Annotated in this window: 41 protein-coding genes; 19 read left to right on the top strand and 22 right to left on the bottom strand. The window is 67.9% G+C overall.

Annotated features, from left to right (window positions below; translation table 11 throughout):
- Nucleotides 1-117: 117 nt before the first annotated feature.
- Nucleotides 118-780, top strand: coding sequence for an HAD-IA family hydrolase (locus ASF54_RS07515; RefSeq protein ID WP_055960552.1), 663 nt, complete (start codon nt 118-120; stop codon nt 778-780).
- A gap of 101 nt (nt 781-881) precedes the next feature.
- Here the strand turns inward: ASF54_RS07515 and ASF54_RS07510 are convergent, their stop codons facing one another.
- The 3 genes from ASF54_RS07510 to ASF54_RS07500 all read right to left on the bottom strand — a co-directional run bounded on the left by ASF54_RS07510 (nt 882) and on the right by ASF54_RS07500 (nt 3,801).
- Nucleotides 882-1,499: an AAA family ATPase gene (locus ASF54_RS07510; protein ID WP_055960550.1), complete on the bottom strand. Its 618-nt coding sequence runs from the start codon at nt 1,497-1,499 to the stop codon at nt 882-884.
- Between the two features lie 102 nt (nt 1,500-1,601).
- Entirely contained in the window at nt 1,602-3,086 is a 1,485-nt protein-coding gene (locus tag ASF54_RS07505; protein ID WP_055960549.1) for a mannitol dehydrogenase family protein, read from the bottom strand.
- Between the two features lie 19 nt (nt 3,087-3,105).
- Entirely contained in the window at nt 3,106-3,801 is a 696-nt protein-coding gene (locus tag ASF54_RS07500; protein WP_235480967.1) for a nucleoside/nucleotide kinase family protein, read from the bottom strand.
- A gap of 96 nt (nt 3,802-3,897) precedes the next feature.
- Between ASF54_RS07500 and ASF54_RS07495 the strand changes: the two genes are divergently transcribed.
- Both ASF54_RS07495 and ASF54_RS07490 read left to right on the top strand, forming a co-directional pair.
- Nucleotides 3,898-4,626 (top strand): SDR family oxidoreductase, encoded by a 729-nt coding sequence (locus ASF54_RS07495; protein ID WP_055960545.1) that lies wholly within the window; start codon nt 3,898-3,900, stop codon nt 4,624-4,626.
- Between the two features lie 58 nt (nt 4,627-4,684).
- A complete protein-coding gene (locus ASF54_RS07490) occupies nt 4,685-6,004 on the top strand; it encodes an FAD/NAD(P)-binding protein (protein WP_084816023.1) in 1,320 nt (439 codons plus the stop codon).
- Between the two features lie 79 nt (nt 6,005-6,083).
- Here ASF54_RS07490 and ASF54_RS07485 read toward each other — a convergent pair whose 3' ends face one another.
- Nucleotides 6,084-6,992, bottom strand: a complete 909-nt coding sequence (locus ASF54_RS07485; protein ID WP_055960542.1) for a tagatose-bisphosphate aldolase — start codon at nt 6,990-6,992, stop codon at nt 6,084-6,086.
- Nucleotides 6,993-7,117: 125 nt separating this feature from the next.
- On the opposite strand from ASF54_RS07485, the gene ASF54_RS07480 reads away from it, so the two are divergent.
- From ASF54_RS07480 to ASF54_RS07465, 4 genes are all read left to right on the top strand, one after another.
- Nucleotides 7,118-8,368 carry an MFS transporter gene (locus ASF54_RS07480; RefSeq protein ID WP_055960540.1) on the top strand — a complete coding sequence of 417 codons (1,251 nt, stop codon included), beginning with the start codon at nt 7,118-7,120 and terminating at the stop codon, nt 8,366-8,368.
- 264 nt (nt 8,369-8,632) lie between these two features.
- Entirely contained in the window at nt 8,633-9,724 is a 1,092-nt protein-coding gene (locus ASF54_RS07475) for an SDR family oxidoreductase (RefSeq protein ID WP_055960538.1), read from the top strand.
- A gap of 213 nt (nt 9,725-9,937) precedes the next feature.
- Entirely contained in the window at nt 9,938-11,581 is a 1,644-nt protein-coding gene (locus ASF54_RS07470) for an MDR family MFS transporter (protein WP_084816164.1), read from the top strand.
- A 1-nt stretch (nt 11,582) separates the two neighbouring features.
- Complete coding sequence (locus tag ASF54_RS07465; protein WP_055960534.1) at nt 11,583-12,053, top strand: MarR family winged helix-turn-helix transcriptional regulator; 471 nt, start codon at nt 11,583-11,585, stop codon at nt 12,051-12,053.
- An 81-nt stretch (nt 12,054-12,134) separates the two neighbouring features.
- Here ASF54_RS07465 and ASF54_RS16955 read toward each other — a convergent pair whose 3' ends face one another.
- On the bottom strand, nt 12,135-12,737 hold the full coding sequence (locus tag ASF54_RS16955; protein WP_055960532.1) for a sugar O-acetyltransferase: 603 nt from the start codon (nt 12,735-12,737) through the stop codon (nt 12,135-12,137).
- Between the two features lie 108 nt (nt 12,738-12,845).
- Entirely contained in the window at nt 12,846-15,434 is a 2,589-nt protein-coding gene (locus ASF54_RS16075) for a lamin tail domain-containing protein (protein WP_162237108.1), read from the bottom strand.
- A 240-nt stretch (nt 15,435-15,674) separates the two neighbouring features.
- Between ASF54_RS16075 and ASF54_RS07450 the strand changes: the two genes are divergently transcribed.
- Nucleotides 15,675-16,874, top strand: coding sequence for a Gfo/Idh/MocA family protein (locus ASF54_RS07450; RefSeq protein ID WP_055960531.1), 1,200 nt, complete (start codon nt 15,675-15,677; stop codon nt 16,872-16,874).
- Here ASF54_RS07450 and ASF54_RS07445 read toward each other — a convergent pair.
- Nucleotides 16,844-17,932, bottom strand: coding sequence for a LacI family DNA-binding transcriptional regulator (locus ASF54_RS07445; RefSeq protein WP_055960528.1), 1,089 nt, complete (start codon nt 17,930-17,932; stop codon nt 16,844-16,846). The two genes, ASF54_RS07450 and ASF54_RS07445, sit on opposite strands and share 31 nt — an antisense overlap.
- A gap of 158 nt (nt 17,933-18,090) precedes the next feature.
- On the opposite strand from ASF54_RS07445, the gene ASF54_RS07440 reads away from it, so the two are divergent.
- Genes ASF54_RS07440 through ASF54_RS07425 form a run of 4 tightly spaced genes read left to right on the top strand, consistent with a single transcriptional unit; the run spans nt 18,091 to nt 23,763 of the window.
- Nucleotides 18,091-19,395, top strand: coding sequence for an ABC transporter substrate-binding protein (locus ASF54_RS07440; RefSeq protein WP_055960526.1), 1,305 nt, complete (start codon nt 18,091-18,093; stop codon nt 19,393-19,395).
- 8 nt (nt 19,396-19,403) lie between these two features.
- Complete coding sequence (locus ASF54_RS07435; protein WP_055960524.1) at nt 19,404-20,423, top strand: carbohydrate ABC transporter permease; 1,020 nt, start codon at nt 19,404-19,406, stop codon at nt 20,421-20,423.
- Nucleotides 20,420-21,292 carry a carbohydrate ABC transporter permease gene (locus ASF54_RS07430; protein WP_055960522.1) on the top strand — a complete coding sequence of 291 codons (873 nt, stop codon included), beginning with the start codon at nt 20,420-20,422 and terminating at the stop codon, nt 21,290-21,292. The genes ASF54_RS07435 and ASF54_RS07430 overlap by 4 nt, the downstream gene beginning before the upstream one ends.
- The gene (locus ASF54_RS07425; RefSeq protein WP_084816019.1) at nt 21,289-23,763 is read left to right on the top strand and encodes a glycoside hydrolase family 3 N-terminal domain-containing protein; all 2,475 of its coding nucleotides are present in this window, start codon (nt 21,289-21,291) and stop codon (nt 23,761-23,763) included. Before ASF54_RS07430 ends, ASF54_RS07425 begins: the two co-directional genes overlap by 4 nt.
- Before the next feature lie 17 nt (nt 23,764-23,780).
- Here ASF54_RS07425 and ASF54_RS07420 read toward each other — a convergent pair whose 3' ends face one another.
- The 4 genes from ASF54_RS07420 to ASF54_RS07405 all read right to left on the bottom strand — a co-directional run bounded on the left by ASF54_RS07420 (nt 23,781) and on the right by ASF54_RS07405 (nt 28,490).
- A complete protein-coding gene (locus ASF54_RS07420; protein ID WP_055960520.1) occupies nt 23,781-24,776 on the bottom strand; it encodes an acetylxylan esterase in 996 nt (331 codons plus the stop codon).
- Nucleotides 24,777-24,893: 117 nt separating this feature from the next.
- Nucleotides 24,894-26,369: a xylulokinase gene (gene xylB / locus ASF54_RS07415; RefSeq protein WP_055960518.1), complete on the bottom strand. Its 1,476-nt coding sequence runs from the start codon at nt 26,367-26,369 to the stop codon at nt 24,894-24,896.
- A gap of 9 nt (nt 26,370-26,378) precedes the next feature.
- Nucleotides 26,379-27,572 (bottom strand): xylose isomerase, encoded by a 1,194-nt coding sequence (gene xylA, locus ASF54_RS07410; protein ID WP_055960516.1) that lies wholly within the window; start codon nt 27,570-27,572, stop codon nt 26,379-26,381.
- Nucleotides 27,573-27,767: 195 nt separating this feature from the next.
- Nucleotides 27,768-28,490, bottom strand: a complete 723-nt coding sequence (locus ASF54_RS07405) for an SDR family oxidoreductase (protein ID WP_055960514.1) — start codon at nt 28,488-28,490, stop codon at nt 27,768-27,770.
- A 126-nt stretch (nt 28,491-28,616) separates the two neighbouring features.
- Here ASF54_RS07405 and ASF54_RS07400 point away from each other — a divergent pair, with 126 nt between their 5' ends.
- Nucleotides 28,617-29,015: a MerR family transcriptional regulator gene (locus tag ASF54_RS07400; RefSeq protein ID WP_055960512.1), complete on the top strand. Its 399-nt coding sequence runs from the start codon at nt 28,617-28,619 to the stop codon at nt 29,013-29,015.
- Nucleotides 29,016-29,066: 51 nt separating this feature from the next.
- Here ASF54_RS07400 and ASF54_RS07395 read toward each other — a convergent pair whose 3' ends face one another.
- Together ASF54_RS07395 and ASF54_RS07390 are read right to left on the bottom strand one after the other, a co-directional pair.
- Nucleotides 29,067-30,245, bottom strand: a complete 1,179-nt coding sequence (locus ASF54_RS07395; protein WP_055960510.1) for an ROK family protein — start codon at nt 30,243-30,245, stop codon at nt 29,067-29,069.
- A gap of 7 nt (nt 30,246-30,252) precedes the next feature.
- Nucleotides 30,253-31,275 carry a LacI family DNA-binding transcriptional regulator gene (locus ASF54_RS07390; RefSeq protein ID WP_055960508.1) on the bottom strand — a complete coding sequence of 341 codons (1,023 nt, stop codon included), beginning with the start codon at nt 31,273-31,275 and terminating at the stop codon, nt 30,253-30,255.
- Nucleotides 31,276-31,518: 243 nt separating this feature from the next.
- Here ASF54_RS07390 and ASF54_RS07385 point away from each other — a divergent pair, with 243 nt between their 5' ends.
- From ASF54_RS07385 to ASF54_RS07370, 4 genes are all read left to right on the top strand, one after another.
- A complete protein-coding gene (locus tag ASF54_RS07385) occupies nt 31,519-33,552 on the top strand; it encodes a beta-galactosidase (protein WP_055960506.1) in 2,034 nt (677 codons plus the stop codon).
- Complete coding sequence (locus tag ASF54_RS07380; protein WP_055960504.1) at nt 33,549-34,478, top strand: carbohydrate ABC transporter permease; 930 nt, start codon at nt 33,549-33,551, stop codon at nt 34,476-34,478. The genes ASF54_RS07385 and ASF54_RS07380 overlap by 4 nt, the downstream gene beginning before the upstream one ends.
- An 89-nt stretch (nt 34,479-34,567) precedes the next feature.
- Nucleotides 34,568-35,401, top strand: a complete 834-nt coding sequence (locus tag ASF54_RS07375) for a carbohydrate ABC transporter permease (protein ID WP_055962248.1) — start codon at nt 34,568-34,570, stop codon at nt 35,399-35,401.
- A gap of 103 nt (nt 35,402-35,504) precedes the next feature.
- Nucleotides 35,505-36,836, top strand: coding sequence for an ABC transporter substrate-binding protein (locus tag ASF54_RS07370; RefSeq protein ID WP_055960502.1), 1,332 nt, complete (start codon nt 35,505-35,507; stop codon nt 36,834-36,836).
- A gap of 88 nt (nt 36,837-36,924) precedes the next feature.
- Here the strand turns inward: ASF54_RS07370 and ASF54_RS07365 are convergent, their stop codons facing one another.
- The 8 genes from ASF54_RS07365 to ASF54_RS07330 form a co-directional block, all read right to left on the bottom strand.
- Nucleotides 36,925-37,851, bottom strand: a complete 927-nt coding sequence (locus ASF54_RS07365; protein WP_055960500.1) for an SDR family oxidoreductase — start codon at nt 37,849-37,851, stop codon at nt 36,925-36,927.
- Nucleotides 37,852-37,902: 51 nt separating this feature from the next.
- Nucleotides 37,903-40,089, bottom strand: a complete 2,187-nt coding sequence (locus ASF54_RS07360; RefSeq protein ID WP_055960498.1) for a sensor histidine kinase — start codon at nt 40,087-40,089, stop codon at nt 37,903-37,905.
- Between the two features lie 240 nt (nt 40,090-40,329).
- Entirely contained in the window at nt 40,330-41,448 is a 1,119-nt protein-coding gene (locus ASF54_RS07355) for a GAF domain-containing protein (protein WP_055960496.1), read from the bottom strand.
- A gap of 228 nt (nt 41,449-41,676) precedes the next feature.
- A complete protein-coding gene (locus tag ASF54_RS07350; RefSeq protein WP_055960494.1) occupies nt 41,677-42,651 on the bottom strand; it encodes a glycosyl hydrolase family 32 in 975 nt (324 codons plus the stop codon).
- A 29-nt stretch (nt 42,652-42,680) separates the two neighbouring features.
- Nucleotides 42,681-43,865 (bottom strand): serine hydrolase domain-containing protein, encoded by a 1,185-nt coding sequence (locus tag ASF54_RS07345; protein WP_055960492.1) that lies wholly within the window; start codon nt 43,863-43,865, stop codon nt 42,681-42,683.
- Between the two features lie 55 nt (nt 43,866-43,920).
- Nucleotides 43,921-44,691, bottom strand: coding sequence for a carbohydrate ABC transporter permease (locus ASF54_RS07340; protein ID WP_326934330.1), 771 nt, complete (start codon nt 44,689-44,691; stop codon nt 43,921-43,923).
- 53 nt (nt 44,692-44,744) lie between these two features.
- The gene (locus tag ASF54_RS07335) at nt 44,745-45,710 is read right to left on the bottom strand and encodes a carbohydrate ABC transporter permease (protein WP_235480966.1); all 966 of its coding nucleotides are present in this window, start codon (nt 45,708-45,710) and stop codon (nt 44,745-44,747) included.
- The gene (locus tag ASF54_RS07330; protein WP_055960486.1) at nt 45,707-47,056 is read right to left on the bottom strand and encodes an ABC transporter substrate-binding protein; all 1,350 of its coding nucleotides are present in this window, start codon (nt 47,054-47,056) and stop codon (nt 45,707-45,709) included. The genes ASF54_RS07335 and ASF54_RS07330 overlap by 4 nt, the downstream gene beginning before the upstream one ends.
- 169 nt (nt 47,057-47,225) lie before the next feature.
- Between ASF54_RS07330 and ASF54_RS07325 the strand changes: the two genes are divergently transcribed.
- Together ASF54_RS07325 and ASF54_RS07320 are read left to right on the top strand one after the other, a co-directional pair.
- The gene (locus ASF54_RS07325; RefSeq protein WP_055960484.1) at nt 47,226-48,269 is read left to right on the top strand and encodes a LacI family DNA-binding transcriptional regulator; all 1,044 of its coding nucleotides are present in this window, start codon (nt 47,226-47,228) and stop codon (nt 48,267-48,269) included.
- A gap of 396 nt (nt 48,270-48,665) precedes the next feature.
- The gene (locus ASF54_RS07320; protein WP_055960482.1) at nt 48,666-54,530 is read left to right on the top strand and encodes a beta strand repeat-containing protein; all 5,865 of its coding nucleotides are present in this window, start codon (nt 48,666-48,668) and stop codon (nt 54,528-54,530) included.
- Nucleotides 54,531-54,662: 132 nt separating this feature from the next.
- On the opposite strand, the gene ASF54_RS07315 is transcribed toward ASF54_RS07320, so the two are convergent.
- On the bottom strand, nt 54,663-55,526 hold the full coding sequence (locus ASF54_RS07315) for a siderophore-interacting protein (RefSeq protein WP_055960480.1): 864 nt from the start codon (nt 55,524-55,526) through the stop codon (nt 54,663-54,665).
- Between the last annotated feature and the right edge of the window lie 125 nt (nt 55,527-55,651).

Genomic DNA, 55,651 nt, shown 5'->3' with positions numbered 1-55,651 from the left:
GCGGTCGCCGCAGCGGACCTCGACAAGCTCGGTCGCCCGCTGTGGCGATCGTGTCGCGTCCGCGGTGTTCGCTAAGCGCGACGCGGTCGCCGACCGACATCTGCGAGGGTTGGGGGCATGACCTCACCTCGCACCATCGACGGCACCGTCTTCGACGCCATCCTCTTCGACATGGACGGCACGCTCATCTCGTCGACCCCCGCCGTCGAACGCTCCTGGGCCCGGTGGGGCCGCGAGTACGGGCTCCCGGTCACCTTCCGGGAAGACGCCGGCCACGGCAAGCCGGCCCGCGACATCGTCTCCCAGTTCGTCCCCGCCGACGAGATCGACGCCGCCTACGCGCGCATCGTCGAGATCGAGGTATCGGAGGTGGACGACATCGCCGCGCTTCCCGGAGCCGCCGAGGCTCTCGCCGCTATCGGCCCCGACAGGTCGGCAATCGTGACGTCGAGCTCCCGGATCCTCGCCGACGCGCGCCTCGCCGCCAGCGGACTCGATCGGCCCGCCACCGTCGTGACCTTCGACGACGTGTCGCGGGGCAAGCCCGACCCAGAGCCGTTCGTGCTCGGAGCGACTCGCCTCGGATTCGATGCCGCGCACTGCCTCGTGGTCGAGGACGCCGTCGCCGGCTTGCAGGCGGGACGCGCCGCGGGGGCCGCGACGCTCGCGGTCGTCGGCACACTCGAGGCGTCGCAGCTCGACGCCGACCTCGTCGTCTCCGGGCTCGACCGTGTGCGGTTCACGCTCGTGGCCGGGGGCGTCCGCGTCGAGCTCGTCTGAGGTGCGGTGCGTGCTCTCACCCACGATCTCGCGCGAATGCGGCTGATTGAGCGGCGGACTCGCCCGATTTCGTAGGGGGAGAGCCCGAGATCGGTTCGGCTCTACCCGGCCAGCTCCGCGGTCGCGGGCACTGCGCCGTACATCGCGACGAACGTGCGGATCTGCGTCGCGACGTCATGGAGCCCGTCGACTCTCAGGTGGGGCACGCCGGGCGCCTTGATCACGTCGGGGGTCAGGAACACGTGTGGTCGGGCGATCTTGTCGAGGTCGCGGTCGGCCCCTCGGAGGGTCATGCGCGCGACGACCTCGTCGGCGGGGGTGTCGACCCAGACGAGAGTGACGCGGTCGTCGTCGACGCGGAGGCGCTCCGCAACGGTCTGCCAGGAGGCCGGAAAAGTGCGCTCGGAAGTGAACGGCGCGACGATGACGACGTTGACGCCGACCTCGAGGATCTCAGCTGCCGTGTCGAAGAGGCACTGGTAGCGGACATCGTTGACGGTCGCCCGCGTCGGCTTCTCGGCGGTCGGCACGTCTACCAGGAACTCGCCGCCGACGTACTCGAACAGCGGGTTGGTCACCGTGTCGAGATCGAGAAGCGCCCAGCCGAGGTCGCGGGCGAGCTCCTTGCCAAAGGAAGTCTTGCCGCTGGCCGGGACGCCGCACACGAGAATGGCCCGGGTCGAAAGAGATGCGGGGGCGTTCAGGGGTGTCGTGGACATCGTCGTTGGTCTCCTCGGTGTGTGTTCGCAAGCGGTGGATCTCAGGCTATGTCATCGATGACATAGACCAATCATCCGATGCACTGTCATCGATGTCAAGCTCTAGTGCCCGGCGGCTGCGAGGGCCGAGATCGCCGGGATCGGCCCCTCCGCGAGAAGCATTCCGCGAGCGCTCAGATACCTCGCGCGGAAGCGCGACTCCGACCCCAGATCGCCGAACACCTCCGCCACGTCGAGCAGGGCCCCCGGGTCCGATTCCTCCCGCCGTGCCGCGGCGACGATCCGGTCGTGCCGGCTGTCGACCACGCCCTCGTCGCGTGACAGGTAGACGCTCCAGGCGGCCACCACCAGGCAGATCCGTTCGATCGGCCCCTCCGAGACGAGCTGGTCTCGGAGCACCGGCAGGAGGAATTTCGGGATCCGCGCGGAACCTTCGACGACCTGCCGCGCTAGCGTGTCGGCTATGGCCTCGCTCGAGAAGCGTTCCAGCAGTTGCCGGCAGTAGGCGTCGAGATCGATGCCGGGAACGGCGTCGAGGGTCGGAATGGCCTCCTCGTGCATGTAGCCGAGGAGGAAGGCGCGGAATCCCTCGTCGCGGCAGGTGTCGTGGACTGTGGTGAATCCGGCGAGGAGACCGAGGTACGACATGGCCTGGTGCGAGGCATTGAGCAGGCGCAGCTTCATCAGCTCGTAGGGCTCGACGTCCGGCACGATCTGCACGCCTACCTTTTCGAAGGCAGGTCGGCCGAGTGGGAACGCGTCTTCCAGAACCCACTGCTCGAACGACTCGGACAGCACCGGCCACGCGTCGTCAACGCCCCAGCGTGAAGCGACCTCTGCTCGTCCGGCGTCGGTCGTGGCCGGAGTGATGCGATCCACCATCGAGTTCGGGAAGGCGACAGTGGCCTCGATCCAGTCGGCCAGATCCGCGTCGATGAGGCGGGCGTACGAGGTCAGGGCGACCCTCGCGACCGTGCCGTTGCCGGGGATGTTGTCGCACGACATCACCGTGAACGCTGCCAGGCCGCGATCGCGACGACGGCGAAGAGCCTCGGTCAGGATCCCGAACACGCCGCTCGGCCCCGGGCCCCCCTCGACTCGGGCTGCTGCGAGGTCGGTCGCCACCGCGGCGTCTGTCTCGTCGAAGGCTCCCGACGAGTCGTCTACCGGGTAGCCGGCCTCGGTGATGGTGAGCGAGGCGATGCGGGTCTGCGCCGACGCAAGCCGTTCGACCACCAGGTTCGAGTCTTCGGGTGCGAACAGGTAGTCCATGATCGAGCCGATCACGGTGGCCGACGCCTCGCCGTCGGGCGATCGCGTGACGAGTGTGTAGAGGTGGTCCTGCGCCTGAAGGGTGTCGCGCATGGCGGCGTCACCCGGCAGGAGCCCGACGCCGCAGATGCCCCAGGTGGCGGCGGCGCTCGGATCGCTCCGGAAGAGCCGGTCGAGGAACATCGCCTCGTGCGATCGATGGAAGGCGCCGACGCCGAAGTGGACGATTCCCGTCGCGGCAGCGTCGCGGGGGTACTCGGGAATGGGGAGTCTTGAGGTGAGAGAGGGCAGTGCGGCGGTGGTGAGGCGGGTCATGGGGGCTCCTCAGGAGGGGTCAGCGAGTAGTCGACGTCGATGTCGGGGGCACTGCGGGTGCCAACGGAGTGGCGGGCGGTTCGAAGGTCAGAAGCAGGTCGGCGGCCTCGCGCGTCGACTCGACGAGGGCGGCGTTGGGTTCGTCGACGCCGGTCACCCAGGCGTCGGCGGCGGCCGCCTCGTGTCCGAATGACAGGCGCCGGGCGAGAAGGCGCCGGTGCCTTTCGTCGGCATCGACGTCGACGAACCACGCCTCGTCGAGGAGCGGCCGGACGCCGGCCCAGCCATATGTGCCGAGCAGCAGGTAGTTCCCCTCCGTGATGACGAGCGGAACGTCGGCCGGCACAGCGACGCTCGATCCGATCGGCTCCTCCAGTGCGCGGTCGAAGACGGGGGCGTAGATATCGGCTTCGCCCGGCCGTTGCGCGCTCAGGCGGCGAAGCAGAGCGCTGTAGCCGTCGGTATCGAAGGTGTCGGGGGCGCCTTTTCGATCGTCGCGGCCGAGGCGCACAAGCTCGGCGCCGCCGAGGTGGAAGCCGTCCATGCCGACCAGCACCGCGTCTGGCCCGAGCGCATCGAGGAGGGCGGCGCTGAGTGTCGATTTGCCAGCGCCGGGGCTGCCGGTGAGGCCCAGGATCCTGCGCTCCCCGTTCGCGATGAGTCGCCGGGCTCGCGCTACGAGCTGGTCGAGAGAGTACGGATCTGCGCTGGTCACTCTCGAACCGTAGATTCCACGTGTCATCGATGTCAAGATAGTCTTCGGTTCGTGACATCGATGTCACGAGTACAACGAGAAACGGAGAACCCCCATATGGCCGATTTCACCGGGCGCACAATCCTCGTCACAGGGGCAAGCGGCGGCATCGGCGGCGCGACAGTGCGACGCCTCGTCGCCTCGGGCGCCGACGTCATCGCCAGCGGAAGCACGGGTGAGGGTCTCGAGCCCATCGTCGCGGAGACCGGGGCGCTGTCGCTCCCGTTCGAGCTGACGAGCGAAGACAGCATCAGAGAGGCGCTCGAGGGCCGCGATCTGTGGGGTGTCGTCAACTGCGGCGGCTGGGGCGGCGAGATCGCGGGCCCTGTCGAGACCGACATCGACGTCTTCGACAAGGTCATCGCCATCAATGCCCGCGGATCGCTGCTCGTCACGAAGTACGCGGCGGCGTCGATGATCCGACTCGGAAAGGGCGGTGCCATCGTGAACGTGTCGAGTCAGGCGTCGCTCGCCGCGCTGCCCGGTCACATCTCGTACGGCTCGTCGAAAGCCGCCCTCGACAACATCACCCGCGTCTCCGCCCTCGAGCTCGGCAAGCACGGCATCCGGGTCAACGGCGTGAACCCGACCGTCGTCATGACCGAGATGTCGGCCTGGTACTGGGGCCGCCCTGACATCGAGGGGCCGTTCCTCGAGCAGATGCCCCTCGGCAAGTGGGCCACCGAGGACGACATCGCCGGCCCCATCGAATTCCTGCTGAGCGACGACGCTGGAATGATCAGCGGCGTCTCGCTGCCGATCGACGGGGGCTACACCGCTCGCTGAGCCTTGGGTGCAGAGGTGCGGTTAGCGTGGGGGAGCCCCTCGAGCGAAAGGCTCCACCGTGCCCCGTTCCACTCCCTCTGTGCTCGTCGTCGGCGGCGGCGCCGCCTCCGTCTTCGTGACCGTCGCCCTGCGCGAGCGCGCCTCAGTCCTCGGGCTGCCGGCGCCCGAGATCACGGTCGTGGCCCGTGACGTCCCCGTCGGGCTCGGCCTCGCCTACGGCCGTGCCGAGGCGCATCATCGTCTCAACAGCCCGGCGTCGGCGATGAGCCTGTCGCCAGCCGAGCCGGGCGGCTTCCTGGATCATCTCGACGGGATCGGTTGGCGTGACGTCGACGGGTCGGAAGCCAGCGCAGGATCGTTCGTCCCCCGTCAGGTCTACGGCGGTTACGTGGCGGGCGCGTTCCGGGCGCTGCTCGACGACCCCGCGTCGGGAGTCACGGCCGTGCGGGGCGAGGCCGTCTCCGTGGTCGACGTCGACGGACGCTCGGCCGTCACCCTGGCCGACGCCACCGAGCTCCGGGCCGACGTCGTCGTGCTCGCGCTCGGCAACCCGGCCCCGGGACGCGTCAGGGTGCCGACAGCCGGCGTCGGACGAACAGTCGACGATCCGTGGGCGCGCGACGCGCTCGACGGCGTCCGATCGGCCGACCGCGTGCTGCTGGTCGGCACCGGGCTCACGACGATCGACATCGCGACGTCGCTCGCACGGAGACACCCCGGCGTGGTCATGACGGCGACGAGCAGGCATCTTCTTCTGCCGGCGGTGCATCTGGCGGCACCGGTGCCGGCGGGGCCCGGGCTCGTGCGGGGTGACGGCACCCCTCGACTTCCCGAACTCCTGCACGAGTTCGGGCGTCAGCTCCGCGCGGCCTCGGCGGCCGGCGAGCCGTGGCAGCCGGTGCTCGACGGCGTGCGACCGCAGATCCATGCGCTGTGGCGCGGCCTCGACGTGGCTGATCGCAAGCGCTTCGTCGCGCACGTCGCCCGGCGCTGGGACGTGCACAGGCACCGCATGGCGCAGTCGGTCTGGGCGGAACTGTCGGAGCTCATCGACTCCGGCGCGCTGACCCTGTCGGCCGATGTGTCGGGCGAGGAGTTCGACGTGGCCGTGAATTGCACGGGGCCGAACTCCGTGGCGGCTCGCGGCTGGAGTCCGCTCGTCGATGCGCTGCTGTCGGCCGGGGAGGTCGTGTCGGATCCTGCGGGTCTCGGTTTCGACGCCGACGCCTCGGGCGCTCTCGTGACGGCGACGGGCGACGTCTCGACTCGGCTCTTCGCGATCGGTGCCGCGCTCAAGGGTGCGCTGTGGGAGACGGTGGCCGTGCCCGAGGTGCGAGTGGTGGCGACGAGGCTCGCGGAGCGGGTGCTGCCGGCCTAGCCGTGGAGGGTGGTGCCGAGTGCCGCCGAATGCTGTCTGCAGGACAGCGTCGAGCGCATTCGGCGGCACTCGAGGGGGGCTACTCGCCGTCGACGGCGGCGCGCAGTTCGCGGAGGCGAGGCAGCGCTCGCGTGGTCAGCAGCTCGCGGCGCTTCGTCGGGTCGACCGAAAGGGCGTCCTTCCAGAGCGAACGGCCGGCCATCGCACCCGCGGCGCCGTGCGCCATCGCGTCACGCACCTGCACGATGAACGTCTCGTGGTCGACGCCGGCCGAGAGCACGGCCCACGGCACTCCCGCGGCCGCGTCGGTGACGAGGTCGGCACCGGCCGAGGATCCGGGATACTGCAGCTTCAAGATCTTCGCCCCGCAGGCAACGGCCAAGCGTGCTCCGTCGGCGACGAGCGTCGGGAACAGGGCCGCGTAATCCTCGTCGGACTCGCCCTCGAGCTTGTAGGTGAGAAGCTCGACGATCAGCAGGATGCCCTCGGCGGCGCACTCGGCGGTCAGGGAACGGATCTCATCGGCCACGCGGTCGTCCAGGCCCTGCTTGTCGGGGCGGGTGTACCAAAGCATCTTGGCGACGTCTCCGCCGAGTTCGCGGACTCGACGGGGGTTCATGCCAGGGACGTAGTTCGTGTACTTGAGCCCGTTGACGGTCTCGAAACCCGAGGCGTCGAGACCGACGACGAGGGCCGTGTCGCGGGCGAGGATGCCCTGGTCGGGAATCGCCGGGAGGGCGACCTCGGGGTCGAGAAGGATCGCGGGGCCGTGGTTGGCCAGGTGGCGGACGAGGTCGGCCTTCGCTTCGGCGAGCTCCACGGTCGTGATGGCGGAGGTGCCGTTCGGGGCATCCTGCATCACGGCCTTCATGCTGTTGCGCTGGTCGGCCGCGACGATGAGCATGTGCCCGTCGGGAGTCGAGATCGCGGCGAGTCCGCGGCGCTCCTGAGTCGTCAGGTCGTTGGTGGTGAGGGTGTCGATCGTCATTGCTCTCTCCTTCTTCGGGCCGCTTCGTCGCGGAGCATGTCACCGATGACATCAGTGAAGCATGACTTCGATGACATGGCAAGGAAACACTGGCATTGGCCGCTCGACCGCTAGCCTTGACCCCTATGCACTATTCCCGAAGCGCGACCGTCATCGGCCTCCTTGCCCTGACGCTCTCGACCTTCATCGCGATCACGTCCGAGCTGCTCCCGGTGGGTCTGCTCCCCGAGATCGCGGACAGTGCGGGAGTCCCCGTGGGCACGGCAGGCCTCACCGTCTCGGTGTTCGCCGTCTGCGTCGCGATCCTGGCCGTCCCACTCGCGCGCGCCACCGACCGATTCCCGCGCAAATGGCTTCTCGTCGCGACGATCGTCTGCTACGCGGTCTCCGACCTGATCGTGGCCTCGTCGAGCGACTTCGCCGTGATCCTCGCCGGTCGCGCAGTCGGGGGCATCGGGCACGCGGTGTTCTACTCCGTTGTCACGAGCTACGCGGCCCGCCTCGTGGCGCCGCACCTCGTGGGTCGCGCCATGACCGTGGCTTTCGCCGGAGGCTCGCTCGGCAGCATCTTCGGTGTTCCGATCGCCACAGGGATCGGCGTCGCCTTCGACTGGCGAACTGCCTTCGTGGTCATGGCGCTCGCGGCAGCAATGCTTGGTGTCGCAGTGGCCCTCTTCCTGCCGAGCGTCGAAGGGAGCCCCACTCCGATCACGGGGACGATCTCGCAGCGGGCATGGTGGCGCGCCGGGTTGATCGCGGTCGGCGCCGTCAACACGCTGCTCTTCGTCGGCCAGCACTTCGTGTACACCTACATCACCAGCCTGCTGCGCGTTGCCGGAGTCACCGGGGACCGCGTCAGCCCGGTGCTCTTCGCCCTAGGTCTGGTCAGCGTCGCGGGGCTCCTCGCCTCGGGTGCCCTTGTCGACCGGCGACCGCGACTGGGGGCGATACTGCACGTCGCGACGATCGTGGGCAGTCTCGGGATCCTCGGCCCGCTCCTCCTGCTGAGCGCGTCGACCGGATCCGGGCTGCCGGCCCTCGGAGCGATCGCCCTCTGGAACATCGCGTTCGCGGGCGTCGGCACCTTCATGATGACCGCGGCCATCCGTACCGGCATCGCGTCGCCGAGTGTTGCGGGAGCCTTCGTCAACAGCACGAGCAACGTCGGCATCACCGTGGGATCCGCCGCCGGTGGTCTCGGCCTCGCGCTCGGCGGCCCCGAAGTCCTCCCTGTTGCCGGCGCTGTCGTGTGCGCCGCGGCCCTGGTCGTGCTCATCGTCGCGCGGCAGGGGTTCCCGTCGAAGCCCCATCGCGAGCTCAGCCTCAATACGACCGGATCGATCCGAACGGTGCTGCCGCCGCGTTCGCGTCGCTGAGCGCTGCGGCCCTGCCTGCGCCCGCTCGGGTTGCCGAGTGCCGCCAAATGCCGCGTGCGGGCCGGTGCAGCGGGCATTTGGCGGCACTCGGCACCGCGGGGTGGGGCCTGGGGCGTGTGCGAGTTCGCGAGTGCCGCCGAATGCCACGTGCGGCCCGGTGCAGCCTGCAATAGGCGGCACTCGGCACTCGGCGTCCGCGAGCCGACGGACGCCACTCGACGACATCCGTCGGAATACGTCAGCGCTCCGACCGTTGGGCCCAGCATGGCCTCGAACGAAACTGCCCCGTCCACCCGCACCGCCCTCGTCGTCGGCGCCTCCGGCATCACCGGATCGGCGCTCGTCGAGCAACTCGTCGCCGAGGGCTGGGAGGTGCTGGCGCTGTCTCGCCGCGCGTCCTCCGCGCCCGGCGTCCGCGGGATCGCCGCCGACCTCCGCGACCCCGCGAGCCTCGCCGCCGCCCTCGCCGACGAACGCCCCACCCACGTCTTCTTCACGGCGTGGCAGCGCCAGGCGACTGAGGCCGAGAACATCGCGGTCAACGGCGGCATGGTGCGCGACCTGCTGGCGGCTCTCGCGCACGCACCCCTGCAGCACGTCGCGCTCGTCACCGGTCTCAAGCACTACCTCGGACCCTTCGAGGCGTATGCCGCGGGCGAGATGCCCGACACTCCTTTCCACGAGGAGGAGCCGCGCCTCGACACCCCGAACTTCTACTACGCCCAGGAGGACGAGCTGTTCGCAGCCGCCGCGACGCAGGGCTTCACCTGGTCGGTGCACCGCTCGCACACCGTGATCGGCTACGCCGTCGGCAACGCCATGAACATGGGATCGACGATCGCCGTCCAGGCGACGCTGGCGAACGAGCTCGGCCTCGACTTCGTGTTCCCGGGCAGCGAGGCGCAGTGGAATGGCCTCACCGACATGACCGACGCGGGCGTTCTCGCCGAGCAGATGGTGTGGGCGTCCACCTCGCCGAACGGCGCCGACGAGGCATTCAACATCGTCAACGGCGACGTGTTCCGCTGGCGCTGGATGTGGCCGCGCCTCGCCGCTCGCCTCGGCGTCGACCCGGCGCGCGTCGTCGGCTTCGAGGGGGAGGCCCGTCCCCTCGAGGAGCAGATGCGCGAGCACGAGTCCGCCTGGCCCGCGATTGCCGAGAAGTACGACCTCGCCGAGGCCGACATCTCGCGCCTCGCGTCGTGGTGGCACACCGACGCCGATCTCGGCCGCGCCATGGAGGTCGTCACCGACATGGGCAAGAGTCGCGAGGCCGGATTCCTCTCGTTCAAGCGCACCGAGCGGGCGTTCGCCGAGCTCTTCGAGCGGTACCGGGCCGAGCGTCTGATCCCGTGATCGGGTAGCCGAGGATCCTGGTCTCCCGCGGCTACGAGAATTCGTGCACGGTCTGCAGTGATTAGTTGACAACGGTCAACGACAGGCGGATGATTGACGCAAGTCAACCATTTGGGCTCAGTGTCGCGCCCCCGCACTCACCACTGGAGTTACCGAATGTCACACGCACCGAGCGGAAAGGCCGAAGCGCTCAGCTCCGACTCACCCGCCGCCATGTCTCACCGCCAGGTGATGGAGGCCCTCTCAGGCCTCCTCCTCGGCATGTTCGTCGCGATCCTCGCGTCGACCGTCGTCAGCACGTCGCTGCCCAAGATCATCTCCGACCTCAAGGGCGGCGAGAGCGCCTACACCTGGGTCGTCACCTCGACTCTGCTGGCCACGACGGTCTCGACCCCGGTCTGGGGAAAGCTCGCCGACCTCGTCAACCGCAAGCTGCTGATCCAGCTCGCACTGGTCGTCTTCGTGCTCGGCTCGGCCCTCGCCGGCTTCTCGCAGAACCCCGGCACGCTCATCACGTTCCGCGTGCTGCAGGGTCTCGGCGCCGGTGGCCTCACGGCCCTCAGCCAGATCATCCTGGCCGACATCATCAGCCCTCGTGAGCGTGGCCGCTACATGGGCTACTTCGGGGCCGTCCTCGCGGTCGGCACGGTCGGTGGCCCGCTCATCGGCGGTGTGCTCACCGACACCCTCGGATGGCGCTGGAACTTCTTTGTGGGCGTGCCGTTCGCTGTAGCCGCCATCATCGTGCTCCAGTTCACCCTGAAGCTCCGGAAGATGCCGAAACGCAAGGTCTCGATCGACTACCCCGGCATCATCACGATCGCCGGCGGTGTCTCGCTGCTGCTCATCTGGGTCACTCTCGCCGGCAAGAACTTCGACTGGATCTCGGTGACATCGTTCGTGATGGTGATCGGCGCCGTGATCCTTTTGGTCGCCGCCGTGCTCATCGAGCGTCGCGCCGTCGAGCCGATCCTGCCGATGACGCTGTTCCAGAACCGCACCTTCTCGCTCGCCGTCATCGGCTCGATCGCCGTCGGCATCGCGATGTTCGGCGCCACCGTCTACCTCGCGCAGTACATGCAGCTCGCTCGCGGTGCAACGCCGACCCAGTCGGGTCTGCTGACGATCCCGATGATCGGCGGTCTGCTGATCTCGTCGACCGTCGCCGGAAACCTCATCACCCGCTTCGGCAAGTGGAAACCGTTCATGGTCGTCGGATCGATCGCCCTCGTGGTCGGCCTCGCCCTGATGGGCACGATCCAGTACGACACCTCCTACCCGCTGGTCGCCGTCTTCATGTTCATCACCGGTGCCGGCGTGGGAATGGTCATGCAGAACCTCGTGCTCGTCGTGCAGAACACGACCGAGCCGAAGAACATCGGTGCGGCCTCGGCCGGCGTCGCGTTCTTCCGCTCGCTCGGTGGTGCGCTCGGCGTCTCGATCCTCGGCACCGTGCTCGGCAACCGCGTCACTACCCTCCTCGACGGCAAGCAGGCCGAGCTCGGCAAGGCCATCGCCGGCCTCGGCGACAAGGGAGCGGCCGTCGCGAAAGAGCTGTCCAGCGGCACCATTCCCGCGGTCAGCAGCCTCCCCGACGGAGTGCGTCAGATCATCGAGTCGGCCTACGGCCAGGCCGTGGCGAATGTGTTCCTGATCGCCGCACCGATCGCGATCCTGCTCGTTCTCGCCGTGGTCTTCATGCCCAACAAAGAGCTGACCTCGAAGACGGTCGCCGAGCGCGATGCCGACGGCGACACCGACCGGGGTTACGGGGCGCACGCCGCCGAGACCACCGACGACGGTTCGGTCAGCGCGGATTCCCAGGAGCGTGTCGGGGCCCGTGCGTCACACTCCTGACATGACTCTCGATCGCCCGTCGCCCGCCGGTTCGCCGGTGGGTGGCGCGGCCGGAGCCGAGGCCGACCGCCTCGAGCAGCAGTTCGGTCTTCTGTTCGACGCGTACCGTCAGCGCCTGCGTCAGCGGGCGACCGAGATCGACCCGTCGCTCCAGCCGTCCGGGTACCGCACCATCGTGACGCTCATCAATCTCGGCCCGACCGGAGCCACGCACCTCGCCGACGCCCTCGGGTTCGACAAGAGCGTGCTCAGCCGGCAATTGCACCAGCTCGAATTGCTCGAGCTCGTCACCCGAGAGCAGGATCCGGCGGACCGCCGCGCGGTCATCATCCACGCCACGCCGGTCGCCGTCGCCCGGGTCGAGGCCCTCAAGACGCTCGAGCGCGATGAGTTCCGCGACCGCCTCTCGCAGTGGGAGGCCAGCGAGCTGAGCGACCTGATTCGCCTGCTCGCGAAGCTGAACGAGGCGTAGCCCCTTTCGACTCCATCTTCCGCTCAGGACACCACCCATCGGCGGTGTCTTGAGCGGAAAGTGGTGTCACGCCCTGGGCAGCTACAGGTCGAGCCGTCGGTCGTGCCAGTAGAACTCGCGATCGTGGTCGTTGATCTCACGCACGACGCGGCACGGCACGCCGACCGCCACGACGCCCGAGGGGATGTCGCGGGTGACGACGCTGCCGGCGCCGATCACGGTGTCGTCGCCGATGGTCACGCCCGGCATGATCTGGGCGCCGCCGCCGATCCAGACGTTGCGACCGATGCGGACCGGGAGGTTGAACTGCAGCCCCTTGGCACGGAGCTCGGGCAGGATCGGGTGCCCAGCCGTCGCCACCACCACGTTGGGCCCGAACATGACGTTGTCGCCGACGTGGATGTCGCCGTCGTCGACGAGGGTGAGATTGAAGTTGGCGTAGATGCCGCGACCGAAGTAGGCGTTGCGACCGGCCCAGTTCGCGTGCAGCGGCGGCTCGATGTAGCAGTCGTCGCCGATGGCGCCGAACATGCGCTGCAGCAGCTCGGAACGCTCGGCGGACTGCGACGGCCTTGTGGCGTTGAAGTCGTAGAGCAGCTCGAGCGCCGCCTCCTGATCGCTGGCGAGCCCGGGTTCGTTGGGGTCGTAGACCAGGCCCTGTTGCATGCGTTCGCTGTTGTCCATGCGGTTATCGTCGCACCCGGCCTGGCTGGCAGACGTCATGCGGACTTCCGGACTCGCCGCGGCGAGTCGGACAGTCCGCATGACGTCTGCAAGCCGCAGCGGCAGCGGCTACGCGGCCCGTCGGCGGCGCACCGCGACGAGCGACGCGACACCGAGTGCGAGCAGCAGGGCGCCGAGAGCCGCGAGTGGCGCCGGTTCGGAGCCGGTGTAGGCGAGGGCGGTCGGTGCTGCGGCTGCGGCGTCGGGGTCAGTGGCGGTGCCGCCGGATCCTGCGGTTCCGCCCGACCCTGAGGCGACGTCACCGTCACCCGAACCGTCACCCGACCCGCCGTTATCGCCGTCACCTGCGCCGTCACCCGGCGTGGTCGGCGCCTCCGACGGGAACGACCCCACGCGGAACGAGAACCCGTCGGTGTCGTTGTCATCGGCGTAGAAGGTCAGTCGGGCGCCGTCGACGGTGGTAGCTGCCGGGGCGATCGCGAAGCCCTCGTTCGCGAGTGCCGGGTCGGCGTTCGCGGGGGCGTTGTAGAGGGTGTCCTGGACGAAGGATCCGGCGGAGTCGATCGAGAACAACGCCGTCTGGCCCGCACAGGCGTCGTCGCACACGACCCACAGCTGCCCGAGATCGGCGTCGAACTGCACGTCGGCGACGACCCCGAACGTCGTGGGGATCGTGGCGATGCGCTGGAACGAGCCGTTCGACATCAGCGCGTAGGCGTAGACGCTCGCGGTGCCTTCGACGCCGACGAAGAAGAGTCCGTCGCCGTGACCGGCGTAGTCGGCCGGGTCGTACTCGGCGCCGGTGCTCTCGTCGGCGAAGCCCGCATCGGTGAGGAACGAGTCGGGAATCCAGGTGACACCCTCGAGCCCGGCGTTCGCGCCGATCGTCGGGAAGTCGGCGGCGAGGTTCCACTCGGCGGTCGCGTTCAGCACGGTCGCCGAGGTCGACGGGTCGTAGCGGAGCACCGACGGGCGGCTGGTGCCCGAGACGTCGTTGTTGCGCTCGGACGAGACGTATATGCCGCCGGCGGAGGAGTCGTCGGCCACCGTGACGCCCTCGGCGTCGACCGTGCCGGTGCCGTCGGCGTAGTGCAGCACCTTGCCGCCCGCCCAGCCCGCGGTCGTGGCCGGAGCCCAGCCCCCGGCGCCGTCCGAGACGATCTTGTAGAGCCGGCCGGTGCCGTTGTCGACGCCCCAGATGGTGCCGTCGGCCGCCGAGCCGGACGGCTCGTAGTCGAGGCCGGACAGGTCGCCGGTGTAGGTCGACTCGTCATCGAGGGGTGTCTCGTCGGGGCTGCCGGGCCACTGCTCGGCCACGGCCACGCCGTCGAAGAGGTTCGCGCTGCCCTTGCTGGGCTCGGAGGTGGTCTCGAAGTCACCCGTGCCGTCGGGGCTCCGGCCGTAGGTGGTTGCGGCGTGCTCGGTCCAGTCGTACGAGTCGACGAGGGTCGTGCCGTCGGCGAGGAAGAGGCGCGCCGAGTCGGCACCCCCGAGACCGAAGTCGAAGCCGTTCGGCGTGCTGTCGGTCTTCTCGTCGAGCACGACGAAGGCGCCCGGAGCGATGCTCGTGCCCGCCGGAACGGCGTACGAGTCGGTGTCTTTGTTGTCGCGGAACACGTAGCCCGACACGTCGACGCTCGTCGCACCGATGTTCGTCAGATCGACCCAGTCGCCGGGTGTGCCGCCGTTCGACTCGACCTCGTTGATGCGCACCGGCGACGAGCAATCGTTCGCATCGCCCTTGGTCGAGGTCGTCGTGGTGGTGAAGTCGCCGGTGCCGTCGGGGCAGCGGCCGTAGGTGACGAGGCTGTGCGTGGTCCACGAATACGTCGCAGCCAGGGCGTCGGCCCGGTCGTACAGGCTGACCGAGTCGGCCGCTCCGAGGCCGAAGTCGAAGCCCTCGGGGTCGGTCGTCGTCGCCTGGTCGATCACGAAGTAGTCGCCGGGGTCGACGATCGATCCGGCCGGAAGACGGTACTTCGCGTGGCTGGTGTCGCTGTCGACGAAGCCGTAGCCCGAGAGGTCGAGCGCCGTGTCGGAGGTGTTTGTGACCTCGACCCAGTCGGTGTCGTCGCCGTTCGACTCGACCTCGTTGATCGAGAGGCCGTCGGCGTTCGCGGCGGGGTCGGCCGGAGCAGGGTCGGCGGGTGTTGGGTCGGCGGGGTCGGTCGGGTCGGTCGGCTCAGGATCCGGCACGGCCGTCTCGAAGGCATTCGCCGCGTTCTTCGTCGACGCCGAGGTCACCGCGAAGCCGCCCGTGAGGTCGGGGGAGCGCCCGTAGGTCGTCGCTGCGGCCGTCGTCCAGGCATACGAGTCGACGAGCGTCGTGCCGTCCGCCTCGAACAGGCGTACCGAGTCGGCGCCGCCGAGCCCGAAGTCGAAGCCGTCGGGCGTCGTGGCGGTCACGGTGTCGACGGTGAGGTAGCCACCGGCCGCGATGAGCGAACCTGTTGGCAGCACAAAGGTGTCGGTGTCTTTGTTGTCACGCAGGATCATGCCGCTCGCGTCGATCGCGCTGGCGGTCGGGTTGCCGAGCTCGATCCAGTCGTCGGGAGAGCCACCGGACGATTCGATCTCGTTGATCACGATGTCGCTCGTCGCGGCGGAGGCGGGAGCTGCCGTGAGGAGGACGAGGCCGCTGAGGGCCAGCGTGCCGGTGAGCGTCAGGGCTCCGGCGCGAAGAAGAGGCGGGCGCATGGTGGTCCGTTTCAGTGGAGGAGCGGCCATCGTCGCTGACCGAACGAAATGGTTCGTGACGCGGAGGTGAACCGCAGGTGTCGGCGGATCCTGACACCGGGTTTCGGGCGGGACGCCGTCGAAAGGCGGTGTCCGTTCCGAAAGGCGGTGTGTGGGTGGTGCAGGGGTCGACACGAGAGCTGGTCAGGTTGTTATTACATGGCCGACTCGATACCGTCGACACACAAGCGAAGGAGCTCCATGACCACGACCCTCGGCGTCGGCCTCATCAGCGTGGGGTGGATGGGCCGCCTCCACTCCCGGGCGTATCGGGCGCTCCCCGACCACTTCCCCGAGCTCGACGTCGTGCCCCGCTTCGTGGTCGCAGCCGACCCCGTGGCCGAGGCTCGCGGCGAGGCGGTGTCGCGGCTGGGGTTCGAGCGCGCGGTCGCCGATTACCACGAGGTGCTCGCGGATCCTGAGGTCGATGTCGTCTCGATCTGCTCGCCCAACTTTCTGCACCGCGAGATGGCCGTCGCCGCCGCGAAAGCGGGCAAGCCGTTCTGGATCGAGAAGCCGATGGGGCGCTACGCCTCCGACTCGCGGGAGATCGCGGAGGCCGTCACCGCAGCAGGCATGGTCACCGCGGTCGGCTTCAACTACCGGCACGCCCCCGCCGTCGAGCACATGCGCGCGCTGGTCCGCGACGGCCGTATCGGGCGGGTCACCAACGTGCGGGGCACGCTGCTCGCCGACTACTCGTCGAATCCGCTGGCGCCACTCACCTGGCGGTTTGAGCGCGAGAGAGCAGGATCCGGGGTGCTCGGTGATCTGTTGTCGCACGGCCTCGATCTCGCTCAGTACGTCGCGGGTCGCATCTCGAGCGTGACCGCGCTCGCCGAGACGTTCATCACCGACCGGCCGGCCCCCGGCGCCGGGGTGGTCGACCGCTCTGCCGCCGGTACGGGTGCGCTGAAGGCTGTCGAGAACGAGGACTACGCGGCGCTGCTGTTCCGCTTCGACTCGGGTGCTGTCGGAACGATGGATTCGAGCCGCATCATGCGGGGCCCGCGCGCCGAGTACGCCCTCGAGGTCTACGGCACCACCGGGTCGATCCGGTGGGACTTCCAGCGCCTGAACGAGCTCGAGATCTGCCTCGACGACGCGCCCGAGTACGGCTACACGACGATCTACCTCTCGCCGGGCCAGGGTGAATTCGGCCGGTTCCAGCCGGGCGGCGGCACCGGCATGGGGTTCGACGACCTCAAGACCATCGAGGCGGCGCAGTTCCTCAAGAGTGTGCTGACCGGCGAGCAGCTCGCTCCCTCGGTGGCTGACGGGCTGGCGACTGCGACCATCGTCGAGGCGGCCGAGGCATCGCTTGCCGACGGCGCCTGGCACGACGTGCCCCGGGTCGACGGGCCCCTGACCTACGACGCTCCGGCGCCGGTACTGGGCTGACGCGCGGGCGAGGACGCGGCCGCCGACGGCGACGTCGGCACCGGCCCGGTGCTCGCCCGCACGACGAGCGAGGCCGGAAGCTGCACGTGCTGCGGAATCGCCTTGCCGTCGAGCAGCTGAAGCAGCAGCTCGAGAGCCCGAGCCCCCAGGTCGTGCAGGGGCTGGGCCACCGTGGTCAGAGGTGGCTTCGCGTTCGCTGCCTGGGGGATGTCGTCGAAACCCACAACCGAGAGATCGTCGGGCACGCGCAGTCCGAGCCGGTGCGCCACCTCGAGCACCCCGATGGCCGAGCTGTCGTTGGCGGCAAAGACGGCCGTGGGGCGGTCGCGCGTCGTGAGCAGGCGGAAGGCGGCATCGGTCGTGAGGGCGGTCTGGTAGCCACCGACCTGCACCAGTGCGGGGTCGAACGGGATGCCCGCCTCGTCGAGAGCCTGGCGGTAGCCGCGTTCGCGCAGTTCGGCCGACGCGAGGCCGGTGCGGCCCCGGACGTGGGCGATCCGTTGGTGCCCGAGCCCAATGAGGTGCTCGGTCGCGGCACGGGCGCCACCGACGTTGTCGGAGTCGATGGCGGCGTGGCCCTCGGGGCCGGTGTGCGGGTCGATCGAGATGACCGGGATCGACAGCTTCGACATCAGGGTCGTGGGCGTGACGACGATCGCGCCGTCGATCAGGGTGCCGCCGAGGCGTGACAGTGAGCGGCGCTCCCAGCCGGGCTGAGTCTCGGCTCCGACGAGTCCGGCGTAGGCGAGGAGCTCATAGCCGGTGCCGGTCGCGGCTGACGAGATGCCCTGGAGCAGTTCTGCCGAGAACGGCTCGAACTCGGTGACCAGGATGCCGATGACGTTCGTCCGGCTCCGGCGGAGGCTGCTCGCGACGAGCGAGGTCTCGTAGCCGAGCTCGTCGATGATCGCCAGGACTCGCTGGGAGGTGGCCGACGCCACCCCGTCGCGGCCGTTGACGACCTTGGAGACCGTCGGCACCGATACCCCCGACGCGCGTGCCACGTCTTTGATCGTGACGCGGCCCGGCGGGGCGACGAATTCGACATCGTTTTCCACACTGCTCACGGTAGTGGTTTGCAGGCCCTCGGATGATCGATTCAATGAGATAGAAATCGATATCGAAATCGATTGACAAGCTCGTCGCGAAAGTGGCATCCTCCTTTCGGCGGCACTCGAAGCCGCCAGTCAACGACGACCACCAAGGAGCTTCCGCAATGACGAGGAAAAACCGAATCAGGGTTGCGAGCGCGATCGGACTCGCTCTCGGAACAGCACTACTCGCCACCGCCTGCTCGTCCGGAGCCGGTGGCTCGGGCGACGCAAACGGCAACGTCACGATGACCTTCTGGCACAACTCGACCACCGGGCCCGGCAAGGCCTACTGGGAGAAGACGGTCAAAGATTTCGAGGCGTCGCACCCGAAGATCACCATCAACGTCCAGGCCATTCAGAACGAAGACCTCGACGGCAAGCTGCAGACCGCCCTCAACTCGGGTGGCGGGCCCGACATCTTCCTCCAGCGCGGCGGCGGCAAGATGAACGCGATGATCCAGGCCGGTCAGATCCAAGACATCTCAGGATCCATCGACTCGGCTACCAAGGCGGCCGTCAGTGCCGGAACCTTCAAGGGCTACGAGGTCGACGGCAAGACCTACGCGATGCCGGTCGACGTGCTTCCCGAGGGCATCTGGTACAGCAAAGACCTCTTCAAGGCAGCGGGAATCACCGACACTCCGACCACCCTCGACGAGTTGAACGACGACATCACGAAGCTCAAGGCCTCGGGCGTCGCTCCGGTCGCCGTCGGCGCCAAAGACGCCTGGCCCGCCGCGCACTGGTACTACAACTTCGCCCTTCGCGAATGCAGCGAAGACACCCTGAACGCGACGGCCAAGTCGCTGAAGTTCGACGACGAGTGCTGGACCAAGGCGGGTGACGACGTCAAGGCCTTCAACGACACCAAGCCTTTCAACGACGGCTTCCTGACCACCGCTGCGCAGCAGGGTGCGGGCAGCTCTGCCGGCCTCGTGGCAAACCACAAGGCCGCGATGGAACTCATGGGTTCGTGGGATCCCGGAGTCATCTCGTCGCTGACGCCCGATCAGAAGCCTCTCTCCGACCTCGGCTTCTTCCCGTTCCCGACGATCTCGGGTGGTCAGGGCGACCCGGCGGCCCTCATGGGTGGTCTCGATGGGTTCTCGTGCGCGACGAAGGCCCCCAAGGGCCCCTGCGCCGAGTTCTTGAACTACATCGTCACCAAGGACGCGCAGGAGGCCTACTACAAGGCGTTCAGCACGATTCCGGTGAACAAAGACGCCCAGTCGGTCATCACCGAGCCCTACCTGAAGTCGGTTCTCGCGGCCTACACGAAGGCGCCCTACGTGTCGCAGTACCTCGACACCCTCTACGGCCAGAACGTCGGCAACGCCCTGAACACCGGCGTCGTCGATCTGCTCGCCGGTCAGGGTTCGGTGTCGGACATCATCGACAACACCAACCAGGCTGCGGCCAAGGGATAGCTCCCACTATGAACACCACCGTCAAGACACCGTCCCCGGCCAGCTCGGCCGAGGCGACGACGGCGGGGAGCGGAGCGCGACGCGCGCCGCTCCCCGCCGGGAGGCGCGGGGCGCGGAAGGCGGCCGACTGGCGCCAGCGCTTCGAGATCGCAGTCCTCTCCGGCCCGGCCATCGTCGTCTTCGTCGCCTTCGTGATCGTTCCGGTCGGCATGGCCGCCTTCTACGGTTTCTACAAATGGCAGGGCTACGGGCCGCCGACCGACTTCGTGGGCCTCGACAACTACAAAATCATCTTCAGCGACAGCGCGTTCCACGAGGTGCTGTCGCATAACGGCTTCATCGTGGTTCTGTCGCTGATCGTGCAGGGTCCGGTCGCCATCGTGTTGGCTCTCCTGCTGAACCAGAAGATCCGCGGTCGCGGGCTGATCCGCGTGCTCATCTTCGTTCCGTACGTGATCTCGGAGGTCATCGTCGGCACCGGCTGGAGCCTGATGCTCCAGACGAACGGGGCCGTCAACGACCTGCTCGCCGACATCGGGCTCGGTGCGCTCAAGAGCGACTGGCTCTCCGACCCGAAGATCGCCATCTGGAGCCTCCTGGTGATCATCTCGTGGAAGTACATCGGCTTCGCCGTCATCCTCTTCCTCGCCGGGCTGCAGAGCATTCCCGAAGAGCTCTCCGAGGCCGCCGCGATCGACGGGGCGACCTACTGGCAGATCCAGCGGAGCATCACGCTCCCGCTGCTCGGGCCGACAATCCGCATCTGGGCCTTCCTGTCGGTGATCGGCTCACTGCAGCTCTTCGACCTCGTCTACATCATCTGGGGCCAGTACATCGCCTCGACGGCGGGTACCTCCACGATGGCGACCTACATGGTCGCGAACGGTCGCAACTCGGGCAACTACGGCTTCGGCAACGCCGTCGCCGTCGTCATGTTCGTGATCTCGCTCGCCATCGCCCTCATCTACCAGCGGTTCGTGCTCAGCCGTGACACGGCGGGCGCGCTCACCGAAAGGCCGAAGAAATGACCGCACTGACCTACCGCGCCGGCGCACAGCGCTCCCGTGGTCGACGGAAGGCGAGTGGGCGCGGCACTCCCGCGACCTACTTCATCGCCCTCCTGTTCATCAGCGTCAGTTTGGCGCCGGTGCTCTACATCGTGCTCGGCGGGTTCCGCACCAACGCTCAGATCACGACGAACCCCGCGGGCCTTCCCGGGCCGTGGGAGATCGGCAACTACGTCGACGTGCTGTCGAGCTCGATCTTCTGGCGTCAGCTCGGCAACTCGGCGATCGCCGGTTTCGCGACGACCATCGGCGTCGTCGTGCTCGGCCTGATGGTGAGCTTCGTCCTGGCGCGCTACCGGTTCCGCGGGCGAGGGGCGATGTATGCCCTCTTTGCCGCCGGGCTCATGTTCCCGATCACGGTGGCCATCACTCCGCTCTACCTGCTGATCAAAGACCTCGGCCTCACGAACAGCCTGGCCGGCGTGATCCTGCCGCAGATCGCGTTCGCGCTGCCGACGACTGTCATCATCCTGGTGCCGTTCCTCCGCGCCATCCCCGACGAATTAGAAGAGGCGGCGTCGATCGACGGCGCGAGCCGTCTCGGCTTCTTCTTCCGCATGATCGTGCCGCTGTCGCTTCCCGGGGTCGTGACCACCGGGATCCTCGCCTTCATCGGAAGCTGGAACAGCTACATCCTGCCGCTGTTCATCTTGAACGACGAGGGCAGCTACACGCTGCCGCTCGGCGTTCAGGCCTTCGCCTCGCAGTACTCGGTCGACACCGCCAAGGTGCTCGCCTTCACGTCGCTGTCGATGATTCCGGCCCTGATCTTCTTCACGATCTTCCAGCGCCGCATCGTCGGTGGCCTCACCGGGGCGGTGAAGGGATGACCACCACCGACCACTTCCGCGCGGTCCCAGCCGCGTCCTTGCCGGCCTGGCCCGAGGTCTCGAGCCGCGTCGCCGACCTCCTCGCCTCGATGACGCTCGAAGAGAAGCTGGCCCAGATCGTCGGCTACTGGCTCGACCAGAACGGCGTCGTCGCGCCGATGCAGGGTGAGATGGCGGGCGATCAGGCTCCCGCGACCTCCCTCGCGGAGGTGACTCGCAACGGCATCGGGCACTACACCCGGGTGTACGGCACCCGACCGGTCGACGCCGAGGAGCGCGCCGCCTGGCTCTGGGGCGAGCAGCGGCGTCTCAAGCGCGAGACGCGTCTGGGCATCCCGGCTCTCGTCCACGAAGAGTGCCTCACCGGGCTGGCCGCCTGGAAGGCCGCCACGTTCCCCACGCCTCTGGCCTGGGGTGCGTCGTTCGACCCCGAGCTCGTCGAGCAGGTCGGCGCCGTCATCGGCGAGTCCATGCGCGAGCTCGGCATCCACCAGGGGCTGGCACCGGTGCTCGACGTCATCCGCGATCCCCGCTGGGGTCGCGTCGACGAGTGCATCGCCGAAGATCCGTACTTGGTCGGCACGGTCGGGACCGCCTACGTCCGCGGGCTCCAGAGCAGCGGCGTGCACGCGACGCTCAAGCACTTCCTCGGCTACTCGGCATCGCAGTCCGGTCGCAACCACGCTCCGGTCCACGCCGGACAGCGCGAGATCGCTGACGTCTTTCTGCCGCCCTTTGAGATGGCGCTGCGCGACGGGGGTGCCCGGAGCGTGATGAACTCCTACGCCGAGATCGACGGCGTTCCGATGGCGGCTCACGCCGACTATCTGACCAGGATCCTGCGCGACCACCTGGGCTTCGACGGCGTCGTGGTCGCCGACTACTTCGCCGTGGCCTTCCTCGAGGTCATGCACCGAGTCGCCGCCGACCGTGGCGAGGCCGCCGCCCTGGCGCTCGAGGCGGGCATCGACGTCGAACTGCCGACGGGCGACGCCTACCTCAGCCCCCTCGCCGACCGGATTCGCTCCGGTGCCTTCGAAGAGGCGTACGTCGATCGGGCAGTGCTCCGGGCGCTCGCGCAGAAGGAGGAGCTCGGTCTCCTCGAACCCGACGTCTACGACGACCAGCCGCCGACCGGCGTCGACCTCGACTCGCCTCGCCATCAGGAGCTCGCCCGGCGTCTGGCGGCCGAGTCGATCGTGTTGCTCTCGAACGACGGAACGCTGCCGCTCGTCGGTGGCACCTTATCGGCTTCGCCTCGCCTCGCCGTCGTCGGCCCCAACGCCGACCGGGCCGAAGCGCTCCAGGGCTGCTACTCGTTCGCCAATCACGTGCTCGCCAGCCACCCCGACCTGCCTCTGGGGTTCGACGTGCCGACCCTGCTGGAGGCGCTTCCGGGCGCTCTTCACGCGGCCGGGGCTTCGGAGGCCGACGTGAGGTCGGCCCGCGGCTGCGACGTCGAGGGAACCGACACCTCGGGCTTCGACGAAGCTGTGGCGCAGGCCCGCGAGGCCGACGTCGTCGTCGCGGTCGTCGGCGACCAGGCGGGACTGTTCGGGCGCGGCACCGTCGGCGAAGGAAACGACGTCGAGTCGCTCGAGCTGCCCGGCGTGCAGCGCCAGCTCGTCGAAGCCCTCGTTGCCACCGGCACGCCCGTCGTGCTCGTGCTGATCACCGGTCGCCCCTACGCGATCGGCTGGGCTCTCGACGGAGAACCGGCAACGCGGCCCGCGGCCGTCGTGCAGGCGTTCTTCCCGGGGGAGGGCGGGGGGCTGGCGCTCGCCGACGTCCTCGTCGGGGCGGTCAACCCGTCGGGCCGTCTTCCGATCTCGCTTCCGCGGTCAGCCGGGGCGGAACCGGCGACGTACCTGCACCCGCCGCTCGGCGGCGCATCCGACGTGACCTCCGCCGACTCGACACCGGTGCGGCCGTTCGGCTTCGGCCTGTCGTACACCTCGTTCGACTACGCCGACCTCGAGGTGCCCGGCAGCGTGCCCGCCGGCGGGCTCTTCGATGCCGCCGTGACCGTGACGAACACGGGCGCCCAGGCGGGCACCGACATCGTGCAGCTCTACGGCCGCGACCTGCGGGGCACCGTGACGCGGCCCGTCGTGCAGCTGCTCGCCTACGCCCGGGTTGACCTCGCCGCGGGGGAGTCGGCGCGAGTCGTCTTCACCGTGCCGACAGCGCGCTTCGCCTTCAGCGATCGGCGCCTCGTGCGCGTCGTCGAGCCGGGAGACAACGAGATCTGGGTGGGTTCGCACGCCGAGGCGACCGAGACGCTCGGCGGCGCTGCTGACGCGGTGGACGAGACGACGGGCGGAGTGATCGTGAACGAGCGCAGGGTCGCCGCCACCGAGATCGCCGGGCTGGCTACGGAACGCGCCCGCCTCTCGATCTCGGGCGACGTGCACGAGGTGACCGCCGCGGATCCTCGGATCGTGACCTGGACGGTCGAGCGACAGGGCTAGTCAGAGTCGCGAGCTCATCAGAGCCGGGAGCGGAGATAGGCCACCTGCGTCAGCCAGTGGTGGCCTGCTCCGCCCTCGTGGCCGTTGTACGGGAACACTTCGATCGTCTTATCGGTCGAGGCGAGGGCGTTGTACGCGGCGAAGGTCGTGCGGGGCGGAACGATCTCGTCCATCAGCGCGACCGAGAACAGCGCGGGGGCGCTGAGGCGCTTCGCGAAGTTGACGCCGTCGAGGTAACTGGCTGTGGTCCACACCATCTCGGCGTGATCGCGATGCACGGACAGGTAGCGGACGAGCTCCTGGTACGGGTCGCTGAGGGCAACGGCCGCGCCGTTCTCCCAGTCGCAGAGGAACGCCACGTCGGGCAGGGTCGCGATGACGGAGCCGCCGTGCATCTCGCGGAGCGCGGTCCCGGCGATCGCGATGCCGCCGCCCTGGCTTCCCCCGGTCGTCGCGATGCGGTCGGGGTCGACGAAGTCGAACGTCTCGACGGCATCGAGCAGACGGAGCGCGTCGGTGTAGACGCGCCGGTAGTAATGGTCACGAGGATCCGCGATCCCGCTCGTCATCCACCCGGCGACCTGCGCCCCCGACCCGTGCGGATCGGGGGTATCGCCGCCGGTGCCCCAGCCGCTGCCCTGCCCGCGCGTGTCCATGAACACATGCGCGAAGCCGGCTAGCGCCCAGGCCGTGTGCTCGGTCGGGAGCCCGCGGCCGCCGTTGTAGCCGTTGAATTCGACGACGGTCGGCAGTTTTGTGCCCTCAGGGCGGCGGGGCCGTGTGACCCAGGCGCGGATCGGTTCGGCGCCGAAGCCCGGAAACGTCAGGTCTTCGACAATCAGCTCGGTCACCGGGGTGTCGGCCGGGCGGAGCGTCGCGGTCGCGCCGGAGGCGGCGGCCGCGGAGCGCGCTTCGGCGATGGTCTCTCGCCAGAACGCCTCGAAGTCGGCGGGTTCGCGGACGTCGGGTCGGTAAGCGCGGAGCTGATCGAGGGGGAGGTCTGTCAGGGGCACGTCGGTGTGGTCCGTTCTCGGATGCAGGGGGTCTCGCGGTGGAATATCGAGACTCCAGAAGTTGCGGGTCCCCGGACATCAGACCCGCAACTACTGGAGTTTCGCGACCAGACGAACTCAGGAAAGGGAAGCAGCGGCGCGGTAGCTCTCCAGCACACCGGGGTGCGGATCTGCGGCGATCACCACGCTGGCCAGCTCCCAGGTCGGACGACTGCCGGTGAGGAGCCAGGCCGCCTGCACCGCAGCCCCGAGAGCCACGTATTCGCCGGCCTCGGGCACGGTGATGTCGCGCCCGAACACCTGCGCCGCGATCGCGCGCACCGCCGGATTCTGCGCTGCACCGCCGATCAGAAACAGCCGTTCGACGGTCGTGCCGGTTGACTCGATCGCGGCGAGGCCGTCGGCGAGGCTGCACAGCATGCCCTCGATCGCGGCGCGCGCCAGGTGCGGGCGCGACATGGTCGTCGGCGTCATGCCGGTCAGCGATGCGGTCGCCTCAGGGCGGTTCGGAGTGCGCTCGCCGACGAAGTACGGCACGAGCACGAGGCCGTCGCTGCCCGGAGGCGCGTGCAACGCCAGGGTGCCGAGCTCGTCATAGTCGACCTCGAGCGCTCCGGCGAAGACGTCGAGCACCCGGGCGGCATTGAGAGTCGTGACGATCGGAAGCCGAGCGGTCGTCGCGTCGGCGAATCCGGCAACCGTGCCGGTCTCGTCGGAGGTCGCTGTCTCGCTCACGCCGAAGACCGTGCCCGAGGTGCCGAGCGACACGGCGATGTCACCGGCGCCGAGCTGCAGGCCGAGGGCCGCGGCCGCGTTGTCGCCGGCGCCCGCGCCGACGCGGAGCCCCTCGGGGGCGAGAGACGAGGATCCCACGGTGACGTCTCGATCGAGCGCACCGAGTTGCCGATCGTGGCGGGTGACGCGGGGCACGACGACCGCTGCCGGGGCACCGTCGGATCCTGCGACCCGAAGGGGTCTCCCGAATGCGAGCTCGAACAGGCCGCTGTCGTATTCGTCGGTGGTGGGGTCGAAGTAGCCGGTGCCACTCGCATCCGACCGATCGGTCGCTAGTGCGTCGAGGTCGGGGCCGAGTGGCGACTCGCCCTCCGGGCCGTAGCCGCGGAGGCGCCAGGAGAGCCAGTCGTGGGGGAGTGCGACGGCGGCGACTCGCGCCGCGTTGTCGGGCTCGGCGTCACGGAGCCAGCGGAGCTTCGTGATCGTGAAGCTCGCCACCGGAACCAGGCCGGTGCGGGAGGCGAAGTCGGTGGCTCCGACCTCGGTAGTGAGATCGGCGGCCGCCTGGGCGCTTCGGGTGTCGTTCCAGAGGAGCGCGTCGCGCACCACGTGGCCTGTGGCGTCGAGAGCCACGAGCCCGTGCTGCTGACCGCCGATCGAGATCGCGCCGACGTCGGCGAGGCCACCGGCGCCATCGAGAGCCTCGCCGAGGGCGCGCCACCACTCGGAGGGCGCCACCTCGGTGCCGTCGGGGTGGGCGGCGCGCCCCTGGCGGACGATCTCGCCGGTGGCGGGGTCGACGATCAGTACTTTGCAGCTCTGCGTCGACGAATCGACCCCCGCCACCAGCTGTGCCATCTGCTGTGCCTAGCCCCGGGCGCCCATGAGGTGCTCGATCGCCAGCTGCTGCAGGCGGACGAAGCCGAAGCCCTTGGCGCCGAAGTAGCCGTCGGCGTCGAACGACTCGTAAGCCGAGGTGTCGGCGAGGAGCTGGTCGTAGGTCTCGCCCTGGTTCAGCGTGGGCGTGCGCAGCTCGTCGACCTTGGCGGCGGCGAGAGCCTGCTGCACCTCGGGGTCGGCGCGGAATGCCGCCGCGCGCTCCTTGAGCAGCAGGTACATGCGCATGTTGGCAGCGGCCGAATCCCACACGCCGGTGATGTCTTCGGTGCGGCTCGGCTTGTAGTCGAAGTGGCGCGGGCCGGTGTAGGCCGGGACCCCGCCGGGGCCGCCGTTCTCGAGCAGGTCGACGAGCGAGAACGCGTTCTGCAGGTCGCCGTGACCGAAGACGAGGTCTTGGTCGTACTTGATGCCGCGCTGGCCGTTGAGGTCGATGTGGAAGAGCTTGCCGGAGTAGAGCGCCTGGGCGATGCCGGCCGTGAAGTTCAGGCCCGCCATCTGCTCGTGGCCGACCTCGGGGTTGACGCCGAACAGCTCGGGCTTCTCCAGGGTGTCGATGAACGCGATCGCGTGGCCGAGGGTCGGCAGCAGGATGTCGCCGCGGGGCTCGTTCGGCTTCGGCTCGATGGCGAACTTGATGCCGTAGCCCTTGTCTTCGGTGTACTGGGCGAGGAGGTTGACGGCCTCGCGGTAGCGCTCGAGAGCGGCCTGGACGTCTTTTGCGGCGTCGTACTCGGCGCCCTCGCGGCCACCCCACATGACGAAGGTCTCGGCACCGAGCTCGGCGGCGAGGTCGACGTTGCGGAGCACCTTGCGGAGTGCGAAGCGGCGCACGTCGCGGTCGTTCGAAGTGAAGCCGCCGTCTTTGAAGACGGGCGCGCTGAAGAGGTTGGTGGTGACCATCGGCACGACGATGCCCGTCGAGGCGAGAGCGCCCTTGAGGCGGTCGATTTCGGTCTGACGCTCGGCGTCGGTCGAGCCGAACGCGAAGAGGTCGTCGTCGTGGAAGGTGAGGCCGTAGGCGCCGAGCGAGTCGAGCTTTTCGACCGCCTCGACGACGTCGAGCGGGGGCCTGGTGGGGCCGCCGAACGGGTCTGAGCCGTTGTAGCCGATGGTCCAGAGACCAAAGGAGAACTTGTCGGAGCGAGTGGGCGTCGTTGCCATGGGGTCACCTTCGTGAGATTTGTTGGGGCGTCCAACAAACTACGTTGGATCCCCCTCGCGCGCAAGCGGCTGGCCTGCCGAGGTTTGCTTTGCGGACCGTTTCACGCGTCGCTCACCGACGCGACGGTAAGCGATGCGTGAAACGGTCCGCGAAGCGCGAACTGGTCCTGGCGAGCAGGATCCGGCCCACCGCGATCAGCCGGGCAGGTTTGCCTCGAGCTGGGCGTAGAACGCCGCGGGGTCTCCTCCGAGCGACGCCTTCACCATGGCGCTCCAGTCGTCAACGACCACTTCGATCGCGCCGGATGTGAGCCCTGCGAGCGAGGCGCGCGGCACGTCGCGCGGGTCGATCATGGGCCCTTCGTAGCCGGCCATGATGTCGGTCGCCGCGGCACCGAGGTGCACGCCCTGGACGAGCGTGCCCTGGGCGGAAAGTTCTTGCCTGATGGCGTTCGTCATGTTCCATTCGGCTGCTTTGGCGGCGGCGTAGGCGCCGTTGCCGGGGTAGGAGAACCACGAAAGCGCCGACAGGATGTTCACGACCGCCCCGCCGCCGTTCGCCGCGAGGATCGGTGCGAAGGCTCGGGTCACGTGGAGGGTGCCCCAGAAGTGGGTGTCCAGCTCGCGGTGGATGTCGTCGAGGTCGCCGGTGATGACCGGCGTGGAGGTGGAGATCCCGGCGTTGTTCACGAGAAGGGTCACGTCGGGGGCTGCGGCGGCCGCGGCCGCGATGGACTTTCGATCGAGGAGATCGACGCGGAGCGGGACGACGCGGTCGTCGTCGAAGTCGATCGTCTCGGGGCGGCGGCTAGCCGCGTAGACCTTAGCCGCACCCTGGTCGAGGAGTTCGAGGATGAACTGGCGTCCGATGCCACGGTTGGCTCCGGTGACGAGGGCGGTCTGTCCGGTGATGTTCATGAGGTTCCTTCGTTGCGAGCTGGTGCGAATCGGCTCGAATGCGAGCCGGCACGAACTACGCTAAAAGGTGACGTTGACGTCAAGGGCAAGTGTTTGCCGCATCAAGTTTTCTCGAAAGGTCCTGCAATGCGAATTGGCGATGTCGCTCATCGCTCCGGCGTCAGCGCTCGAGCTCTCCGCTACTACGAAGAGCAGGGCCTCCTGCATTCCGAGCGGACGGCCGCGGGCCAACGCGTCTACTCCGAAGCCGCCGTCGAGCGGGTGCAGCTCATTCAGCAGTTCTTCTCGGCGGGGCTGCCGAGCCGCACCATCGCCCAGCTGCTGCCGTGCGTCGACACGGGCACGTCGTCGCCCGAGGTCTTCGCGCTTCTGGCAGACGAGCGTGCGCGCATCACCGAGTCGATGGCGGCGCTCGCCGACGCCCGTGACGCTCTCGATCGGATGATCGAGATCGCGCACTTCCCGACTCCCGAGCACTGCCCGGCGCTCCGTGAGCCGGTCGCTGAGATGCACCTGCAGCGCTGACCGGGAGACCGGCTGGGCCAATCGTGGGCTTGGGCGCGTCCGGTCGGGCTCCTACAGCGAGTCGAACAGCGCCGCGAACGGCAGCTCGGCCGCACCGATCAGCAGGAGGTCGGATCCGAGCTGCGAGCGGGCGATCGCCACGGGGTCGACGGCCGGAAGGGAGTGACGCGCGACGCCGGCCCGGATCCTCGGTAGGTCGACTGCCGCAAGACTGCCGAGGAACCCGCCGAGCACGATCCGTTCGGGGTCGAGCAGGTTGACGGCGCTGCCGAGCGCGATCGCCAGCGCGTCGATCTGCCGCTCGACCTCGGCCCGCACCTCGTTCGCCGGCGATGCCTCGGCGGACACCGCCGCGAGCAAGGCCCTCTCGAGTTCGTCCGGATTGGCCGCGGTGAGACCGAGCACGCGCAGCAGGTCACTTCGACGCACCTCGGATTCGAGCGTGCCGGTGAGCCCGGCGCTGTCGATGCTGCCGGCGGGGCGCACCGAGAGGTGGCCGATCTCGCCAGCATGACCGTTGCGGCCTCCAAGCGGAGCTCCGCCAGAGATGATCCCGCCGCCGATGCCGCTCGATCCGCCGTTGACGTAGACGAGGTTGTCGGTGTCGCGGCCGGCGCCGAAGGTCCATTCGGCGCGGGCGCCGAGAGCGGCGTCATTAGCCGCGTGCACGGGCAGCCCGGTCGCGTGGGCGAGGAGCGACCCGAGCGGAGCATCGCGCCAGCCGAGATGCGGAGCGAATCGCACGTGGGCGTCGCTCGTCCGCACGATGCCGGGAATCGCCAGACCCAGCCCGACGACCTCGTGCGCCGGCTCGAGGGAGGCGCGAAGCTCGCCCACCGCAGAGCCGATCAGGGTGACCGCCCGGTCGACGTCGGGGATGCGTGCCAGCTCGATCCGCCGGCGCGTCAGCACGCGTCCGCCGAGCAGCACCGCGCCGATGGTGATGGCGTCGATCTCGGGGTTCGCGGCGAGGGCCACGGTGCGGTCGCTCGGACGGGCGATCAGGCTCGGTCGACCGACCTGGCCCGCGGCGCGGCTGTCGTCTTCGACGGCGAGACCGCGCTCGGTCAGCTCGGTGACGAGGGCGCCGACGGTGGAGCGGTTGAGCCCGGTCAGCCTCGTCAGATCGCTTCGGCTGGTCGGCGTGACGTGGATCCTGCTCAGGATCCGAGACAGGTTGCGAGACCGACCCGGATCGTCGCGCCTCAGAGGTTTCGCGTGCTCTGTCATCGGCCGGTCACGCGCTCTCGCGCCAGACCACCTCGGTCGGCAGGATGAGGTCACGCTCGAAGTCGACGGTGCCGGAGAGCTGGTCGAGGACCTGCTGGGCCGCGCGGCGCCCGAGGGCCTCGGCCGGCTGGCGGACGGTCGAGAGCGCGGGGGTGCAGCGCACCGCCCACGAGCTGTCGTCGAAACCGATGATGCCGAGCTCGCGGGGGATCGAGATTCCGCGGCGCTGGAGCACGTCCATAGCTCCGGCCGCCACGGCGTCGGAGGCGGCGAAGACCCCGTCGATGCTCGGGTCGATGTCGAGCAGCTCTGCCATGCCCTCGGCCCCGGCCGCGTAGCTGTAGAACGGGTGGCGGACGACGAGTCGCGGGTCGTAGGCGTCGCCCAGGGCCGTGGCGAAGCCCATCAGGCGGTCTTGCCCCGAGTCGCGATCGAGCCCGGAGGCGAGCATGCCGATGCGGCGGCGCCCGGTCGCCACGAGGCGGCGGACGATGGCCTCGGCCGCCGATTTGTTGTCGATTCCGATGTAGGGGATGTCGGGGGCGTCGGGCGGGTGCCCGACGAACGAGGCGGGCAGGTGCATCTCGGCGATCGCATCCGAGATGGGGTCGCCCGTGCGCGCAGACAGGATGATGGCGCCGTCGACGAAACCGCCGCGAAGGTACTCGACGACGCGGTCGCTGTCGCGCTGCGAGTCGATCATCAGGGTGACGAGCTGGTGGTCGGCCTGCGAGAGCACGGCGTTCGTGCCGATCAGGATGTTGCCGATGTTGGGATCCTCGAGCACGAGCGAGTGCGGCTCGTGCACGATGAGGGCGACGGCCCGCGATCTCTGGGTGACGAGGTTCCGCGCCGCCGCGTTGCGCACGTAGCCGACTTTGGCGACAGCCGCCTCGACGGCCTGCCGGGCGGTCGCCGAGACGTAGGGCTCATCGTTGAGAACCCGGGAGACGGTACCGCGCGAGATACCCGCCTCGGCGGCCACATCGTGAATGGTGGCGCGTCGTCCCCCTGCATTTCGACCGGCCATGTGGTCACCCTACTGGAGGGATTCGCCGGGCGCGGGCCTTGTTCCGCCCGAGGGCACGACCGATTTTTTGACAAATCGGCGAGAGTGGGCTTTACTCTGTGAACGTTCCCAGAAAAACTTCGGATCTTCGATTCGGTGCAATCTGGGAACGATCACAGAACCATGTGTGTGAACCTTCACAGTCGAGGGGGCCGACCGGCCGATCGACGAGGGGGAGCGCCCGTCGACGAAGCCGAGGACCCCGTGCTGACCCAGACCCACCCGCAGACGACCGCACTCGGTCTCGGGCTCTCCGGTCTCGTCTTCGGATGCGACTACAACCCGGAGCAGTGGTCGCCCGAGACCTGGATCGACGACGTCGCCCTGATGCGCGAAGCCGGGGTCAACCTCGTGGCCATCAACATCTTCGGCTGGTCGCACATCCAGCCTGCTCCCGGAGAGTTCCGCTTCGACGACCTCGACACGATCATCGACCTCCTTCACGCCAACGGGATCGGCGTCAACCTCGGCACCGGCACCTCGTCACCGCCGCCGTGGGTCACCACGAGGCACCCCGAGGTGCTCCCGCAGGCCGCCGACGGCACCACGCGCTGGCCGGGCGGCCGACAGGCCTACTGCCCCAGCTCACCCGTCTTCCGCGAACTCGCGCTCGAGCTCGTCCACGCGACTGCCGAGCGCTACGGCGAGCACCCCGCCGTTCGCCTCTGGCACGTGTCGAACGAGCTCGGCTGCCACAACTCGCTCTGCTACTGCGACAGCTCGGCCGCGGCGTTCCGCGTCTGGCTCGAAGACCGCTACGGCGACGTCGAGGCGCTGAACACGGCGTGGGGAACGGCCTTCTGGAGCCAGCGCTACTCGTCGTTCGCCGAGATCCAGCCGCCGCGGGCGACCCTCTCGTTCATCAACCCGATGCAGACGATCGACTTCCATCGCTTCAGCTCCGACGAGCTCCTGGCCCACTACCGCGCCGAGGCCGAGGTCATCCGCCGCACGAGCTCGATCCCGGTCACCACGAACTTCATGGTCGCCGCCCACATCAAGAACCAGGACTACTGGTCGTGGGTCGACGACATGGCCGTCATCGCGAACGACCACTACCTCGACCACCGTCTGGCCCGCCCGCACGTCGAGCTCTCGTTCGCGGCCGACACGACCCGGGGCCTCGCGGCGGGCGCGCCGTGGATTCTGATGGAGCACTCCACGAGCGCCGTCAACTGGCAGCCGCGCAACCTGACCAAGGGGCCGGGCGAGATGGTCCGCAACACGTCGGCCCACGTGGCCCGCGGCGCCGACGGGGTCTGCTTCTTCCAGTGGCGCGCCTCGGTCAAGGGCACCGAGAAGTTCCACTCCGCACTCCTGCCGCACGCCGGCACCTCGTCGCGCGTCTGGAACGAGTCGGTCGCGCTGGGCGCGCTCGTCTCCCGACTCGGCGAGCTCCGTGGCTCGCGGGTCGTCGCCGACGTCGCCTTCGTCTTCAGCTGGGAGAACTGGTGGGCGGCCGACCTCGAAGCGCACCCCACCTCCGACTTCTCGTACATCGAGCAGGTGCACCGCCTCTACGCCGCCCTCTGGAATCTCGGCGTGACCGTTGACGTCGTCGCCCCGGGCGCCTCCCTCGACGGCTACTCGGTCGTCGTGGTGCCGAGCCTCTACCTCGTGCGCGACGAGCACGCGATCGTGATCGAGGAGTTCGTCGAGGCCGGCGGCTCGGCGCTCGTGACCTTCTTCAGCGGCATCGTCGACGAGACCGACTCGGTGCGGACGGGCGGCTATCCCGGCGCGTTCCGCCGCCTGCTCGGCGTGCGCACCGACGAGTTCTCGCCCCTCGACCAGGGCGACACGGTCGCGATCTCCGACGGGGCGACGGGATCGATGTGGTCGGAGCCCCTCGAGCTCGAGGGGGCAGAGCCGGTCTCCCTCTACGAGACGGGACGCTTTGCCGGACGGGCCGCGGTCACGCGCAACCGACGGGGCCGGGGGAGCGCATGGTACGTGTCGACCGTCTTGGATCCTTCGGCTCTCGAATCCGTCGTGGCCAAAGTTCTCGACGGGGCCGAGGTGCACCGCCCGACCGGCGCCGACGCCTCCGCCGACGTCGAGGTCGTCCGCCGCGTCTCGGCCGACCAGGAGTGGGTCTTCGTGCTCAACCACGGCGACACGGCCGTCACCCACGACCACGAGGGCTACGACCTCGTCACCGAGCAGGAGCTCACGGGCCGCATCGAGCTCCCTGCGGGCGGCACCCACATCATTCGTCAGAACAGGAAGGCATCATGACCGTCATCACCTCGCGACGGCGAGCCGCGAAAGCGGACGCCCAGGGGCCGAAGCCGAAGGGCGGGTTCCGCTACCGCAAGGCGGTCGCGATCTTCGTCGTGCCGTTCGCGGTCCTGTTCGTCGCCTTCTACCTCGTTCCGATTCTCTACGCGGTCTACCAGTCGCTGCTCAAGATCCAGCGGCAGGGCACGTTCGGCGCCCCGACGCAGGTCTTCGGCGGGCTCAGCCAGTACGTCCTCGTCTTTCAGGACAGCGTGTTCTGGTCATCGATCCTTCGGGTGCTGGCCTTCGGAATCGTGCAGGTGCCGGTCATGCTGGCCCTCGCGCTGCTCTTCGCGCTCCTGCTCGATTCGCCGCTCCTCCGCGGCAAGCGCTTCTTCCGGCTCGCGTTCTTCGCGCCGTACGCCGTGCCCGGCGTCATCGCCGCGATCATGTGGGGCTACCTCTACTCGCCGAGTCTGTCTCCGTTCAAGTTCGTCACCGGCAACGTCGACCTGCTCGGCGGCGGCACGATCCTCTGGGCGATCGCCAACGTCGTCACCTGGGTCTACGTCGGCTACAACATGCTGATCATCTACTCGTCGCTCCTCGCGATCCCGACCGAGATCTACGAGGCGGCCCGCCTCGACGGGGCGTCGCAGTTCCGGATCGCCATCGCGATCAAGATCCCGCTGGTTGTTCCCGCGATCATCCTGACGGCCGTCTTCTCGGTCATCGGCACGCTGCAGCTGCTCACCGAGCCGCTCGTCTTCCGCCAGTTCACGTCGAGCATCTCGTCGACCTTCACCCCGAACATGCTCGTGTACTCGACCTCGTCGGTGCCGAACTTCAACCTCGCGGCGGCCTTCAGCGTCGTGCTCGCCGTCGCCACATTCATCCTGTCGATCGGGTTCCTCCGGTTGACCCAGCGGAAGGCCGACCAGTGAGCGTCGACGCACCCCTTCGTCCGGCCGAGACCTTCGACGACAAGACCACCCGTGCTCCCAAACGGGGCCGGGGCCCCCGCGAGAGCGTCATGTCGCGCTCGGCGGCGATGCTCATCATGGGCGTGTTCACGCTCTACTTCCTCATCCCGATCTTCTGGCTGCTGGTGTCGTCGACCAAGACGCTCGACAACTTCAACACCAGTGCGGCCCTCTGGTTCACCCCGTCGTCGCTCCAGGACGGCATCGCGAACGTCGGCCGCCTCTTCACCTACGACGGCGGTATCTTCCCCCGCTGGATGCTCAACAGCATCGTCTACGCGACGGTCGCCGGCGGCCTCGGCACCATCCTCTCGGCGATGTGCGGCTACGCCCTGGCGAAGTACCGCTTCTGGGGCCGCGAGGCACTGTTCAACATCTTCCTCGGCGGTGTGCTCGTGCCCGCCACGGCGCTGGCGCTCCCGCTCTTCCTGATCTTCTCGAAGGTGCAGCTCACCGACACGTTCTGGGCGGTCTTCCTGCCGAGCATCGTGAGCCCGTTCGGCGTCTACCTCTGCCGCATCTACGCGTCGTCGAGCGTCCCCGACGAGATCATCGAGGCGGCGCGCATCGACGGCTCCGGCGAGGTCCGCACCTTCTTCACCGTGGCGATCCGTCTCATGTCGCCGGCCCTCGTCACCGTGTTCCTGTTCCAGTTCGTCGCGATCTGGAACAACTTCTTCCTGCCGCTCGTCATGCTGCGCACGCAGTCGCTCTTCCCGGTGACCCTCGGCCTCTACACCTGGAACTCCAACGTGAGCCAGTACCCCGAGCTCCGCACGCTCGTCCTCGTCGGGGCGTTCGTGTCGATCATTCCCCTCCTGATCGCCTTCCTGAGCCTCCAGCGGTTCTGGCGCAGCGGTCTCGGAGCCGGCGGCCTCAAGTAGTCCGGTCGCCACCCGTTCCACCCCTCCCGCAAGGCAACAACGTCGTTCCCTCCCGTGCCGGTCGATCCGATCCGCCACGCACAGCACCCCGATTGGAAATCACATGAAGAAATCGAAGTTCCTCAGCGCCGCGGCCGTCGCCGTGGCCGCCACCATCGCCCTCGCCGGGTGCAGCGCCGGCTCGGGAGCCGGTGACTCAGGATCCGACACGGCCGCGTCCTGCAAGGCGTCCACCGGCAAGGTGACCCTTAACTTCACCAGCTGGGTTCCGAACATGGACAAGGTCGTCGCTCTCTGGAACAAGGAGAACCCCGACATCCAGGTGAAGGTCTCCATCGTCGCCAACGGAAACAGCGGCACGTACAAGAACTTCTTCAACCAGCTCAAGGCCGGCAACGCCCCCGACATCGGACAGGTCGAGTACGACACCCTCCCCGCGTTCCGCGTGCAGGACGGCCTGGCCAACATCGCCTCCTGCTCCGGCGTGAGCGATGCCAAGGCCGACTTCTCCGACGGCCTCTGGAACCAGGTCACCTTCGGCGAGGCGAACAGCGTCTACGCCATTCCGCAGGACTCCGGCCCCATGGCCCTCTACTACCGCAAAGACCTCTTCGACAAGGCCGGCCTCTCGGTACCGACCACGTGGGCGGAGTACGCCGCCGACGCGGTCAAGATCAAGGCTCTCGGTGGCAACATCACCAACTTCGCCAAGGGCGACGTCAACCAGTTCGCCGGTCTCGTCTCGCAGGCCGGTGGCCAGTGGTTCTCGACCGACGACGGCACCTGGGACGTCAACCTGACCTCGGCCGAGTCGACCAAGGTCGCCGACTACTGGCAGGACCTCATCTCGAAGAAGCTCGTCAACACGCTTCCGAGCTTCACCGACGAGTGGAACAACGCCTACAACACCGGTCAGGACTGGACCTGGGTCTCCGCCGTCTGGGGCGCGAACACGATCTCGAGCGGCGCTCCGAAGACGAGCGGCAAGTGGGCGGTGGCGCAGATGCCGCAGTGGACCGAGGGTGACAAGGCATCAGCGGCGTGGGGTGGATCCTCGTCTGTCGTCTTCAAGGGCAGCAAGCACCCGGCCGAGGCGTCGAAGTTCCTGGTCTGGCTGAACACCAGCAAAGAGGCTCTCACCGCACTGAACAAAGAGGCGAACCTCTACCCCGCCTCGAGCACCGGTGCCGACCTTCCGGCTCTGACCTCGGGCGTCGAGTTCTACGGCAACCAGGCCATCTACAAAGACTTCGCCACCGCGGCGGAGAACATCCAGCCCTTCACCTGGGGCCCGACCATGACCCAGACCTACAGCGACGTGTCGGACGGATTCGGCTCGGCCATCTCGGGCTCCGGAACCCTGTCGGACGCCCTGTCGTCGGGTCAGACGAAGACGATCGCGGCCCTCAAGGCGCAGTCGATCGCGGTCAAGTAGCACCGACTCACCACTGACTCACCACTGAAAAGCGGTCGCACCGGGGCTCAAAGCCCGGGTGCGACCGCTTTCGTGTGCGCTTCAGTCGCTATGGCGTCACCATGCCGCCGTTGACGTTGAGGGTGTCGCCCGCGACGAAGCTCGACTCCGCGCTCGTCAAGAAGACGTACGCGGGTGCGATCTCGGCCGGCTGCCCCGCGCGGCCCATCGGCGACTCGCTAGAGCCGAACTCGGGCAGAGTCTCGGGGTCGACGCCGCCGGTCACCTGCAGCACCGACCAGGTCGGCCCAGGAGCGACCACGTTGACACGGATGCCCTGCGAGACGAGCTGCTGCGCAAGTCCCTTCGAGAAGTTGTTGATCGCGCCCTTGGTGGTCGCGTAGTCGAGTCGGTCGGGTGCCGGCACGTAGGCCTCGAGCGACGCCGTGTTGACGATCGTCGACCCGGGCTTCAGGTGCGGGAGCGCCGCCTTGATGATCCAGAACGGCGCGTACACGTTCGTCTTGAAGGTCTGGTCGAACTGCTCGTCGGTGATGTCGAGGATGCTCTTCTGCCACACCTGCTTGCCCGCGACGTTGACGATGGCGTCGAGCCCGCCCATGCCGTCGACGGCCTGCTGCACGAGCGAACGGCAGTGCTCAGGATCCATCAGATCACCGGGGACCGCGACCGCACGTCGGCCTGCCGCCTCGATCTGCTCGATGACGTGGCGTGCGTCGGGCTCCTCCTCGGGCAGGTACGACAGCGTCACGTCGGCGCCTTCGCGGGCGAAGGCGATGGCGACGGCCGCCCCGATACCGGAGTCGGCGCCGGTGATGAGCGCCTTGCGGCCGGCCAGGCGTCCGGTGCCGCGGTAGCTCGTCTCACCGAGGTCGGGAGTCGGGGTCATCAGCGACTGCAGGCCGGGTTCCGGCTGCTGCTGCACCTCGGGGTGGATGTTCGGATAGCGCGTGGTCGGGTCGCCGAACTCGTACTGGTCTGTGGGGGCTTTTTCTGACTCGTCGTGGTGTGCCATGCAGTGCACGGTACTCAGGTCTCGCGCGGCTGGCGCGGCATCGTCGGCTGCCTAGGCGGCGAGCTCGACGGTGTCGGGATGGGGGATGGTGAGCCACAGGTCGACCTCGTCGTCGGAGTCGAGGCCGAGGGCGGCCGCCGTCTCGTCGGGCGTGGACGCGACGATGGTGATGGCCGTGTCGGAGTCGGGTTGACCGGTTCGGATCACGATGCGACTGGACCGGAGCGGCTCCAGGTGACGAGCCACGTCGTCGAGAAGTGCGTCGAGGGTCGTCGGAGCCATCTCGTGGAGGCCCCCGTCGTCGAGGATCTGCACGAGAGTGCCTCGTCGGCGGTGCTCGAACACGACCCGTCGGATGGCATCGTTGAGAAGGGTGCGGCCGCGGATCTCGTCGCGAAGGGCCTGTTCGAGGACTCGGCACTCCGCTCGGTCAGCGCCGTCGAGCTCCCCACGGGTGTCGATGATGCGCCGGAGCATCGGAGCGGAAGTGCTGCCGGCGTGCCGGAGACGGTGGTGCCGCTCACCGTCGAATGCATCCAGCTCTGCCTGCCGAATCGTGAGGTCGCGGTGCTTCCTGGCCGCGAGGTCCGCCGCGGCGGCCACTCTCCGGATCGCACGGTGGATGAGCAGCCCGGCGATGACGATGACGATCTCGCCGGCGAGGCCGAGGCGGATGACGCCGGTGGGTCCGGCCCAGAGCGTCATCTGAGTGACCAGGGCGGTGACGGTGACGAGGGGAGGAAGTCGGCGACCGGCCATCCAGCCCATGGTCGCTCCGGCGAGGACGCCGCAGGTGTAGCGGGCGATGGACGCGGAGTCGAAGTCGCTGGCGTCGAGCCCGATCGTCGCGATGCTGCAGAGGAGGACACCGACCCCGGCTGTGCCCCACGCCGCTCGGTCGGACATCTTTCCTTGCTTCGCGCCTCGGATCAGGGTGGGCAGGATGAGGAGGCCGAGGATCGAGGAGGCGACGGAGGCGTATGCGTGGGTGACGAGCACGGCGTCGGCGGTTGCAATCAGGACGGCGATCACGATCAGGGCGCCGAAGAGCCTGTAGAGGACTCGCCTCGGGATGGCGTGGATGAGCAACTCGCCCGGCTGTCGGGTGAGGGGCGCCTCAGCGCGGTCGGGGTGCCATTCCAGGGTCACCGTGGTGCCCATTCCCGGAGACGAGCGGATCGTCGCCGAGCCACCGACCTGGCGGAGGCGTTCCAGGATCGAGACCCGAACACCCAACCGTTCCTGTGGGATCCTTCCGCTGTCGAATCCGACGCCGTCATCGGAGACGGTGATGCGGATGCCGCCGTCGTCGAGGAGCGAGCCGGCCGCCGACCTCACGGCAGAGCTGCCAGCATGAGCGACGCTGTTGGTCAGAGCTTGCAGGGTGGCGGAGACGACTGCCTCGGCGACGTCGGACGGAAGCTCTGCGACATCGAGCTGAGTCAGGTCGAAAGAGACGAGGTCATCGAAGGGAGCCCGCTCGGTACCCGCCTCCGACCACACGACTCCGAAGGGAACGAGCGCCGGGCGCCCGTGCGGGCGGCCGTTGCTGGATGAGAAGAGGTCGAGGGCCGCCCGGGCCATGTTCGTCGCGCGCTCGGGCACGTGGTTTCCAGCCGCGGCCAGGAACGCTGCCAGGACGGTGTCGTGCAGGAGCGCGTCCGTGCGGACTCGTTCCGCCTCCGTAGCCACCTGATGCTGCTGGCGCTCGAAAAGAAGTTGGGCCTGGAGTTCTGCCGCATCGGCCTGATCGGCCCGTGCGCGCAGAGCCCGGACGCCGGCGATGAGACCCACCGCGAGCAGCAGGAGGCCGATGGAGGTGATCAGGGTGTGACTGAGAGGGAACCGGTCGGCGTAGACGCAGGCCAGAGCCACGTCGATGCCGGTGCAGATCGCTGCCGAGCGCACCGGGTCTGTCACGACGAGCACGGTGCAGCTGAAAGCGATGAGCGAGAGACCGAGGAGCCAGGGCGTCGATCCTTCCGGCAGTCGCTCGCGGAGAGTGAACGGCTCGATGAGGAGCAGCCCCACGTAGGCCGCGATCGGGACCCAGTAACCCGCCCGAACGCGGCTTGATCCGTGGGCGAGCGCGAGCGGCAGAGCGGCAACCATGACCCCCGCTAACACGAGAGCGGCGAGGATGAGCGGGAACCACAGTTCTGGGCGATGGTCGTCGAAGAACCTCGGCAACGCGAGGAGGACGAGCATCAGCGCGACGACAGCGAGGGTGGCCGCCATGCCACGCTCGACCCCGTCTCGAAGCGAAGGGGCCGTGCCCGACGGCGTGCGATGCTCCGGGTCTCGGGTGCCCAGCACCCGCCGAATCACTGCTGCTGGGAGGACCGTGAGGTCCACGGGTCTCGCGGGCACCTGCCTACGCTAGAACGGACGACGTCGGCACACGAGGCCCCAGAACGGGTCGCGATCCCCTTGAGGCACGTGTGCCTCGACCGGTGGCTACCTCGCTGATCCGGGCCCCTATGCGTTTTCGTATCGGCGAAGTTCGGTTTCGGCTTGGAGGGCGATCATCCGCAGCGCTTCTGGTGACACCGACGCTTGGGGCCTCGGGGTGGTGTTCAAGACGCAGAACGTTCCGATCGTCTCCCCGGTGGTGGAGTGCAGGGGGTGGCCGGCGTAGAAGTCCATCCCGGTGACATCGATGAACGGGTTGCCTTTGAATCGGGGGTCGTTCTGCGCGTCCGGGACGATGAGGAAATCGTCCTGTTCGACGACGGTGTTGCAATAGGCGAGGTCTTTGGGGATGGACTTGGGGAGCTGTTCGGTGTTCATGGCGTACCAGAGTCGATCGCCGTCCAGGAGAGACACCACGGCGATGTCGACACCGAATGTTTCCTGCGCCAGCGCGGCCAAACGCTGCAATTCGGGCGAGCCGCCGGTTTCTGCCTGCTCGATCAGCCGCCGCGTTCCCGACCAGGAGAACTCGGTGCTGCCGGGGGAGTGCCGGAGAGCCGGGTCGGCCGCCCGCACCTGATCGAGGGCCGGGGCGAGGTGGGTGACGATGCTCTTCGCCCAGGCGTTGTACATGCACGACGACCCGAGAGGCCGGCCGGGCTCGACGGCGGGCGCGGCCAGGGGGAAGTACGTCACGGCGGAGAAGTCGTCGGTGATGTCTTCGACGATCTTGTTCATCCGGCCGGCATGGAACTCCGCGAGTGCGCCGAGGGGGTGGTCGAAGGCGGTCACGGAACGGACGGGTTGGATGCCGGCGACAACGATCCGGGCGGATCTCTTCAACCTCTGGGTGAGGTGTTCCAGCAGAGCCCGGTAGTCGTGCTCCCAACTTTTCAGCGGGGTGAGGCGGACGGCGTCGTTCATTCCGATCACCAGGACGACAGCGTCGTAGGAGGCGAGGTCGTGGGTGCCGATCCAGTGCTCGGTGGACGCGAGGTTCATCGTCTCGTCACCGATGTAGTTCACCGAGCACGGGCGTGCGGTTTCGCCATGGGTTTCTCTCGCGAGATGTCCGGTGATGGAGATCTGGTGGGTGAGGACGCCCCACCCGTGAAGCGGCCCGTTACCGAGAAGGAGGACTTGGTCGGCGTCGGGGAGAGTCGCTGGAACGGTGGGATGGTCCATGGGCTTGGGAGTCGAGCGACCCATCGCCATTCGCCCGGCGTACCAGGCCCGCATTACCGGTCTCATCAACTCGTACATAAAAGCCCCCTGTGTATCAGTGGCCCCTCGGCCACCCTGTCCGCACCCTGCCGTGCGCCCCTGTTCCATCGTGGCTAGAGATGACCCGGATCGCACCCCCCAAAACGAGCACTCGGCTGCGGCGTCTGCAGGCCAACCTGTGCCAGCCGGTCACTGCGCGATGACGGGCACCCTCTCGAGGCGCAGCGAGGAGCGGTCGGAGGCCCATCCCACGGGTATCGGGTCGGATACGGACCCCAGGAACGCGCCTTCAGAGTCGGCCATGTCAAAGGCCAGCATGACTGCCATGCCTGTTCGATCGTGAATTATTCGACCGCTGTAGAGAGACTCGGGTGCGAGGAGAGTCGCGGAATCGATAGCCAGGTTCTCGAGCGGTTGGGTCACTGGCAGGCTCCAGATGCCGCCGGACAGACCGTTGCGTTTGGCCGCGTCGCTGAGGGCCGGTGTGTTGCACGAAAAGAGCAGCACGTGGTGGGCGTCCACTCGGACGAGCTGCGGTACCTCGAGGTGAGCGAAACCCGCTCCTGGGTTACTGAGGGGCTTTTGTACGCTCCACTGCTCGAGGTCGGGCGAGGTGGCGTGGCCTATGACACCGCGTTCGTCGTCGGCGCCCTGGTTGCTCCGCCCGGTGACGAGCATGTGCCATCCGTCGCCGTGGGGGTCGGCGAAGACCCAGGGATCGCGCCATGCCTCTTCGGGCCAGCTCGACGTGCCGAATGTCTCGTACCAACGGGGGTCGGCCTTCACTAGAGGCCCAGGCTGCTTCGTCCAGGTGAAGAGGTCGGGCGATGTCGCGACGCCGATGGTTTCGATATTCCCACCGCCGGGAAGGAAGGAGGCGCCGGTGTAGAACATTCGCCAAAGGCCGTCTGGGCCTTGCAACACGCTGCCGGTCCAGGTTGCCGTCTCGTCGAAGTCGCCGGGCTTACCCGGGCCGAGAATTGGTCCGAGGTCGTGCCAGGTAACGAGGTCGGTGGAGGTGGCATGTCCGAAGCGGGCGTTGCGATGACGGAGCTCGGGGTCGTCGAGCGACTTGGGGGCATGCAGATAGTAGAGATGGAACTGGTCGCCGTCGTCGGCGAGCCAGAAATCCCAGATCCAGAAGTCTTCCAGTGAAAAAGCCATGGTGTCCTGTCGGAGTGGTGCGAAGCAGTTCAGGCCTGGTCGGCGAGAACGCGGTGGACGGCGTCGATGATGCGGGTAGCCCGGTCGTCGATGGCCTCCATGCGGTTGGTGAGGAAGGCGAAACCGATTCGATTCTCGACGTCAGCAAAGGCGACTTGTCCGCCGGCGCCGTCGTGGCCGATGCTCGATTCGCCAAGGTAGTGACGAGCATCGGAGTCGAGCTGAAACCCCCTGCCCCAGCGAGGCCAGGGGGCTGGTGAGGGGAAGAACGGTGCACCGTGAGACTGCACGGCGGCGGCGGCGGCGATGGTGCTGTCGTCGAGCAGCCGCACGCCGTCGGTGTCCGTGACGACCGCCGACCAAATCGTTGCGAGAGCATGGGCCGTTGCTATGCCGCCCGCACCGGGTATCTGACTCGCCTGCAGATCGGCGCGGTTGAAGCCGTCGTCGGGCCCGACGAGTCCGATCGGCAGGGCGCCCCCGAGGGTCAGCGCTCGGTAGGGCCACACCGACTCCCCTGAACGGAACTGCTCACTCTGCTGCTGCGTTAGTTTCTGGAGTGTCTTTCCGACCGTCATGTGGGCAACGTCGCCAGTGAATTCCGGCGGCAGTCCTATCCATGCGTCCACACGAAGGGGGCTGGTGACGAGGTCACGGAGATAGTCGCCCGGCAGCGATCCGGTTACCCGGCGAACGAGTTCGCCCGCGAGCCACCCGTGTGTGATCGCGTGGTACGACCAGGCAGTCCCTGGATCCCAGAGCGGTTCCTGCTCGGCCAGCAAGGTGGTCGCCCTGTTCCAGTCGAGCATGTCGTCGACCGTCCAGTCCACGACGGGTGCCGAGAGGCCTGCGCGGTGCGCAAGCGCGTCGCTCACGGTGATGTGACCTTTGCCGTGAGACGCGAACTCGGGCCAGTAGTCGGCCACTGGCCGGTCGTAGTCGAGAAGACCGTCGCGAACGAGGCGTGCGATGAGCACCGACATGATGCCTTTGGTGCTCGAGAAGATGACGCTCGGGGTGGCTAGCGTCCACGGCAGGTTGGTTCGCGCGTCGGCGACGCCTCCGGCAAGGTCAACGACGATCTCTCCATCGCGACGGATGGACAGGCCTGCTCCACTGGAGACATCGTCGGCGATGACGGTCTCGAAGGCGTCGCGGATGAGTTCGTATCCGGGTGCGACGAAGCCGACGGAGGGAATGGGGCTGAGTGCCATGGTGACTTTCTGGCCGATATCGGCGTCGACGGCGAACAGGGGTGAGCGGGCGGGGTCAGCCCTTCACCGCTCCCTGCAGGAGTGCCTTGATGAACTGACGTTGGAAGATGAAGTAGACGACGACCGTCGGCAGCATGACGAGCAACGATGCCGCGAATAGCAGCGGCAGCGCATCGATGTACTGCCCTTGGAAGGCACCGATAGCACCGGCCGCGGTCCGCTTGTTGGGGTCGGAAATCATGACGAGCGGAAGCAGGAACTGGTTCCAGGTCCAGAGGAACAGCAGGATTCCGAGAGCCGATAGTGCCGGGGTCGCGAGCGGCATTTGTATCTGCCGAAACTCCTGCGAAATCGAGGCGCCGTCGACGCGGGCTGCCTCGGATAGCTCCGGCGGCACTCCGATGAAATGCGCCCGCATCCAGAAAACGCTGAAGGGCATGTACAGGCCGATCAAGGGGAGGATGACCGCCCACTGGGTATTGATGACCCCGAATGAGGTCATCTGGTAGTAGAGCGGGATGACGATCGCTTCGAAGGGAATCGTCAACCCCAGCACCATGGCGACGAGAACGATTCGACCGCCGGGAACACGGAGGTTGCCGAGGGCGTATCCCGCCAGTGTGGACAGCAGCAGGGTCACAGGAACGGTGATGACGACAATAAAAAGACTCGACAGCATCAGAGGTCCGATGTTGCCTTGCATGAACGCAGTGACGAAGTTTTCCCAGTGCGGTTGCGTGGGAATGGAGAACCCGCTGGGGATCTTGTCGGGGGACTGCAACGCGGCAGTGATCATGCTGGCAAACGGCAACAGGGTGAGGATCACGACCACTGCCAAGAAGATGCGGCCGAGGACAATCTCGGTTCGGCTTACGAGCATTAGTCGCGCTCCCTTGTCAGTCGCTGAATGGGCAGGACGATGATCAGCACGAACAGCAGCAGCACGACGCCGAACGCCGACGCCAGCCCGACCTGGCTTTGCACGAATGCGAGCCGGAAGATCGAGATTCCGGGCACGAGGGTCGTCGTGCCGGGGCCGCCTTTGGTCGTGGTGTAGATCACGTCAAAGGCGCTGAGCGCAGAGATGACGGTGATCGTGACGAGCACTGCAATCTCTTGTCGAACCCCGGGAAGGGTGATGGTGAAGAACTCTCTGAACCAACCTGCCCCATCGAGGCGTACCGCTTCGTAGAGCGATGCGTCGATTTTTCCCATACCGGTCAGGAGAAGCACGGTGCAGAGTCCGGTGAGCACCCAGGATCCTATGAGCCCGACTGCGGGCAGTGCGGTGCTGAAGTTGGCCAACCACGATGTCGACAGAAAGCCGAGGCCGACGGCGTCGAGAATCGTATTGATGGTTCCGGTCTGCGCGTACATCCACGACCAGGCGATACCAGCTGCGACCAGCGGAACGATTTGGGGGAGGAACAGTATTGTTCGAGCAGCCGAGGCAAGAGGCCCTTGCTTCATCGTCCGCAGAAGGCTCGACAGGGCGAGGCCAGCGACGACTGGGATGCCGGTGAAGAAGATGATCAGAATCAGCGCGTTGAAAATCGGTGTCAGCTGCGTCGGATCGGTGAAGATCTCCACGTAGTTTCCAAGGCCGACCCACGTGGCCGCGCCGATTCCGTTCCACTTGTAGAGGGAATACTGGATCGCCGTCCCCAGCGGGTAGAGAACGAAAAGTGCGTAGGCGAGAAGGGCGGGCAGCAGCATGAGCCAGCCGACGACCATGAGTCGTCGCTTGGGGCTGAGGCGTCGCCGTGCGGGGCGGGATCGGCCCGGCCGAGCCGGGGCAGGTGTCGAGCCTGCCCCGGCGGGACGAGGAGAGGTCGTGCTACTCACTTGGAGGCGAGATCCTTGACGTAGAAAGCCTGCGTGGCTTTCAAGAACGCTTCGGGCGTTATTTTGTTCGTCAGCAGGAGCTGCTCATTGGGCTGCAGGGATCCCTGGTAAATCCCGGCCGTGCTGTTGGCCATGAAGTCGACGAAGCCGTCGTCGGCGCCGACCTTGGACGACAGATCGAGTGCCTGCTTGGTAAGCGTGCCGCTCGCCACGGTGGGCAGAGTCTCGCTCGGGTCGCCGCCCGGGGCGGCACCGGTGACGTTCACGACGATGCTGCGCGCCTGCTTGTTCGTGGCAATCCAGTTGAGGAAGAAGGCTGTCGCGTCGGCATTCTTCGACTTGGCAGGGATGGAGAACGTGTTGCCGGTTCCCATCGCGACGTACTTCGAGTCGGCGGTCAGACCGGGCTGCAGGAAGAACTGTGCTTTGCCCTTGCCGAGAGCCTTTTCGACATTTGCGGCGTCCCAGTTGCCGTCCCACATGAACAGCCCCTGGCCGGAGGTGAAGTTCGACACCATCGTCGTGTAGTTGATGGCGTTCACATCCGAAGGCAGATATCCCTTCTTTGCCCACTCCTGGAACTTGGTGGCGCCCTTAAGCGCGGCGGAGGTGTCGATCGTGGCGCCGGACTTGTTGAACATCCAGTCGACGAGTTTCTGCTTGTCGCCGTACTGGTTGATCAGTGCCTGCAGGGTGAAGGTGCCGACGCCGTCTTGCATGCCCGTCTGGATCGGCAGTACGCCGGCATCTTTCGCCTTTTGCAGATCGGCCTCGAGCTCATCCAGCGTGGTGGGAACAGACGTCACGCCCGCCTTGGCCGCGAGCTTGTTGTTCATGTAGATGCCCGTGACGGAGTAGCCGATACCGAACTGCCACAGCGATCCTTCGCCCCGAACGCCCTTTGAGGTCATTCGCGACCCGGCCAGCTGTCCGGCCGGGAACTTGTCCCAGTTGTACGCCTTGAAGTAGGGGTCAAGGTTCGTGAGGAGGCCGTCTTGAACTGTCGTTCCGAGAGTCGACAGCCGGATGAGGTCGGGGGCGTCTGCGCCGGAGAGGATCCGCGGCGTATTCGCAAGGAGGTTCTGGAAGCTGTCACGGGTCACCTTGAAGGTCACGTTCGGATACTGTTTCGTGAACTCGTCCGCGAGATCCTTGGTGACCGGGAAGCCGGTCTCGTCGTAGATGTTCAGCGTGACTTTGCCTTTGGGGGCGTCCGTACTGACCGCGCCCGAGTTCTGTGGCGTTGTGGTCGCGCTACCGGGTGCACAGGCCGAGAGGCCGAAGGCCGCTGTGGCGGCCACCGCTGCAGCGGCGATCAGGCGCTGGGCGCGTTTCTTGGTGGACATCGGGGTGACTCCTTCGTCAGATTCGTGGCACTTGCAGACGGTGATAAAAGCATTTAGCATCGTTGAAAGACGATCATCGGCCTTTGAAATCCATCTGTCAAGTCATCCGATGCCGGTTCGCTGCCGGAGGATTGGGGCGGAGTTACGATGAGAATTCGGGGAGGCAGCCATGGTGGCTAAGCGGACGACGCTTGCCGATGTCGCGCGAGCTGCGGGCCTGTCGCCCACGTCGGCTTCGCAGATTCTGAACGGCAAACCCAACACCCGCTTCTCCGACGACACGCGCAAGCGGGTGCGAGAAGCTGCATCGACCTTGAACTACCGGCCTAATGTCGGCGCTCGGGCCCTCCGCACGGATCGGTCGCTGACCATCGGGTTTGTCTCCGATGTAGTCGCGACGACCCGTTTTGCAAGCGGTCTGATCAGGGGCGCTGTCGAGGCGGCGCAGGAAGTGGGTCATGTGGTGCTCGTTGTCGAGTCCGGCGGCGATCCCGCGCGTGAGGGGGAGGCGGTTGCGGCAGTGCTCGACCGCCAGGTCGACGGAATCGTCTTCGCAACCATGCAGGCCCGAAAGATCAAGGCGCCCGTTGTGCCGGAAGGCACAAGGGTCGTGCTGCTCAATGCCATCAGTGCCGAGACATCCCGTGCGGTGCTGCCTGACGAGGAGGCAGGAGGGAGGTCGGCCGTCGATCTCCTGGCGCAGGCTGGTCACCGTGACGGCATCGCCCTCATCGGGCGAAATGTTCTCAGTGAGAAATTCCCCACTCGTTCGGCGACTATCGCGCGACGCATGCAGGGCATCACCTCCCGGCTAGACGAGTTCGGCATCAGCCTCGCTGCGGAGAAGGCCAGTGACGAGTGGGAACCCGACGACGGCTACCGACTCACCAAAGAGCTCCTCGCAGAGAGCGGAGATATCCGTGCCCTCATCTGCATGAACGACCGTTTGAGCTTTGGTGCCTACCGGGCCTGCCTCGAGCGGGGCCTCACGGTGGGCCGGGATATCTCGATCGTGTCGTTCGACGACGACGAAATCGCCTCCTATCTGCGCCCCTCCCTGAGCACCATCGCCCTTCCCTACCAGGCGATGGGCCGCAGGGCGATCAGCCTGCTCCTGGGTGACGAGACCGAGCCGGGCGAGTACCTCGTGCCCATGCCGGCAATCGAACGGGAGTCGATCCTCGACCTGCGCACCAACTCGGGCTGGGTGTAAAAACTCGGGCTCGGCATGGCAGTCCGCGCGCTCTCGATCCAAGCCGTGGGCTGCTCGGCGAGATGGGCGCGCGCCTGCAAATTTGAAGGAGATTTTGGTGGGTGACCCCATCGGATCCTGATGTTTTCGTTCGCGCCCGCAGGTTTTTCCTTCAAATTCGGCAGCGACGCAGCCCGAACCAGACTCCAATTCGGCAGCGACGCAGCCCGAACCAAGCGGTTTGAAATGCAGGATGCAACACACTACCCCCGCGCGAGGGGCACCCGATCTGGGAGTTGGCGCGGGGTGACGGGCATCGGAGGATTCTCGCAGAACCGGTGCGCCCCCTGATCAGAGGGGGCGTCGGCGAAGCGGAACCCAGGCCGCGCACCAAGCCCCCTCCCCAAGGAAACCCGTATGTCGACTCACGCTGCCCGCCGCCCCCTCTCCCGTCGGATCCTGAAGCCCGTGGCCATCGCCGCCGTCGTGCTGCTCGGCGGACTCGGCATGACCGAAGGCGGCCGGCTCAGCCCGGCCCAGGCCGCCTCGACGCTGTCGTGCGACCAGAACACGATCTACTCGATCGACACCAACGGCAACATGCAGTCGATCGATGTCGGCTCGACGACGGCGACGAACGTCACGACTCTCACGGGTGCCAACAACGCTCTTGCGATCACTGCGAACGGCACGGCCGCGTACGGCACCACGAACAGCGCCACGGCACCGACGGGCGGGTCGGTCTCGCGCTACGACGCGGTCTCGGGGAACATCACCAGCTACCCCGCGACGGTGCCGCAGCGAGCCCTTCGCGGTGCGGTCAACCCGCAGACGCAGATTTACTACTACGCGCAGGGCGCCGTGAGTAACCCCGCCGTCTACGCCTTCGACACGGCGAACAACACCGCAATCGGCATGGTGGGTCACCTCACCGATGTCGTGGTCAACGACGCGGCCACGCAGGGCAACGGTGACTTCGCCTTCTCGACCAGCGGCACGCTGTTCGTCGCCTCGGGCGCCCAGGTGCTCCGGTCCAACACGGTTCTGCCGACCACCGCCGGCGACGTCGCTATTCACACCTCGCAGGTCACAGCTCTTCCCGACCGCACGAACACCCCCGGCATCGCTTTCTCGACCAACGGCTACCTCTACGTCTCGAGTGCCAAGAACCTCATCAAGATCGACCCGAGCTCGGGCCAGCAGGTCTCGTCGACCGCTATCGCGAACGGCAACCAGCCCACCGACCTCGCCTCGTGCAACTACGCCGACACGATCCAGGCGCAGGCCTCGGTCGACCAGCGCTGGCAGTCGGGCGACCAGTTCGCCCTCAAGATCGACGGCGACAACATCCAGTACGGCAACACGGCGACCACCGCGGGAACGGGCCCCGGTCTGCAGCCCGAGACCGCTGGATCCTCGCTCATCGTCGCGGGCAACTCGTACACGGCCACCGAGACCGCATCCGGCAGCACCGCCGTCGATCCGAACACCGGCGACTTCGTCGACTACGACACCACCTACCGCTGCGTCGACGTCGCGACGGGAGACACGCTTCCGAACGGCCAAGGATCCGGCCGCACCGCCTCCATCACCCTCGCCAAGGCGGCCAAAGACATCGATGTCTCGTGCGTCTTCACCAACACCCTGAAGTCGGTTCACGCCAGCGCGCAGCCCGACTCGTACAAGACGGCGACCGGCACCCCCGTCACCGTCGACGGCACCTCGAGCGACCCGGTGATCCTCGCGAATGACAAGGGCACCGGTATCAGCATCGTCTCGTCGACCGACCCGTCGCACGGCACCGTCTCGCTCGACAAGGCGACCGGTCACTTCACCTACACGCCGGCCGACGGCTTCACCGGCAAAGACACGTTCACCTACACGATCCGCGACACCTCCGGGCAGACCTCGGCGGCCACCGTCGCGATCGTCGTCGGCCCCTCGGTCACCGACGACACGGCCGCCACGACCGCGAACACGGCGCTCGTCGCCGATCCGCAGCACGGCGTCCTGGCTAACGACGGCGGAGACGCCCTCACGGCCGCTCTCACCTCGGGACCCCAGCACGGTCAGCTCACGTTGAACACCGACGGCTCGTACACCTACACGCCCGACTCCGGCTACTCCGGCCCCGACTCGTTCACCTACACGGCCACCGACTCGGCCGGTCAGAAGGGCACCGGAACCGTCACGCTCACCGTCGCTCCGACGGCCGGCGCCGACAAACTCGGCAGCGTCACCTACGGCCAGACGACGACCTTCCCCGTGTCGGTGCTCCTCGGCAACGACCGCGGCACGGGCCTCACCGTGACGAGCATCTCCGCTGCGACCTCGGGCACCGTCACGCTGTCGAGCGACGGCACGCAGTTCACCTACGTGCCGGCGCGCGGCACCTCCGGCCCGGCCTCCTTCACCTACACGGTGACCGACTCGAGCCAGCAGACCGCCCAGGCGACCGCGTCGCTCATCGTCGCTCCGATCGCGAACCCCGACACCCTGCCGTCGGTCACTGCGGGCAGCGCGGCGTCGTTCACCACCGACTCCTCCGTGCTCCTCGGAAACGACCGAGGATCCGGCCTGACCATCACCGCGGTCCGCGCGGCTGTGCACGGCTCGGTCTCGCTCTCCTCCGACGGCGCCACCGTGACCTTCACCCCCGACTCGGGCTACTCGGGTGGCGCATCGTTCGACTACGTGCTCTCCGACTCCGCCGGTGACACGGCATCCACCACGGCCCGGTTCACCATCACGCCGGCGGTGTCGGCGACGTCGACCACCGCGATCTCGGGTACTCCCGACTCGGTCGACAAGGAGCACGGCGTGCTCTCCGACTCCGAGGGCACCGACCTCACGGCAAGTGTCGCCGACGGTGACGGCCCCTCGCACGGCGACCTGTCGATGAACCCCGACGGCTCGTACGTCTACACGCCGTCTGCGAGCTTCTCGGGCGAGGACTCGTTCACCTACACGGCTACCGACGGCACCACGTCGATGACGGGAACCGTCACGATCACCGTCGTACCGGCCGCCATCGACGACGCGCCTTCGCCGTCGAGCTTCTCGCCGTCCGCCGGACGTCTCTCGATCCTTCCCGGCGCGACGCTCCTCGCCAACGACCACGGCGTTCCCGGCGAGCTCGCGATCGCCTCAGTGTCGACGCCCGAGCACGGCATCGCCCGCCTCAACTCCGACGGCACCGTCAGCTACCGACCGTCGACCGGCTGGTCGGGGCCCGACTCCTTCACGTACACGGTGATCGACAAGGCAGGCAACGTCTCGGCGCCCGCCGTCGTCACCTTCACCGTCACGCCCGTCGCCGTCGATGACACCCTGCCCGAAAAGGCCGTCAGCGGTTCGAGCACGGTCATCCCGGCGAGCGACTTCCTCGGCAACGACCGGGGCACCGGCCTCGTGCTCACCGGCGCGTCCGACCCGTCCGCGGGCACCGTGACCTTCGACAAGCAAGCGGGCACGGTCACCTACACGCCGATGCCGAACTTCTCCGGCTCGTTCACCTTCGACTACACGATCGTCGACGCGACGGGACAGACGAGCGGGGCCAAGGCCACCATCGTCGTCGCCCCCGCGGCCGGCGACCTCACGACCTCGGTCGCGGCCGGCACGGTCGACCAGGTCGGCGCCGCCGACGGGCTTCTGTCGCAGACCTCCGGAAGCAGCGTCTCCCTCGTCGGCACGACGGATCCCCAGCACGGCACCCTGGCCGTCGACCCGTCTCGCGACGGCTCGTACACCTACACGCCCGGCTCGACCTTCTCCGGCACCGACTCGTTCACCTACACGGTGAAAGACGGCTCGGGCACGAAGTCGACCGGCACCGTCACCGTCACCGTCACACCGGTGGCGAAAGACGACGCCGTGAGCGCGCTCGCCGGCACCCCGCTGGCCATCGCCACGGCCGACCTGCTCGCCAACGACCGGGGAACCGGACTCGGCAGCTTCACGTTCACCCCGCCCGTGGCGACCACGAGCACGGCATCGCCCGGCACCCTCACCTCGGACGGCAACGGCACGCTCACCTACACCCCCGCCGATGGCTTCTCGGGCAAAGCGACGTTTACCTACACGGTCGAAGACACCGACCACCAGGCCACCACCGCGACGGTCACGATCACTGTGGCCCCGGTCGCGAAGAACGACGCCTACACCGCGACTGCGGCGACCCCGCTCACCGTCGCGAAGGGCGACGGCCTGACCGTGAACGACTCTGGCACCGGCCTCACCACGACGCTCGCGGCCACCCCCGCGCACGGCACCGTCACGGTGAACGGCGACGGCTCGTTCACGTACACCCCGGCACCCGGTTACTCCGGCCCCGACTCGTTCACCTACACGCTCACCGACGCCGCGAAGACACCCACCACGGCGACCGTCGTGATCACGGTGAACCCCCTGGCGGCGAATGACAGCTACCGGACGACGGCGGGCACGCGCATCTCGTCTGACGCTCCCGGGATCCTCGGCAACGACCGCGGCCAGTCCATCACAGTCACCGGCGTCGGCACGAAGGGCCTCCCTGGGTCGGTCGTCACCACGCCGCACGGAACCGTCACGGTCTCGGCGGACGGCACCTTCGACTACACGCCGGCGACCGGCTTCTCGGGCACCGACTCGTTCCCCTACGCAATCGCCGACAAGGACGGCGACAGCGCGACCGCCACGATCACGGTGACAGTCACCCCGGTGGCCGTCGACGACCGGTTCTCGACCGACGCCGACACCGCATTGCCGATCTCCGTCATCGCCCTCACCGGCAACGACCGCGGCACCGGGCTCGGCGTCACCGCGGGGACGACGACGGCCAAGGGCGGCTCCCTCGTGAAGCAGTCCGATGGATCCTTCGTCTTCCAGCCGAAGGCGGGCTTCTCGGGCACCGACTCGTTCGTCTACACGCTGACCGACGGTTCCGGTCAGACGACCACGGCCCTCGTGCGCATCGTGGTCGGCGACCGCGCCGCGAACTACGAATCGACGACGAACGCCGGCACGGGCTACTCGACCGACGCGGCCAAGGGTCTGTTGCTCGACACCGTCGGGTCGAACCTCACCGCCACCCTCGACGCGCCCCCGACGCACGGAAAAGTCACCGTCGCTCGCGACGGCTCGTACACGTACAAGCCGGCCCCGGACTACTCGGGCCTCGACTCCTTCACGTACACGATCACCGACGACGCCGGGCAGATCCGAACCGGTACGGTGACGATCCGCGTGCTTCCCGTGGTCGCCAACGACGTGATGAAGACGTCGGCCGGTACGAAGATCGTGATCGGCGGAAAGCGCGGACTCCTCGGCAACGACTGGGGCTCGAAGCTCTCGGTGACGAGCACGACGCGGCCCGACCACGGCGGCGTCACGACAGTCAGCCCGACCGGTCTCATGACCTACACGCCGGCTGCCGGATTCTCGGGCGTCGAGACGTTCACCTACACGGTGGTCGACGCCGATGGCTTCGCCTGTCAGGATCCCGCAGTCGTCATCATCACGGTGACCCCGCGCGCGACCCCCGACTCCGGGGCCACCACGGCCGGGCGCACGCTCACCGTCGCCGCCGGCAAGGGGCTCCTCTCCGACGACAGCGGCTCCGGGCTCACCGCGGCCCTCAAGTCGGCGCCGCGCCACGGCACCGTGACCGTGAACCGCGACGGCTCGTACTCGTACGTACCGAAGGCCGGATTCACCGGAACGGACTCGTTCACCTACACGGCAACCGACCGGAACGGCTTCACGACGACGGCCAAGGCGACCATCACGGTCAGCCCGGGTGCGCACGCGGTGAACGACGCCGTCGAGGGCAAGCCGAATGTGAAGGCGACCATCGACCTGCTCGCCAACGACGAGGCGACCTCGGGTGCGACGTTCGACCCGTCGACGATCGGCCTGATCGACCCTGCGACCGGTAAGGCGACCGACACCGTCGCCCTCGACGGCAAGGGCACGTTCCGGGTCAGCGGCAGCGTCGTGAGCTTCACGCCGGAACACAACTTCCACGGTGTGGCAGCGGTGCACTACCGCGTGACCGACACCGACGCGGTCACGGTCGCGGCGATCATCCGGGTGACCTACCCGACCGTGGTCGCGGCAGCCATCCGCGCGGCAGCGACCCCTGTGGCAGCCAGCGTGGTCAGCGCCCTCGCCTTCACCGGAAGCGCCGGAACGGGCGTCGCGATCGGCATCGGCCTGCTGTCGCTCATCGCCGGGCTCGGGCTGCTCGTGGGGAGGCAGCTGAAGCGCCCCGCTCCCGGGCCGCGCCGGACCGGCCTGTAGCGGGTCGGGGCTGCGTCGGCGGGGCTGCTGCAAATTTGAAGGAGATTGTGGTGGGTGACCCCGCCGGATCCTGATGTTCGTGCTCGCGTGCCGAGGTTTTTCCTTCGAATTTGCAAGCGCCCCGGCGGCGGCCTACTCCAGGGCGCCGATGGGCTCGCGCTTCTCCGCCTGGAATCGATCTTCGGCGCGGCCCAGGGCCCAGTAGGCCGAGAGCGAGAAGTCGCTCCGGTCGAGCGCCCAATCGTCGACGAGGATCCGACGGATCGCCTTCATCGCCGACCTCTCGCCGTGCGCGAACACCCGCACTCGGCCCGTGGTCGCCGCGAATTGCGTGGTCGCCGCGACGAGCGGCTCGCCCGGGGTCGCGTCGCCATCGCGGTGCAGCCACCGGACCTCCACCCCCGCCGGGGCGGTCAGCGCCAGCTCGTCGGCTGCTGTAGCGACTTCGATGAGGGCGGTTCCGCGGGCGTCGGGCACGGTCGCGGCGAGAGCCTCGAGGGCGGCCGCGACGGCGGGAAGAGCGGAATCGTCGCCGAGAAAGACGTGCGTCGTCGCCGGATCCTCGTCGGGAAAATACAGCCCGCCGGGGCCCGAGAGAGCCACACGATCACCCGGTTGCGCCGCTGCCGCCCAGGGGCCGGCGACTCCCTCGTCGCCGTGCACCACGAAGTCGACGGCGATGGTGCGCGCCGCCTCGTCGACCGACCGGACGGTGTAAGTGCGGCGCACGGGCAGATCGGCCGGATCGAGCCGCTCCCGCAGGGCTTCGAGATCGTAGGGAGGTTCGAGGCCCGAGCCGGGCTGCGCGAACAGGAACTTGACGTATTTGTCGGTCGCTCGGATCTTCTCGGGCGAGGCGCCGGCGATGAACGCCTCGAAGGCGTCGCCGCCGAGGTGGATGCGCACGAGGTGCGGGCTCAGCCGCTCGGATCGCTCGACGACGAAGACGTGCTGCGTGTCGCGAGGGCGAGGGGTGGTGGGGGTGGGCGTGCTCATGGGTCCACTCTGCCGTGCGGTGCTTTGGCTGCGCTCGGTGTTGTGCGGGGTGGGCGGGTGTTTCCGGGCGCTGCGCCGAGTGGGCGGGTGCTTTCAGGCGGTGCGCCGAGTGGGCGGGTGTTTTC

This window comes from Frondihabitans sp. Leaf304, from assembly GCF_001423105.1.
GTDB lineage: Bacteria > Actinomycetota > Actinomycetes > Actinomycetales > Microbacteriaceae > Frondihabitans.
The sequence above is the reverse complement of the archived record's forward strand: the minus strand, read 5'-3'. Positions and strand labels throughout refer to the sequence as shown.

Excerpts from the sequence above, each read along its gene's own strand:
- ASF54_RS07515 (WP_055960552.1), top strand. The coding sequence starts at position 118 with ATGACCTCACCTCGCACCATCGACGGCACCGTCTTCGACGCCATCCTC.
- ASF54_RS07510 (WP_055960550.1), bottom strand. The coding sequence starts at position 1,499 with ATGTCCACGACACCCCTGAACGCCCCCGCATCTCTTTCGACCCGGGCC.
- ASF54_RS07505 (WP_055960549.1), bottom strand. The coding sequence starts at position 3,086 with ATGACCCGCCTCACCACCGCCGCACTGCCCTCTCTCACCTCAAGACTC.
- ASF54_RS07495 (WP_055960545.1), top strand. The coding sequence starts at position 3,898 with ATGGCCGATTTCACCGGGCGCACAATCCTCGTCACAGGGGCAAGCGGC.
- ASF54_RS07485 (WP_055960542.1), bottom strand. The coding sequence starts at position 6,992 with ATGACGATCGACACCCTCACCACCAACGACCTGACGACTCAGGAGCGC.
- ASF54_RS07480 (WP_055960540.1), top strand. The coding sequence starts at position 7,118 with ATGCACTATTCCCGAAGCGCGACCGTCATCGGCCTCCTTGCCCTGACG.
- ASF54_RS07475 (WP_055960538.1), top strand. The coding sequence starts at position 8,633 with ATGGCCTCGAACGAAACTGCCCCGTCCACCCGCACCGCCCTCGTCGTC.
- ASF54_RS07470 (WP_084816164.1), top strand. The coding sequence starts at position 9,938 with ATGTCTCACCGCCAGGTGATGGAGGCCCTCTCAGGCCTCCTCCTCGGC.
- ASF54_RS07465 (WP_055960534.1), top strand. The coding sequence starts at position 11,583 with ATGACTCTCGATCGCCCGTCGCCCGCCGGTTCGCCGGTGGGTGGCGCG.
- ASF54_RS16955 (WP_055960532.1), bottom strand. The coding sequence starts at position 12,737 with ATGGACAACAGCGAACGCATGCAACAGGGCCTGGTCTACGACCCCAAC.
- ASF54_RS16075 (WP_162237108.1), bottom strand. The coding sequence starts at position 15,434 with ATGCGCCCGCCTCTTCTTCGCGCCGGAGCCCTGACGCTCACCGGCACG.
- ASF54_RS07450 (WP_055960531.1), top strand. The coding sequence starts at position 15,675 with ATGACCACGACCCTCGGCGTCGGCCTCATCAGCGTGGGGTGGATGGGC.
- ASF54_RS07440 (WP_055960526.1), top strand. The coding sequence starts at position 18,091 with ATGACGAGGAAAAACCGAATCAGGGTTGCGAGCGCGATCGGACTCGCT.
- ASF54_RS07435 (WP_055960524.1), top strand. The coding sequence starts at position 19,404 with ATGAACACCACCGTCAAGACACCGTCCCCGGCCAGCTCGGCCGAGGCG.
- ASF54_RS07430 (WP_055960522.1), top strand. The coding sequence starts at position 20,420 with ATGACCGCACTGACCTACCGCGCCGGCGCACAGCGCTCCCGTGGTCGA.
- ASF54_RS07425 (WP_084816019.1), top strand. The coding sequence starts at position 21,289 with ATGACCACCACCGACCACTTCCGCGCGGTCCCAGCCGCGTCCTTGCCG.
- xylB (WP_055960518.1), bottom strand. The coding sequence starts at position 26,369 with ATGGCACAGCTGGTGGCGGGGGTCGATTCGTCGACGCAGAGCTGCAAA.
- xylA (WP_055960516.1), bottom strand. The coding sequence starts at position 27,572 with ATGGCAACGACGCCCACTCGCTCCGACAAGTTCTCCTTTGGTCTCTGG.
- ASF54_RS07405 (WP_055960514.1), bottom strand. The coding sequence starts at position 28,490 with ATGAACATCACCGGACAGACCGCCCTCGTCACCGGAGCCAACCGTGGC.
- ASF54_RS07400 (WP_055960512.1), top strand. The coding sequence starts at position 28,617 with ATGCGAATTGGCGATGTCGCTCATCGCTCCGGCGTCAGCGCTCGAGCT.
- ASF54_RS07395 (WP_055960510.1), bottom strand. The coding sequence starts at position 30,245 with ATGACAGAGCACGCGAAACCTCTGAGGCGCGACGATCCGGGTCGGTCT.
- ASF54_RS07390 (WP_055960508.1), bottom strand. The coding sequence starts at position 31,275 with ATGGCCGGTCGAAATGCAGGGGGACGACGCGCCACCATTCACGATGTG.
- ASF54_RS07380 (WP_055960504.1), top strand. The coding sequence starts at position 33,549 with ATGACCGTCATCACCTCGCGACGGCGAGCCGCGAAAGCGGACGCCCAG.
- ASF54_RS07375 (WP_055962248.1), top strand. The coding sequence starts at position 34,568 with ATGTCGCGCTCGGCGGCGATGCTCATCATGGGCGTGTTCACGCTCTAC.
- ASF54_RS07370 (WP_055960502.1), top strand. The coding sequence starts at position 35,505 with ATGAAGAAATCGAAGTTCCTCAGCGCCGCGGCCGTCGCCGTGGCCGCC.
- ASF54_RS07365 (WP_055960500.1), bottom strand. The coding sequence starts at position 37,851 with ATGGCACACCACGACGAGTCAGAAAAAGCCCCCACAGACCAGTACGAG.
- ASF54_RS07360 (WP_055960498.1), bottom strand. The coding sequence starts at position 40,089 with ATGGCGGCCACCCTCGCTGTCGTCGCGCTGATGCTCGTCCTCCTCGCG.
- ASF54_RS07355 (WP_055960496.1), bottom strand. The coding sequence starts at position 41,448 with ATGGACCATCCCACCGTTCCAGCGACTCTCCCCGACGCCGACCAAGTC.
- ASF54_RS07350 (WP_055960494.1), bottom strand. The coding sequence starts at position 42,651 with ATGGCTTTTTCACTGGAAGACTTCTGGATCTGGGATTTCTGGCTCGCC.
- ASF54_RS07345 (WP_055960492.1), bottom strand. The coding sequence starts at position 43,865 with ATGGCACTCAGCCCCATTCCCTCCGTCGGCTTCGTCGCACCCGGATAC.
- ASF54_RS07330 (WP_055960486.1), bottom strand. The coding sequence starts at position 47,056 with ATGTCCACCAAGAAACGCGCCCAGCGCCTGATCGCCGCTGCAGCGGTG.
- ASF54_RS07325 (WP_055960484.1), top strand. The coding sequence starts at position 47,226 with ATGGTGGCTAAGCGGACGACGCTTGCCGATGTCGCGCGAGCTGCGGGC.
- ASF54_RS07320 (WP_055960482.1), top strand. The coding sequence starts at position 48,666 with ATGTCGACTCACGCTGCCCGCCGCCCCCTCTCCCGTCGGATCCTGAAG.
- ASF54_RS07315 (WP_055960480.1), bottom strand. The coding sequence starts at position 55,526 with ATGAGCACGCCCACCCCCACCACCCCTCGCCCTCGCGACACGCAGCAC.